The sequence below is a fragment of the Rhizobium tropici CIAT 899 genome (genome assembly GCF_000330885.1).
In the GTDB taxonomy this organism is placed as follows: Bacteria; Pseudomonadota; Alphaproteobacteria; order Rhizobiales; family Rhizobiaceae; genus Rhizobium; species Rhizobium tropici.
In genome coordinates, this window is the sequence record NC_020059.1 from 451087 (window position 1) to 508015 (window position 56929).

Consider the following 56929-nt stretch of genomic DNA (forward strand, 5'->3'; position numbering starts at 1 on the left):
TCATGTCAGTGACGTGACAGAAATATACATTTTAAAACAATGGCTTACGGCAGGATATCTCAGCGCTGGGTGATCTGCATGACGCATTGCCGGCTCACAACTGAGTCAAGGGATATTTTATTTTTTTTCTTTTGAAAGCTGTGAGAATCGCGGTCGACAGGAATCTCTTTGATTCAACAGCGATTCTTTTTTGAAGGGCTTGTGACAGTCAAAAATGGCCTCCTGAGTCAATGGCCGCCTCTTAATTTTGTGTAAAATTCATCGTTGATATCTGCCTTCGATCCTGCCTAAATGGATTTCAACAAGGGGCGCGGATTTCACCTTAAACGGCTTCGGCAAACACCGTTACGTATGGCGGTGGAGGTGGTTTTGTCTCTTGTGACGGAGCGGTTCAGTTCCGTTTTTTCAAACAGTTGACGAGTAAGAACCGGAAGCGGCGACGCTTGCGGAACGAGGAAGCTTGTCTGTCCTTTGCGGCCCAAATCATTGGCGCGGCTGCGGGGAGGGGAGAAAAATTGACAGCCATTGGAGCGGTCAATCGGAATACGAGGGCCGATTGATGCTCCGGTTACAGACGCCGAGACGAATGCTGCTTTAAAGAGCGGTTTTCGCCACAGTGTTCCTGTAAAGCCTGCTGGCCGGGCGTGGCTGATGAACCGGTATGCGGCGCAGCTTGGGACAACGAGCGCGATCGTCATGCCATGGCGAAGAACCAGGGGCGGCAGTGATGTGCTCCCGCCCTATAAAGAGACTTTGGAAGGCGGCACTATATGCAGATACATACGAGGGCGACGGGTGCGTTGGAAAATGGGGACAATGCGCAGGCGTTCGGTGCGGTTTGCTTAGAAGCGGCGGGGGAAAAGGGCGACGTGGCGCGAAATAATTTGTTCGAGCGCGTCAGCGCGCGCTTGAAGGCTCAGGTCGGACCCGATGTCTATGCCAGCTGGTTTGCGCGGCTCAAGCTTCATTCGGTATCGAAGAGCGTCGTTCGCCTCACGGTCCCGACGACATTTCTGAAGTCCTGGATCAACAATCGCTATCTCGATCTCATCACCAGCCTGTTCCAGGCTGAGGATGCCGAGATCCTCAAAGTCGAAATTCTGGTGCGCACCGCAACCCGGCAGGGCGCGAAGCCATCTGTCGATGAGCAGCCGGCGGTGCCGGACCAGGCGGCTGTCGCGCCGATCCGTCGCGCCGTCGCCCAGCCGGCCGGCCAGGTGGTTGCCCAGGCCGTGAGTGCGGCTGCGGCTGCGCGGCCCGCAACGGCGGGCGCGCCGCTGTTCGGCTCTCCGCTCGATTCCCGCTTCACCTTCGATACGTTCGTTGAAGGCAGCTCGAACCGTGTCAGCCTTGCTGCGGCAAAGACCATCGCCGAAGCTGGCTCCGGCGCCGTGCGTTTCAATCCGCTCTTCGTCCATGCAACGGTTGGCCTTGGCAAGACCCACCTTCTGCAGGCGATCGCGAATGCGGCAGTACAGAACCCGCGCGGCCTGCGGGTCGTCTACCTGACGGCGGAATATTTCATGTGGCGCTTCGCAACCGCGATCCGCGACAATGACGCACTGACGCTGAAGGACTCGCTGCGCAATATCGATCTGCTCATCATCGACGACATGCAGTTCCTGCAGGGCAAGATGATCCAGCATGAGTTCTGCCATCTGTTGAACATGCTGCTCGACAGCGCCAAGCAGGTCGTCGTTGCCGCCGATCGCGCTCCCTGGGAGCTGGAATCGCTCGACCCGCGCGTGCGTTCGCGCCTGCAGGGCGGTGTGGCGATCGAAGTCGAGGCGCCGGACTATGAAATGCGCCTTGAGATCCTCAAGCGCCGTCTCGATGCTGCCCGCCAGGACGATCCGTCGCTGGAAATCCCGGCCGAGCTTCTCTCGCATGTCGCCCGCAACGTGACCGCCAGCGGCCGCGAACTGGAAGGAGCCTTCAACCAGCTTATCTTCCGCCGTTCCTTCGAGCCGAACCTGACGGTCGAGCGCGTCGATGAACTGCTGGCGCATCTGGTCGGCTCCGGCGAGCCGCGCCGTGTCCGCATCGAGGACATTCAGCGCATCGTCGCACGTCACTACAACGTGTCGCGCCAGGAGCTGGTTTCGAACCGCCGCACGCGCGTCATCGTCAAGCCGCGCCAGATCGCCATGTATCTGTCGAAGACGCTGACGCCGCGTTCCTTCCCGGAAATCGGCCGCCGTTTCGGTGGTCGCGATCATACGACTGTGCTGCATGCGGTGCGCAAGATCGAGGAGCTGATTTCCGGCGACAGCAAGCTGTCGCACGAGATCGAGCTGCTGAAGCGCCTCATCAACGAATAGGCCGGGTATCGGCGTTCACCACACGAGCTACGGCCGGCTTCATTGCCGGCCGTTTCTTTTGGGCGATCAGGCGGGCGAAGTACGCCTATGCCGATGGCGTTGTGCGTGAAACCTCGGAAAATAGCCACGCACGCAGCACCGCTATCGCCGGTCTTTCCAGCGCACCGGGCTGATAGACAAGATGGTAGGCAAGCGCGCTTGCAAATCCCGTCGGGAATGGCGCAACAAGCGTGCCGTCAGCCAGTTCCTGCTCCACGAAGGAGCGGCGCATCAAGGCGATGCCAAGGCCAGCCTTCATGGCGTGGTAGGCGCCCATGCCGTCGGTAAAGACCGGCCCATGCATGGCATCCACCCGCGTTGCCCCGACGGCCTTCAGCCAGAGCTCCCAGTCGCGCCGGTAGACGTCATGGATCAACGTCAGGGTGGCGAGATCGTCAACCGCAGGGGAGGGGCCGAATGCAGCCGCCATTTCCGGCGTACAGACCGGAACATATTCGTCATCGAGAAATCGTTCGCTTGCCAATCCCTCATAGCCGCCGAGGCCGTGGCGGATGGCAAGATCGATCCCATCCCGCTGGAAATCCATCATGCGATAGGACGCGCTGATGCGCAGGTCGATATCGGGATGGGCCTCCTCGAAGCGCCGCAGCCGCGGCACCAGCCAGTGCGTGGCGAAGCCGGCTGTGCAGGTAAGGGTCAGCACCGTATCGTTGGAGCGCATTGCGAGAGCCGCTGTCGCCTCGCGGATGAGGCGGAATGCCGTTCGCATCGTCGCAAAATATTCGGCACCTTCACTCGTCAGCGCCAGGCTCCGGGCTCGCCGCTCGAAAAGCCGCACGCCGAGGGCGCTTTCGAGGTCGCGGATCTGCAGGCTGATGGCGCCCGGCGTCACATGCAGCTCATTTGCCGCCAGTGTCATGCTGAGATGCCGGGCGGAGGCTTCAAAGGCGCGCAGCGCCGAAAGGGATGGCAATTGATCCATGATGATTGAGCTCAGCTAAATCATGATTTGAAAAAGACTCGCTTGTCAGAGTCTCTATATAGCGAGATTATTCCAGTAATAGCGGGGGTTGGCAATGATGTCGCGATTGGCCGCTGATAAGTAAAACTCAATCAGCTGATGCTGGAGATAGTCTCATGCTACAGAAATCCATGGGTGCGGTCGAATGGAGCATGCTGGTGGGGCTATCCATCCTGTGGGGCGGCTCCTTCCTGTTCAATGGCATCCTGGTGCGCGAACTGCCGCCCTTCACCATCGTTACCGCGCGCGTCGCGCTCGCCGCCATTGCTTTGCATGTCATCGTGCGCGCCACCGGCCATGCGATGCCGAAAGATCGCCAGACCTGGCTCGCCTTCTTCGGCATGGGCTTCCTCAACAATGTCATTCCGTTCCTGCTGATCGTATGGGGGCAGACCCATATCGCCAGCGGCCTCGCATCCATCCTCAATGCCACCACGCCGCTCTTTGCTGTCGTGGTCGCCCATTTCCTGACCGAGGATGAGAAGATGACCGGCAATCGCCTGATCGGCGTCATCGTCGGCTTCGCCGGCGTCGCCCTGATGATCGGCCCTTCGGTGCTTGCAAGCCTCGGCTCCAACGTGCTGGCGCAGCTTGCCGTGCTGGGTGCCGCCTTCAGCTACTCGCTGGCCGGCATATTCGGCCGCCGTTTCCGTCGCATGGGGCTGGCACCGATCATTCCCGCCGCCGGCCAGGTCACAGGATCGGCGATAATGCTTCTGCCGATCGCGCTCTTCGTCGATCGCCCCTGGACGCTGGCCATGCCATCCACCGAGACCTGGCTGGCTCTGGCCGGCCTGGCAATTCTGTCCACCGCCATCGCCTATGTGCTGTTCTTCCGCATTCTGGCAACGGCCGGCGCCACCAATCTGATGCTGGTCACCTTCCTCATTCCCGTCAGCGCCATCCTGCTTGGCGCGCTCGTTCTCGGCGAGAGCCTGCAGTCGAAGCATTTTATCGGCATGGCGCTGATCGCGGTGGGTCTGGCGGCAATCGATGGGCGCTTATTTATCCGCTCCTTGAGGGGGAGGGTCGGCACGTAGTGCCGGGGTGGGGTGATCTCGTCGACAACCGAGTCATCGTACACACGGGGGTCACTCCTACCTGCCGGCCGCGCCCCCTTCTCCCCAAGGGGAGAAGGAGATTCCGGTGCTCATCCGCCCCATATGCGAGTCCCCTGCCCTCAAGGGAGGTGTTAACAGGCTAGATCGGCGACGACCGAATCGAGAACCAGCATCCCAGCCGGCGTGCAGCGCAGGCGGGAATTGCCGATCCGCTCTATGAAACCGTGTTCCAGTAAAAACGCCTCGCGCTGCGGATCGGGATCGCGCCCGGACAGCTGCTGCCAGCGGGCTAGATCGACGCCCTCTCGCAGCCGCAGGCCCATCAGCAGCAATTCGTCGGCCTGTTCGTCGAAACCCAGCATTTCCTGGTCAATCATGCCGTGGCCGTCGCGCTCGACCATCTCGAGCCAGCTCTCTGGCTTACGTTCGGTCGCCGTCGCCAGCTTCTGCGGGCCACGCGTCAGGCGGCCATGGGCGCCGGGGCCGATGCCCGAATAGTCGCCATAGCGCCAATAGGTGAGATTGTGCCGGCTCTCGGCGCCGGGACGCGCGTGATTTGAAACCTCATAGGCCGGCATGCCCTCGCGCTCGGTAATCTCCTGCGTCGCCTCATAAAGCAGCGCCGATTGATCGCCATCGGGCACGATCAGCTTGCCGGCCTTGTGCAGTCCATAGAACGGCGTGCCTTCCTCGATCGTCAGCTGATAGAGCGAGAGATGATCGACCGCATAGGAGATCGCCTCTTTCAGCTCGCGCTCCCATTCCTCGACGGTCTGATTCGGGCGAGCATAGATAAGGTCGAAGGACATGCGCGGGAAGATTTCGCGCGCCAGTCTGATTGCCTTCAGCGCATCCTCGACATTGTGCAGCCGGCCGAGGAATTTCAGGTCGCGGTCGTTCAGTGCCTGCACGCCCATCGATACGCGATTGACCCCGGCGGCGCGGTAGCCTCGAAAGCGCTCTGCTTCGACGCTCGACGGATTGGCCTCCATGGTGATCTCGATGCCGTCAGGCACATGCCATGTCCTGGCAATGCCATCAAGGACGGCACCGACCGTCTCGGGCTTCATCAGCGAAGGCGTGCCGCCGCCGAGGAAGACACTGGTCACCGTCTTCGGCCCGCTGATCATCCGCATCGTCGCCATTTCCTTCAGAAAGGCGGCCGCGAAGCGCTCCTGATCGACAGGCTGATGGCGGACATGGCTGTTGAAATCGCAATAGGGACACTTGGCTGCGCAGAAAGGCCAATGCACATAGACGCCGAAACCGGGTTCGCCGGTATCGGGCAGCAATTGCGCTCCGCGCATCAGATCCTGCGTATCTACGACTTCCACGGGGTTAGCTTACGCCTCCAGGCAGGTTTCGACAAAGATCTTGAAGGCGCGGGCGCGATGTGAGAGCGCCTGCTCGTCGCCGGGCTTCCAGCCATGCTTCTGCTCGGCGCTCATTTCGCCAAACGTAGTCTCGTATCCCTTGGGCTGGAAGACCGGATCGTAGCCGAAGCCCTGGCTGCCGCGCGGTGGCCAGACGACCGTGCCCTCCACTTCGCCGCGGAAAAGCTCGGTATGCCCGTCCGGCCAGGCAAGGCAAAGCACGCTGACGAAGCGAGCGGTGCGGCTCTCCGGCGTGTTGGCGCCGGCCTTTTCCAGGGCGGTTTCGACCTTCTGCATTGCCATGGCGAAATCGCGCGTGCCGTCAGCCGTTTCGGCCCAATTGGCGGTATAGACGCCGGGATCGCCGCCGAGCGCATCGATCACCAGGCCGGAATCATCCGAGAGTGCCGGCAGACCGGAGGCATTGGCGGAAGCAAGCGCCTTGATCGTCGCATTTTGCTCGAAGGTCGTGCCCGTCTCGTCCGGCTCGATGAAGTTCAGATCGGCGGCAGACTTGGCGGTAAAGCCGAGCGGGCCGATCAGATCGCGGATTTCCTGGATCTTGCCGGCATTGTGGCTGGCGACGACAATGGTCTTGGTCTCGAGCTTGCGCATGTGCTGTCCTGTCATAGGCCCCAGATGCGGGGTTCGGCGCATTCCAGGCTGTTGCCGGCCGGATCGCGGAAATAGATCGAACGGCCGCCATTCGGCCAGTGAAAATCGGCTTCGATATCGACACCCGCTGCCTTCAGCCTCTCGGCCATGGCTTCGATTTCGTCGTTGTCGATGCGAAAGCAGACGTGACCTTGTCCCTCCGTGCCGTGCGGCGGCACGGGCAGGGCACCTGGCTCATGCGGCTTGACCGTCTCTTCGCTGTTGAAGATCAGGAGCACGCCTGGCCCGCAGCGATAGAAGACATGGCGGTTGCCGCCGCGCGAGATCTTCTGCAATCCGAGTATGCCGCCATAAAAGGCCTCGGCTGCATCGAGATCGTCCGCATAGAGTGCGGTTTCAAGGACGCCTGCGAGGGCCGGGTCAGCCATTCAAAATATCCTCAGGCGATAGCCTGCTTCTGCAGCTCCACCAGTTCGGCAATGCCGTTCTTGGCCAAATGCATCAGCGTGGCGAATTCCTCTTCGCTGAAAGGGGCACCCTCAGCCGTTCCCTGGATCTCGACGATGCCGCCCTTGCCCGTCATGACGAAATTGGCGTCGGTCTCGGCCGAGGAATCCTCGAGATAATCGAGATCGATGACAGGCTGATCGGCAAAGATGCCGCACGAGATGGCGGCGATGTGATCCTTCAGCACCCGCTCGACCTTCACCATGTTGCGGCTTTCCATCCATTTCAGGCAATCGTAAAGCGCGATCCAGCCACCGGTGATCGAGGCCGTGCGCGTACCGCCATCGGCCTGGATGACGTCGCAATCGACGGTGATCTGGCGCTCGCCGAGTTCTTTGAGATCGACGACGGCGCGCAGCGATCGGCCGATGAGGCGCTGGATTTCCTGCGTACGGCCGCCCTGCTTGCCGGCGGCAGCTTCGCGCTTCATGCGCTCGCCCGTGGCGCGCGGCAGCATGCCGTATTCGGCCGTGACCCAGCCCTTGCCGCTGTTGCGCAGCCATGGCGGCGTCTTGTCTTCCAGGCTTGCCGTGCAGAGCACATGCGTATCGCCGAATTTCACCAGGCAGGAGCCTTCCGCATGCTTGGAAAAATTGCGCTCGAACGATACCTTGCGCATCTGGTCGGTTTTTCTGCCTGAAGGCCGCATTCCACTCTCCTGAATGTTCGTTGACCGCTTCTACGACCCGCAGGCCGCTTTTGCAAAGGAAAAGCAGGCTGCAAAGCCCCTCGGCAGCCTTGGCGACATTTTTCCCTTTTGCCATTGCTAACTGAATGATTATATTTTGCCTAAGGCTCAACGGAATGGATCTGACAGCGAAATGGTATTCACGACATCGTCGGTCTCGGATGTCATTGCTGCACTGGACGAACGCTCCAAGGAAATCTTCCGTCGCATCGTCGAAGGCTATCTTGAGAACGGCGAGCCATTGGGTTCGCGCAATCTCTCGCGCCTCTTGCCCATGTCGCTGTCGCCGGCTTCCGTGCGCAATGTCATGAGCGATCTGGAAGAGCTGGGGCTCATCTATTCGCCGCATGTGAGCGCCGGGCGATTGCCGACCCAGGTGGGCCTACGCTTCTTCGTCGATGCCTTCATGCAGGTCGGCGACCTCTCGGCCGAGGACCGCGCCAATATCGACCGGCAGGTGCGCGGCAGCAATCGCGACCAGCCGGTGGAATCGATGATGTCGGAGGCAAGCCGGGTGCTGTCGGGCATCTCTCGCGGCGCCGGTCTCGTCATCACCTCCAAGAGCGATCCGGTTCTCAAACATGTGGAATTCATTCGGCTGGAGCCGACCAAGGCACTCGCCGTGCTCGTCGGCGAGCACGATCAAGTCGAAAACCGCATTATCGAGCTGCCGGCCGGCACCACATCGTCGCAGCTGACGGAAGCCGCCAACTTCCTCAACGCCCATATGACCGGCCAGACCATGCCGGAATTGCGGCGGCAGCTGCAAACTCTCAAGGAAAGCGTGCGCCAGGAGCTGGATAGCCTCTCCCATCAGCTGGTCGAGCGCGGCATCGCCGTCTGGTCCGGCGGCGATGACGACGGCAAGCCGACGCAGCTTATCGTTCGAGGTCATTCCAATCTACTCGCCGAAATCGGCGGCGCGGAGGATCTGGATCGTCTGCGCCTGCTTTTCGACGATCTGGAGAAGAAGGACAGCCTGATCGAGATCCTCAATCTCGCCGAAAGCGGACCGGGCGTGCGCATCTTCATCGGCTCGGAAAACAAGCTCTTCTCGCTGTCGGGCTCTTCGCTGATCGTTGCGCCCTATCGCGATGATGATGACCGCATCGTCGGCGCCGTCGGTGTCATCGGCCCGACGCGGCTGAATTACGCCCGCATCGTGCCCATGGTCGATTATACCGCGCAGCTGATCTCGCGGCTTTCGCGGCCGGGAATCTGAGGAGAGGATATAGAGTAATTCCAGGAAAAGTGCGCAGCGGTTTTCTGTCCGGAATTGCGAGGCAACAAAGAGATGGAGCGGTTCAGGGATTCCATAAAAACTGAACCGCTCTAGCTGCTGCGGTCAATCGGGAAGCAAGGTTCCCGACCCGCCCATCTCGGCTGGTAAATCCTTCTGCTTCGGCAGCCCGTCCTTCAGATGCAGCACCGTCGTCTCGTAGTTGACATGCAGGCCAGGCTGAAAATCGAGGTCGGGCAGGACGGCCGCGTAGACATCGGTCACGCCCCACGGCGGATGCTCGGTCAGAAGATGACCGCCGCAGACTGTGCACCACTTGCGCACGCTCTTCTCGGTCTTCTGGTAGCTGCCGATCTTGTCCGCGCCTTTGGTGACGCGCACGGCTTCCGGCGGCCAGAGCGAGAAGGCGTTGATCGGCCCTGCCGACCATTCCCGGCAGGAGTCGCAATGGCAGTAGCCCATCGCCATTGGCTCGCCATCGACTGCGATTTCCACCGCGCCACAGAAACACTTGCCTGAAAGGGATTTGCCATTAGACATTGATGTCACCCCACGCTGTGCTGAGATGTATTTCAGAATACCACCGCTAGGGAGGGCTGAACAGCCGATGTCACAAGCGGCAGCAATGGGCAGGGAGAGGTATTGCCGTCATCGCAAAGCCGCGAATTGGCTGTTCTTCTCGACAAAGCCTTGATTTTTTCCGATCAAACCTCGATATCGGGCACATCCAAAGACCAAGCAATTCGGAGACCGTCATGACCGACGAAACAACAAAAACCGGACCTGACGCCACGGCGGCCGACACGTCAGCGGATTTCGCGCAGGATGCAGCGGAAACCGTAGATGCGGCCGAGCCGTCCCAGCCAGATCCGGTTGAGCTGCTGAAGGCCGAAAACGGCGAACTGCGCGATCGCTATCTTCGCCTGGCTGCCGAGATGGACAACCTCCGTCGCCGCACCGAGCGCGATGTGAAGGATGCAAAGTCCTATTCCGTGGCAAGCTTTGCCCGCGACATGCTCTCTGTGGCAGACAATCTGCGCCGCACGCTGGATGCCATTCCTGCTGAAGCACGCGCCGGTGCCGATGCCGGCCTTAAGACGCTGATCGAAGGCGTCGAGATGACCGAGCGTTCGATGTTGTCGGCTCTCGAGCGTCACGGCGTGCGCCAGCTCGAACCGATCGGACAGAAGTTCGATCCCAATTTCCATCAGGCCATGTTCGAAGTGCCCAATCCCGAGGTGCCGAACAACACGGTCGTTCAGGTCGTGCAGGCAGGTTTCGCCATTGGCGATCGCGTTCTGCGCCCGGCCATGGTCGGCGTTGCCAAGGGTGGCCCGAAGATCGTCGAAAATGCCGAGCAGGGCGCCAATAGTCCACTGGATGAAAAAGACGCCTGATCCTCTTTCGGGCAACGCCACTAAAAGAAAGAGCCGGACGATCTCTGATCGTCCGGCTCTTATTTTTGCCTTGGTCCGATGCGATCCAAGCCGTCAGGCAGCGTTGGATGCCTGCTCCTCGTTGAGGAAGGCGTAAATGGCGGAGGCGGAATCGGTGGCGCGGAGCTTGGCGACAAGATCCTGGTCCCGCAGAACGCGGGCAATGCGGGAGAGCGCCTTCAGGTGGTCTGCGCCGGCGCCTTCGGGTGCGAGCAGCAGGAAGACGAGATCGACGGGCTGGTCGTCCAGCGCCTCGAAATCGACGGGCGCCTCAAGGCGTGCGAAAATGCCGGCGATGGACTTGATGCTGGCAAGCTTGCCGTGAGGAATGGCGATACCGTTGCCGACGCCGGTGGAGCCGAGGCGCTCGCGCTGCAGTACGACGTCGAAGATTTCGCGCTCGGGCAATCCGGTCAGCTTGGAAGCTTTGGCGGCCAACTCCTGAAGCAGTTGTTTTTTGGAATTTGCCTTCAAGGCGGGGATGATCGCATCTTGCTGTAGCAAATCTGCCAATGCCATTCTCTTTATCCTTCGTGTCGCCGAGAACCGATGACGGGCAAGCGGCGGCCAGCTGCGATGATGCGCGGCCGCCGCTTATCTTCTATTCTCAGCCTTTGATATTGGCTGCGTCGATCCAGCCAATGTTGCCGTCCTGACGGCGGTAGACGATGTTCAAGTGCTCGTTGCCGGGGCTGCGGAAGAGCAGCAGCGGTTCGTCGGTCATGTCGAGTGCCATCACGGCAGTCGCCACCGACATGGTCTTCAATTGCTTCGTACTTTCTGCGACGATCGCTGGCGCGAAATCGGCAGGAATTTCCTCATCGTCGTCCGGAATGCCGTCCATGACCGTATAGGCGACTTCCGCCTGCCCGTTCACATGGTTGCCGGCCTGATGGTCCTTGAGTTTGCGCTTGTAACGGCGCAGGCGCTTTTCGATGCGCTCGGACGCTGCATCGAAAGCAAGCTGCGGGTCCATGGCTTCGCCGGCAGCATGCAATACCACGCCGCTATCGAGATGAAGCTTGCAATCGGCCGCGAAGCGCGAACTGGACTTGTGTACAGTTACCTGACCTGAATACCCCCCGTCGAAGTATTTGGTCACGGCCATACCGATCTGGTCTTCTATCCGCTGGCGGAAGGAGTCACCAATTTCCATATGTTTACCGGAGACACGCACACTCATGGAGTTTCCCTTCTTGTAGTGGTTATTGCGCGTATCAGTTTACGCCAAGCCTCAAGCTCATCCAAGCACTTCACGCAGTTAAAGGCAAATTGCGTATATCGACCGCCTTTTGGATGGTGGGGATAAGTTTCATGGTCGTGCTGTCCTGCAGCGATTGCGGCGGGCTTCTAGCCCCGCCGCATGGGAAAGTCAACTGCGTCTTAACGGACTGTTAGGAGTTCTGCAGCCTATGGTTGAGAGTTGCCGCCCGTCAGAAACCGGAAACTTTGGCCAAAGCCCGCTTCTCCCGGCGCCGTTGCACTGAGGAGGGGATGTTCATGGCTTCCCGATACTTTGCAACCGTGCGGCGAGCAAGCTCTATCCCGCCCTTCTTCAGCGTATCGACGATATCGTCGTCGGACAGAACCGCATCCGGGCTCTCGTTCGTGATCAGCAGGCGGATCTTGTGACGTACGGCTTCGGCGGAATGGCTGTCGCCGCCTTCGACGGCGCCGATCGAAACCGTGAAGAAATATTTGAGCTCGAACAGACCGCGCGGCGTCAGCATGTATTTGTTCGAGGTCACGCGGCTGACCGTCGATTCATGCATCTTGATGGCGTCCGCCACGGTTTTCAGGTTGAGCGGCCGCAGATGGTCGACGCCATGCAGCAGGAACGCGTCCTGTTGCCGCACGATCTCGCTTGCCACCTTCATGATCGTCTTGGCGCGCTGGTCCAGGCTGCGGGTCAGCCAATTGGCGTTCTGCAGGCATTCCGATAGGAAGGCGTGGTCCTGGCTGGTCTTGCTGACGGAGGCGAAATAGGACTGGCTCACCAATACCCGCGGCAGCGCATCGGGATTGAGCTCCACCAGCCAGCTCCCGTCCGCAGAGGGCCGCACGACGATATCGGGCATGATCGCCTCCGATATCTCGGTCTCGAAACCGCTGCCGGGCTTGGGGTTGAGCTGACGGATTTCCGTCATCATGTCGAGCAGATCTTCCTCATCGACACCGCAGACCCGCTTCAGCGTAGCAAAATCGCGCCGCGCGAGCAGTTCAAGGTTTTCGATCAGTCGCTCCATGGCGGGATCGAAGCGATCCTTCTGCCGAAGCTGGATCGCCAGGCATTCGCTGAGGCAGCGGGCAAAGACACCGGGAGGATCGAGCTGCTGCAGGGTGTCCAGAACCCGTTCCACATCGGCAAGCGTTGTGCCGAGCCGTTCGGCCGTTTCGTTGAGCTCGGCGCGCAGATAGCCGGTGTCGTCGAGCTGGTCGACAAGATGCTGGGCAATCAGCCGATCGGCCATGGCGGGAAGCGAAAATGGGATCTGTTCGTTCAGATGATCACGCAGCGACACCTGGCCGGCGACGAAGTCGTCTAGATCATAGCTCTCACCGGCTTCCCCCCCTGGCATGGACTTCCATTGGCTGAGCAGCTCCGGCGCATCGGCGCGCTGCGGGCTGCCGTCGTCAGGAAAGATATCGCCGAAATTGGTGTCGAGCTCGTCGCTCAGCCGGTTGGCATTGCCGGTATTGTCACTCTCATACCAGTCGCTCGCAAGGTCGCCGGCATCGCGTCCGGAGCCATCCTCGCCATGGGTTTCCTCCATGGCCTCGAACCGTTCGTCCTTCGGCTCACGGTCGCTGGTACTGCCTAGATCCTCGTCATTTGACGCAAATTCCAGCAGCGGATTCTTCTCGACTTCCTGCGCGATGAATTGGGTGAGCTCGAAATGCGTCATCTGCAGCAACTGGATGGACTGCATCAGTTGCGGTGTCATCACCAGGCTCTGGCTTTGGCGCAGGAAAAGATTGGCCGATAGTGCCATGGCGGACGCGGGACTCCCCTTGAACTCCTCGGGAATCCGCGTCTTTTATCACTAAAATTCTCGCGAAATTCCAACTGGCCCAAAAATTGCTTTTTTATTGGATTTGGTCAAGCGGAACTGTGAAGCCGAAGTAAATTTCCGGCGCGCGGTAGCATCCGCTAATATTGGCGGATTGGAAGATGGCATTTCAGCCTATCAGAGGCTGAAATTGTCACCCAGATACAGCTTGCGTACTTCAGGGTTGCTGACGATATCGTTCGCCCTGCCGTGGGTCAGCACCTCACCCGCATGGATGATGTAGGCGCGGTCGATCAGGCCGAGCGTTTCGCGAACATTGTGGTCCGTGATCAGCACGCCGATTCCGCGTGCGGTCAGATGATGCACAAGGTTCTGGATATCCGCGACCGAAATCGGGTCGACGCCGGCGAAAGGCTCGTCGAGCAGCATGAAGGTCGGGTCGGTCGCCAGCGCGCGGGCGATTTCGAGGCGGCGCCGTTCGCCGCCCGAAAGTGCGATCGCCGGCACCGTGCGCAGATTGCGAATGTGGAACTCTTCCAGCAATTCGTCGATCTTGCGCTCCCGCTTCGTCTTGTCCTTTTCATGGACCTCGAGCACGGCGCGGATGTTTTCTTCAACGGTCAGGCCGCGGAAGATCGAGGCTTCCTGCGGCAGGTAGCCGACGCCGAGCCGCGCACGGCGGTACATCGGCATCGACGTGACGTTGTTGCCGTCAATTTCGATCGTGCCCTCATCGACCGGCACCAGCCCGGTGATCATGTAGAAACAGGTTGTCTTGCCGGCGCCGTTCGGCCCCAGCAGGCCAACAGCCTCGCCACGCCGTACCACCAGCGAAACGCCATTCACGACGCGACGCCTGCCGTAGGTCTTGGTGAGGCCGCGGGCGATCAGCGTGCCTTTATAGCGTGCCTTGTCGGCGGCCGGTGCGCCGGATGCCGCAGAAGACGGCCCGGGCACGCCGGGCAAGGTGGAAGTTGTCGATGTCGTCACGAGGGGACCGGTATCAGTTTTTCTTTTGTTGTTGCTGCACTTGCTGCGACTTCGGGTCGAGCTGGATCTGGACGCGGCCGCCGCAGGAATCCAACTGGGCTTCGCCTGTCGCCATGTGCACGGTAAGCTGGCAGCCGGTGAAAACGTTCGGCCCGTCAGTCAGAACCACTTTCTTGCCCTTGAGGATGGCAAGCTGGTTGGTCATGTCGAAGGAGCCGTCCTCCGCCGTCGCCGTCTGCGTTCCGGAAACGAGGTAGACCTTGTCGTTGACCAGAATGTGGTCGATGTTGGCATCGCCAGACACCAGCGACTGGTTCTGTTCCTTGGCCACCTTCGCGACCGGATTGTCGGGCTGCTTGGCGTCACCCGCCTGCTTCTTCTTGTAGAAGACCGTCATCTTGCCGGCCTGCATGGTCGTCGTGCCCTGCACGACCTTGACGTTGCCGGTGAATACGGCCTGGCTTTCCTGGTCGTGGATCTCCAGCTTGTCGCTTTCGATCTGGATCGGCTGATCCTTGGAAAGGGCAAGGCCCGGCATCGAGCTGGTCGTCGACTGTGCGCCGGCCTCGGCAGCGGCGAAGAATGCTGCGGCGCCAAAGGCACAGAGAAGGCCTGCCTTGCGCAAGCCGGAATTGAAAATTGAATTAGGCCAATACTTTGTCATGAACCGCCCGGCTTCTGTTGGCTATCTGAATTATGGAGAGTGGTGGGTTCGATGTTCATCCGAACCTGCCCGTCGAATTCGATTACGCTCCCCTTATCCGTCATCTTGAGCGAACGCGCAACAACCGACATACCGCCTCGGCTGATTGCGACCTGATCCTGGCTGGAAAGGTCTCCCTTCTTCACGTCCAGGAAGGCGGTCTTGAATTCCGCGTGCAGGCCGTTGTCCATAATGATGGTGAAGGGTTCGGTCAGCTTCAGCGTATCGGCCTGGCGATCGAAATCCGCGCTTTGGGCCGTGACGTGGGCGATCACATCCGTATTGACCGGCATGGATGCCTTGATGGTCTTGAGCGTGATCATATTCGGGTTCTTGATATCCTGCAGCGCTTTTTCGGCAAGCAGCGAATAGCTGATGCCATCCTTGTTGCGGCCGGATATGGCAGGGCGCTCCATGACCACCTTGCCATCCTCGATCTTGGCACCCTCGATCCGGATGTCGGCGGGCAGATAGGCGCGGATGACCGAGACGACGATAAACAGGAGCGAGACCACGACGGCGGCAAGCGGCAACAGCACTCTCAGCCGCTTCACGCGGTTAGAGTGGAAAATCGCGTCTTTATACGCGTTCCGTTCCGGCACCGAGCGCATTGCCTCGCCGGGGGGCTCGATCGTATTGAGCATGCAACTGGTCCGTCTTCTATGATCCGGAAAACCGCATTCACGCTATGCGAGGCTGTGCCAAAAAGCCTATCGGATCGTTTCGCATTATTGCACTGGCTTGCCAATATGGATTTTTTCCTGCCATGGGCGAATTTTAGCAGAAAATATGCCATCGGCCGGTTTCATCAGGTCGGGCGATGTCCTATCTGATGAACGACAGAGCGACGTCCCGCCGACGACATCGAAAACGGGAAACGCTTTTCTCTGAGGATTGTGCCCGTTTCAAGGTGTCATACATCCGGTTTGCAGTGCTTTCAATTTGTTGCGGGGAGAAATAAGGCGTGATGGACAGTTCTGCAATCGCGGATCGGCGACAATTGCGCCGCAAGCTCGGTTTCTGGCGCATTGTTGCCGTTTTGCTCGTGGTGGCATTGGGCTTTGCGTTTTATCGCTTCGTCTCTGCCGATCTGCCCGATGCGCGCGGTCCGCAGATCGCCCGCGTCAAGATTTCCGGGCTCATCCAGGACGATCCGGAGCTTCTGGAGCGGCTGAAGAAGATCCGCGACAATGACCAGGTCAAGGCGCTGATCGTGTCGATTTCCTCGACGGGCGGAACGACCTATGGTGGCGAGCGGATATTCAAGGCGATCCGCGCGGTCGCCGCCAAGAAGCCGGTCGTGTCGGATATTCGCACCGTCGCGGCCTCGGCTGGCTACATGATCGCGACAGCCGGCGACGATATCGTTGCGGGCGATACCTCCATCACCGGGTCGATCGGCGTCATCTTTCAGTATCCGCAGGTCAAGGATCTGCTCGACAAGGTCGGCGTTTCGCTCGACGAGATCAAATCGGCACCGCTGAAGGCCGAACCGTCGCCGTTCCATCCCGCCAGCGAAGACGCCAAGAACATGATCCGCAATATGGTCATGGACAGCTACGCCTGGTTCGTGGATCTGGTCGCCGAGCGCCGCAAGCTGCCGCGCGATCAGGTGCTGAAGCTTGCCGACGGCAGCATCTTCACCGGCCGCCAGGCGCTGCAGAACAAGCTGATCGACACGCTCGGCGGCGAGGACGAAATCCTTGCCTATCTCGAAACGCGCAAGGTCAAGAAGGACCTGCCGATCGTCGATTGGAAGCCGGAAGACAAAACTTCGTCCTTCTTTTGGCCGGGTGCCGCTTCCTGGTTGCTAAATCGCCTCGGTTATGATGATTTTATTAAAGGAGAGAGCCTCCAGAAAATCATGACCGATAAGTTGTTTCTTGACGGCCTGCTTTCTGTTTGGCAGGGTGCAGCCAATTGATAAATCAATGATTTAAGGGGATAGCTGTGATTAAGTCGGAACTGGTGCAGATTGTTGCCGCCCGCAACCCGCATCTCTATCACCGCGACGTCGAAAATATTGTCAATGCTGTCTTGGATGAGATCACCGATGCGCTCGCAGCGGGAAACCGAGTTGAGCTTCGCGGCTTCGGTGCCTTTTCCGTCAAGAACCGGCCTTCACGCTCCGGTCGCAACCCACGCACCGGCGATACCGTCTTCGTCGAGGAAAAATGGGTTCCCTTCTTCAAGACGGGCAAGGAATTGCGCGAGCGCCTGAATCCGGGCGCCGGCGACGATGAGGAAGACGACAACTGATCGGGCCATTCCGGCCGAGTTTTCCCAAATGCGCCGACGAAAATAGTTGTCGGACATGATTGTGCCGCGACGCGGTGGCACTTGAATTCAGCCGCCTCTTTTCTATTCTGCGGCTGAAGGTGGCTTGGGTGCGTGGCACTCATGGCCGCGGACAAAGGAGCTGCGCAATGGCCAAGAAGATCGTCAATCTGCTGATATTGCTGCCGCTCGGCATCATCCTCATCATATTCTGCGTTGCCAACAGGCAATCCGTCACTTTGGCGCTCAATCCCTTTCGGCCGGAGGATCAGGTACTGTCGCTGAATGCGCCCCTGTTCGTGCTGTTGTTTGTGGCACTGATCCTCGGCATGATCGTCGGTGCCGCGGTCACTTGGGTCAATCAGGGAAAGCATCGCAAGCGCGCGCGTAACCAGTCGCGCGAGGCTGTACGCTGGCAGGCTGAAGCGGACAAGCATCGCACGCGCGCCGAAGAGATCGTCGGGCAGCTGCCGTCAAAGTGAAGCGGCGTTGCCGAGCCGCATCTCTTTATAATCCCCTTCCGGCGACGCGCCGTCGCCGATGATCTCGAAGCCGAGCATCCTGTAGAACGCCATGGCGCGGATGTTCTTGACCAGGCATTTCAGCCGATAGCGGCGCCCTGGCCAATCCGGCAGTGCGGCCAGTAGTGCCTTGCCCGCGCCACGGCCCTGGAAGGCCGGCAGTATATAGAGCATGTGGATGAAGTCGTCCGGCTCCCAAATCGCGGCGAAGCCGGCGACCGTGCCATGCTCATCTTCGCAGACGAACAGACGCTCGCCATTCGTCTGAGTGGCGAAGTCTTCCAGTATAAAGCGATCGGGGTCGACCCAGCGGAATGTCTCGCGGCGGACCTGGAGGTAAATCTCCGCGAGCGTCTGCATGTCCTGTTCGCGTGCGGGCCGGACGGCCCATGTCTGAGATTTCGATGTCATGATCGACTATATGGGCGCCAAATATGCGCTCGGCAATCAGGCGCCGGACTGACCGTTGATCGCCGCGGTGAAATCGGAAAAAAACTGCTGTGCCAGCTTCTTGGCGCTCGAATCGACCAGCCGCGAGCCGAGCTGCGCGATCTTGCCGCCGACCTGCGCCTTCGCCTCGTATTGCAGGATGGTCTCGTCGCCGTCTTCCTTGAGCACGACGTCGGCGCCGCCCTTGGCGAAACCGGCAATTCCGCCCTTTCCCTCGCCTGAAATCGTGTAGCTTTCTGGCGCGTTGATGTTGGAAAGCTTGACCTCGCCATTGAAAGAGGCGGAAACCGGGCCGATCTTCAGCTTTACGGTCGCGGTCAGTTCCGTCGGCGAGATCTTTTCCAGGCTTTGGCATCCCGGGATGCATTGCTTGAGGATCTCCGGATCGTTCAGCGCCGCCCATACGGCGTCCCTGGGTGCTGCGATCCGCTCCTCGCCGGTCATGTCCATGCGCAATCCTCCCAATGTGACATTTTGTGCATGGATCATCGCAGATCGGAAAGCGCTTTGCCAAGTGGCGGCCAGATGCTATTTGCACGCACATATCAATTTTGAGACAAGCATGGTGAAACATAGGGAAAGCCGGCCCGGCCAGAAAACCACGGGCGGTCTCGGGGCAAAACCCCGGCGTGATATGCCCGGCAAGCCGCCGGCAAAGCCCGCGCATGCTTCGAGGCCAGCCAAGCCTTCGCGTGATCATGGCGAGCGGGTGATCGAGCCGCGCGATGCGGCGACCGCTTCCGCAGCGCCGGAACGTCCGCTGATCGCCCGAATCGGCGAGAGGCCGATGGAGCGCGTGCCTGTCATTCTCGAGTCGCTCGGTGCCGGCGATTTCCACCTGATCGACAGCGGTAATGGCCTCAAGCTCGAACAATACGGTCCCTATCGCATCGTGCGGCCGGAAGCACAGGCGCTATGGCCGCCATCGCTCGCCGCGCATGTCTGGGACAATGCCGATGCGATTTTCACTGGCGATACGGACGAGGACGGCATGGGCCGCTGGCGTTTTCCGCGCGAAGCGCTCGGCGAGACCTGGCCGCTGCAATTACTTGGCGTCGATTTCCTCGGCCGCTTCACCGCCTTCCGACATGTCGGGGTCTTTCCGGAGCAGATCGTGCACTGGGCCTGGATGAAGGAGCAGGTAGAGACGGCGAAAAGGCCGCTCAAGGTCCTGAACCTCTTCGGCTATACCGGCGTTGCCTCCCTGGTGGCAGCCGCTGCTGGTGCGGAAGTGACCCATGTTGACGCGTCCAAGAAGGCGATCGGCTGGGCGCGGGAAAACCAGGCCTTGGGCCGCATGGAAAAACTGCCGATCCGCTGGATCTGCGAGGATGCGATGAAGTTCATCCTCCGCGAAGAGCGGCGCGGCAACAAATACGATATCATCCTCACCGATCCGCCGAAGTTCGGCCGCGGCCCGAACGGCGAGGTCTGGCACCTGTTCGAACACCTGCCGCTGATGCTCGATATCTGCCGCGAAATCCTGTCGCCGAAGGCGCTCGGCCTCGTGCTGACGGCCTATTCCATCCGCGCCAGCTTCTACTCGATCCATGAGCTGATGCGCGAGACCATGCGCGGCGCCGGCGGCGCGGTCGAATCCGGCGAACTCGTGATCCGCGAGGCCGGCCTTGATGGCCGCACGCCGGGCAGGGCGCTTTCCACCTCTCTCTTCAGCCGCTGGGTGCCGAAATGAACCAGGATTTCCGCAATGACGGCCCGCGCAAGGTCGGACAGGTCAAGGAGGTCACCTCGCTTGCCAACCCGATCGTCAAGGACATCAAGGCGCTGACGGTCAAGAAGTCCCGCGAGGAAAGCGGCGCCTTCCTCGCCGAAGGGCTGAAGCTCGTCATCGACGCGCTCGAACTCGGCTGGACGATCCGCACGCTTGTTTATGCCAAGGCCGCCAAGGGCAAGCCTCTCGTCGAACAGGTGGCCGCCAAGACGGTGGCGGCCGGCGGGCTGGTGCTTGAGGTCAGCGAAAAGGTCATCGGTTCGATCACCCGCCGCGACAATCCGCAGATGGTGGTCGGCGTCTTCGAGCAGCGCTGGCAGCAGCTTCGGGATGTCAAGCCGAAGACGGGCGAAACCTGGGTGGCGCTCGACCGCGTCCGCGATCCCGGCAATCTCGGCACGATCATCCGCACCGCCGATGCGGCCGGCGCTTCCGGCGTCATCCTCGTCGGTGAGACGACCGATCCCTTTTCGCTGGAAACCGTACGTGCCACCATGGGCTCGGTCTTCGCCGTTCCTGTCGTCAAGGCGACGCCGGAAGAGTTCCTGGCTTGGAAGAAGAAGGCTGAGGTTTCCGTTTTTGCCACCCATCTGGCTGGCGCGGTCGATTACCGCACCATCGATTACAAGAAGAAGCCCGTCGTCATCCTGATGGGCAACGAGCAGTCCGGCCTGCCGGATGCCCTGGCGAAAGAGGCCGATGCGCTCGCCCGCATCCCGCAGGCCGGCCGCGCCGACAGCCTCAATCTGGCGGTCGCGACGGCAGTCATGCTGTTCGAAGCCCGCCGCCATATCCTGACCCTGAGCGAGACCCGATGACCGAAAGCGAGACCCACGAACGGCCGACTGCAAAGCCAGCCCTGTTTTCGCGGCCCCTGCCAATCCTGATCTTCATCGTGGTTGCCGTTGTTCTCGACCAGGCCATCAAGATCATGGTCGACAACTGGCTTCCCTTACAGGAAATGGTGCCGGTCATCCCGATGCTGGCCCTTTATCGTACCTATAATCTCGGCGTGGCCTTCTCGATGCTGTCGGGCATGGATGGCTGGTTCATCGTCGGGATGCGGCTCGTCATCGTTGCCTTCGTGCTGTGGCTCTGGCGACGCACGCCCGATCACCGCTGGCTGGCGCATACGGGCTTTGCCCTAATCATCGCCGGCGCTCTCGGCAATCTACTCGACCGCTTTCTCTATGGCCACGTGATCGATTACATCCTCTTTCATACGCAGACGTGGTCTTTCGCCGTCTTCAATCTTGCCGACAGCTTCATCACCGTCGGCGCAGGCTGCGTCATTCTCGACGAGCTTCTCATGCCGAAAAAGGCAAAAGCGTAAAATTCTATCGAATCCCTGAAGGCATCGGGAAGACTGCCCATGATAGCCAGACAGCATGAGCACTCTGGCAGATCTGCAGGAAAAGCTTGCCGCCGCGGCAGTTCACGACCAAACAGGACCGAGCGAAGGGCCGGCCGCCGACGAGTCGTCGCTTGTAAAATCGGCAATAACGCGTGAGGCGGGGCAGCAATCGCCACCGCCCGCGCAGGCCCGGTCGTTGCTGGGCCACTGGTTGAATGGCGGCGGTCTTGTCGCTGGGGCAGCCTTTCTGGCGATTGGCTTTACCGGAGGTCCGCTGTTGCTCGCGGGCGTGTTTGGCCTTGTGGCCCTTGCGCTTGCCGCTGCCGGCATCGTCAAAGCCCGAGGCGCTGCAGGTAGGCTCGAGATTGCTGCTGCCGATGCCAGCGAGAGCGAGCATGATCGCCTGTGGGAGCACAGGGAAAGTGCCAATCTCCTTGCCACCATCCATGATGCGCTCGGCGATATCACCGTCACACGCAGCATCGACCGGCGGATTATGCATGCCAATGCCACGTTCAGCCGATTGACCGGCAGGCCGCATCCGGAGGGCCTGACGCTTGAAGAGACCGGCCTGGTATTCCGTACGGTCACCGGCGCGAAGCATCAGGATGCGGAAATCGCAACGCCCGAGGGGCGGCGCATTTTTGCCTGGCACGATGTCATGTTCCGCGACGCGACGACGGGGCAATTATGCATACAGAGCATCGCGCGCGACGTGACGGAGGAGCGGCAGGCTGCGCGCCTGCGCGAAGACGCCAGATTGAAGGCCGAGTATAACAGCGCCGCCAAATCCCGCCTGCTCGCCACCGTCAGCCATGAGATCCGCACGCCGCTGTCTGGCATTCTCGGCATGAACCATCTGCTCGCCCAGACGTCGTTGACCCTGGAGCAGGCAAATTATCTTACCGGCATTCGCCAATCGGGTCACGCGCTGGTGCAGCTGGTCGAGGATCTCCTTGATTTCTCCACGATCGAAGTCGGTCGCTTCCAGTTGCATCCACGGCAGGAGGCTTTACGGCCGCTGCTGGAAGGCGTCATCGAGATGCTCGCCCATCGCGCCCATGAAAAGGGCATAGAAATCGCTGCAAGCGTTGCGGCCGATGTTCCGGAGAACTTGGAGTTCGATCCCGCTCGGCTGCGCCAGATCCTGTTCAATGTCATCGGCAACGCGGTGAAATTCACCCAGACCGGCGGTGTACTTGTCAGCGTCGATCTCAATGGCCGGGATTTGACGATATCGGTGCGCGACAGCGGTCCTGGCATGACTGAGGAGGAGCAGGCCCGCGTCTTCGGCGAGTTCGAGCAAGCCGGTACCACGGTGGAAAGAAGCGCCGGCACCGGCCTCGGCCTTGCAATCTCAGCCCGCATCCTGCGCGAATTCGGCGGAGGGCTCAGCGTGGCGAGCGAGCGCGGCAAGGGCAGCGAGTTCGTCATCTCCTTCCCGGTCGGCTTGGTTGCCGGAGGGGACGGATACGACCGGCGCAATACCATGCTCAGGGGCTCTCGTATCCTCCTGCTCGCTCCCGAAGGGGCGGCAAGCACGGCCATCATGCGAACAATACAGACGCTCGGCGGGCGCTGCAGGCTGATCGGCCCCGCTGACATGGACGATCTTCTGCCGTCCTTCCCGATGGGCGAGGGTGGGGTATGGACCGATCTCATCGTCGATCATCGCATGGCGCCCTGGTATTTCAGCGAGGGAAATGCGCTTGCGGTGCCTCGGCTGCGCAAGATCTTTCTCGTCAATCCCGAGGAGCGCAACACCCATCCGCTCGATCTTTTCGATGCCTGGCTCATCCGCCCGCTGCGCGAGCAGTCGCTGATTGATGTGATGAGAGGCCGCATGCGCGGCATGGAGAGACGCGACGCCTTGATCGAGGCCGTTTCCGAGATCGGCATAACGACGCCGGAGGCGGAGGAGGACCGTGCGCTCGATATCCTGCTGGGCGAGGATGACCCGGTCAACGCGATGCTGGTTCGGGCCATGCTCTCCAAGGCCGGCCACAGGGTCCGCCTCGTCGAGGATTTCGATGGCCTTCGAGCCCGCATCGAAAAGCTCGAAACGCGGCCGGAGGTACTTGTCACGGATTTCAACATGCCGGGCGGCACGGGTGCGGCCGTGCTTGCGCAACTGCGGGCCCATGAACGCAGGCATGGCCTTCCTTCGCTGCCGATCGTCGTGCTGACCGCAGACAGCCGCGATTCGATCCGCCGGCAGGCGCTGCTGGCCGGCGCCGATGCCGTCATCATCAAGCCGGTCGACCCGGAGAAGCTGAAGACGGTGCTGAAGGGCCTGTCGCGATCGGTTTTCGAACGCGCCTGAAAAGTATTTTCGATCTTCGAGCGAAGAACAAGGAAGCCGGCTCATCAATGTTCGATAGAGGGCGGCGAGAAGGTTCAACTTGTGGCATTTGCGGCCGCTAAGTTGGGGATGGCGCGCCTATTCGAAAAATTGCAATGGGCACGGTTCTTGCTTTTAGCAAAGCTGCGTGTCACTTTCCTGTCGCACGAATTTGGTTTATGGCGCTATATCGGCCCGTAGGGGGAGAATCGCCATGTCCATCGAAATCTTGAATCGCGAAGCTCAGGGCGAAATGGTTCAGTCTTCAAAGGCAACGGTTGAGCCGGTTGCCAGCGATGTGCTCGGACGCATCGGAAATCTCGAAACGCGCCTTGCCCGCACGGCGCGCGAAATCGATGCCGCTCAGGCCGTACGCTACCGCGTTTTCGTCGAGGAGATGAACGCGCAACTTCCGGCTGACGCCATGCGTCGTCAACGCGACGTCGACAGCTGGGACGCCATTTGCGACCATCTTCTGGTGCTGGATCGCTCGATCGAAGGCGATCCGGAAGACCAGATCGTCGGCACCTACCGCCTGCTGCGCCAGGAAGTGGCCATGGCAAATGGCGGCTTCTATTCGTCATCGGAATTCGACATCGACGCGCTGCTTGCCCGTCATCCCGATAAACGTTTCATGGAACTCGGTCGCTCCTGCGTGCTTCCGGATTACCGCAACAAGCGCACGGTCGAGCTGCTCTGGCAGGGCAATTGGGCCTATGCGCTGAAGCACGGCATGGGCGCGATGATCGGTTGTGCCTCCTTCCCCGGTGTCCTGCCGGAACAGCACGCGCTCGCCTTGTCCTTTCTCTATCACAATGTTGTCGCCAAGGATGACTGGGCCGTCGGTGCTTTGCCGTCGCTCGCCCGGACCATGGACCTGATGCCGGTCGAGGCCATCAATCCGAAGAAAGCGCTGATGGCGATGCCGCCCTTGATCAAGGGCTATCTGCGCCTTGGCGCCATGGTCGGCTCGACTGCCGTCGTCGATCAGGCCTTCAACACCACGGATGTTCTGATCGTCCTGCCGATCGCCAGCATTTCGGACCGCTACGTCAATTATTACGGCGCGGATGCCGGACGCTTCGCTAGCTGATAATATTAAGGGATCGCAAAAATATCGATCGCGTCGGTGATGCCGCGCAGCGCGACATGATGCGATTGCGGCGTGAGGCCGCGCCTCGTCATCAGCTCGGCTGCGCGAGGATGATCGAGCACCGAGCTGGTTGCGAATATCTCGCGTGATGTGGCGAGATGCTGGACGCGGGATGCGATATTGACCGTCTGCCCGAAATAATCCTGCCGTTCGTTCAGGCTCACGGCGATGCACGGCCCCTCGTGGATGCCGATTTTCAGGAGAAGGTCGTCGTTGCCGCGCTCGTTGTTGAGGCTGAGCATGGCCTCGCGCATCCGCATCGCCGCGGTGAGCGCCCGATCCGGCGTCGGGAACGTCGCCATGACCGCATCGCCTATCGTCTTGACGACGGCACCCGCCTCCGCCGCCACGATCTCATGCAGGATGCCGAAATGGGTCTTGACCAGATCGAAGGCAGCGAGATCGCCGACCCTTTCGTATAATTCCGTGGAACCGCGCAGGTCGGTGAACAGAAAGGTGAGGCTGGTGATCTTCAGTCGCTGATCGATGTCGATCGTATCCGTGCGGTAGATGTCACGGAAGGTCTGGTTGGAAAGCAGGTGCTTGGCGGTCAGAAATGGCCGGCGCTGTCCAAGCAGCGTGTGCAGAGCCTCGTTTGCCACGCAGATCGATGGCAGCACGCGAAGGTTCGTGTGGTTCTCCATCTGGATGCGCAAGGGGCCAGGCCGCAATTCGATGGCCTCGCTATGGCGATGCATGCGATCGAAAACGATTGAGAGGGCCTGCCTTTCCCTAGACGGCTCTCCCTTCACGTCAAGAAATTGCGCCGCATGCGTGACAGGCTCGAAGATGATGGTGAATTCCGCCGGCAATTGAAGCGATATCACTGCTTTCTCGCCGGCCGGCAGCTCGAGCGATTCCAGAACGAACTGATCGACTTTCTCTTCGTAACCCTCGTCGGGAAGGTCGATGCCCGAGCCCCAATAAATCTGGCGGAAATATTCAAGGGGCGGCAGGTCGTGCGGATTGTGCGCTTCTATGTGGCGCACGCGCGGACTGACGGTGAAGGTGACTTCCACCATCTCATCGAGCGTCGGCTCGTAGCCGGCTGCGCAAAGCGTACAGTTATAGGTATCGCTTTGCACGGTTTTCAGCGAGGTATTGGCATCCAATACCCCGCCGCAGCCGGGGCAAAGAACATTCCACGACATCTCGAACAGGCCAAGGCGCGACGCGTGCAGGAAGGCATTGATAGTCTGCTCTTCATCGAAGCTATGGTCGGCGGCGAAGGCGAGCGCATTCACACGGTTAAGCTTGCGGTCGGGTGCCTCAAGGACGAGCCGCTCGATAGCATCGACAATGTCAGGCTGCGCAGAATGGCGCAGCACTCCGAACAGGACCTGGGCCTCACTCATCTCGCTATTTTACACCGAATTGACGTCGGAGCCCATCACCTTTGTTGGGTCGCCGGCTCAATTTCATAAGGTAGCGTCTACGACCCCGCACCATAGGCCGCGATGGCGGCCATGTTGACGATATCGGAATCCTTGGCGCCCATCGATGTGATCTGCACCGGCTTGTCGAGGCCGACGAGCAGCGGCCCGATGACCGTCGAGCCGCCGAGCTCCTGCAGCATCTTGGTGGAAATCGCCGCAGAGTGGAAAGCGGGCATGACAAGCACGTTTGCCGGTCCGGATAGCCGCGAGAAGGGATAGAGGCTTTCCATGAGCTTGCGGTCCAGCGCCACATCGGCCGCCATTTCGCCATCGAATTCGAAATTGACATAGCGCTTGTCGAGAATGTTCACTGCTTCACGCACGCGCTCGGAGCGTTCGCCCGGGGGGTGGCCGAAGGTGGAATAGGCGAGCATGGCGACGCGCGGCTCATAGCCCATGCGCCGTGCGAAGCCGGCAGCTTCCTCGGCGATATCGGCCAGTTCTTCGGAGGTCGGCATGTCATGCACGGCGGTATCGGCGACGAAGACGGTTCGGCCGCGCGCAAGCACGATCGATATGCCGATGACCCGGTGACCCGGCTTGGCGTCGATGCAGCGGCGCACGTCGCCGAGCGCGGTCGAATAGTTGCGGGTGACGCCCGTCACCATGCCGTCGGCATCGCCCAGCGCGACCATGCAGGCGGCAAAGTGATTGCGGTCGTTATGGATCAGGCGGGTCACGTCACGATACAGGTAGCCCTGGCGCTGCAGCCGGGCATAGAGATAATCGATATAGGCATCGCCCCGCTTCGAGATGCGGGCATTGACGATCTCAAGCCCAGGGCGGTTGAGATCGATGCCGGCGCGTTCGGCGGTCGCCTGGATCAGATCTTCGCGGCCGAGAAGGATGGCGGTGCCAAGCCCCTGATTGGCGTAGGAGAGAGCGGCGCGCATGACCTGCTCCTCTTCCGCTTCGGCAAAGACGATGCGCTTCTGATGCCGGCGGACGCGCTCGTAGAGCTGCGCCAGCGTCGAGGCGATCGGATCGCGCCGGGCCGACAGTTCGCGTGCATAGGCTTCCATGTCTGCTATTTCGCGGCGCGCTACGCCGCTCTCGATCGCGGCTTTTGCGACAGCTACGGGGATTGCCGAGATAAGGCGCGGGTCGAAGGGCACGGGGATGATATATTGCGCGCCGAAGCGCGGTCTTGCGCCCTGATAGGCGGCGACGACATCGTCGGGCACGTCTTCGCGCGCAAGGCTCGCCAGCGCGTTGACGGCGGCGATCTTCATCTCGTCATTGATGGTGGTCGCGCGCACGTCGAGCGCGCCACGGAAGATATAGGGAAAACCGAGAACGTTGTTGACCTGGTTCGGATAGTCCGAGCGCCCCGTCGCCATAATGGCGTCGTCGCGGATGCGGGCGACTTCCTCCGGCGTGATTTCCGGATCGGGATTGGCCATGGCGAAGATGATCGGCCGGTCGGCCATGGAGCGGATCATGTCTTCGGAGAAGGCATCCTTCTGCGACAGGCCGAACACGACGTCGGCGCCCTTCATCGCTTCCGCCAGCGTGCGCTTGTCGGTCTTGACCGCATGAGCCGACTTCCACTGGTTCATGCCCTCGCTGCGGCCCTGATAGATCACGCCCTTCGTGTCGCAAAGGGTGACGTTCTCCGGATTGAAGCCCATCGACTTGATCAGCTCGATGCAGGCGATGGCGGCAGCGCCCGCGCCGTTGCAGACGAGCTTGGTGGTCTTGAGGTCGCGGCCGGTCAGTTCGAGCGCGTTGATCAGGCCGGCGGCGGCGATGATGGCGGTTCCGTGCTGGTCGTCATGGAACACGGGAATATCCATGAGCTCGCGCAGGCGCTGCTCGATGATGAAGCAGTCGGGTGCCTTGATATCTTCCAGATTGATGCCGCCGAAGGAGGGGCCGAGATAGCGCACGCAGTTGATGAATTCGTCGACATTCTCGGTGTCGATCTCTAGATCGATCGAATCCACGTCGGCGAAGCGCTTGAAGAGGACCGATTTGCCTTCCATCACCGGCTTGGAGGCGAGTGCGCCGAGATTGCCGAGGCCTAGGATGGCCGTGCCGTTGGAGATGACGGCAACCATGTTGCCGCGCGAGGTATAGTCGTAGGCAGTAGCCGGATCGGCGGCGATCGCTTTCACCGGGACGGCGACGCCGGGCGAATAGGCAAGGGAAAGGTCGCGTTGCGTCGCCATCGGCTTGGTCGGGTTGATCTCAAGCTTGCCGGGGCGGCCGTTCTTGTGGAAGTCCAGTGCTTCCTGATCGGTAATCCCCGTTCCCGGACGCGACTTGCTCTTGCTGTCAGCCATTGTTCCTCCAAACCTCCTGTGGGCGACCGGTCCCTCTTGCCCGATAGCTGTTGTCTTCTATAGCGGCGCGCGGATAGGGTGGCACCTCATTTTTTTGGAAAAACTGCACCTCCGTGAACGAACGTATTAACGCCAGCATCGATGCTTTCTCGGCCGCCGAGCTTGCCTCGGAGGAAAGCCGCGCCTCGGCCACTCCGATGATGGAGCAATATATCGAGATCAAGGCGAACAATCCCGGTTCGCTTCTGTTCTACCGCATGGGCGACTTCTACGAGCTGTTCTTCGAAGACGCCGTCGATGCCTCGCGTGCGCTCGGCATCACGCTGACGAAGCGCGGCCAGCACATGGGGCAGGATATCCCCATGTGCGGCGTGCCTGTTCATGCCGCCGATGATTATCTGCAAAAGCTTATCGCCCTTGGCTTCCGCGTCGCCGTCTGCGAGCAGGTGGAAGATCCGGCTGAGGCAAAGAAGCGCGGCGGCAAATCGGTGGTGCGGCGCGATGTCGTGCGTCTGGTGACGCCAGGTACGATCACCGAAGAAAAACTGCTTTCGCCCTCCGAATCCAACTATCTGATGGCTCTGACACGCATTCGCGGCGGTGCCGAGCCGCAGCTGGCGCTCGCCTGGATCGATATTTCGACTGGTGTCTTCCGCCTGGCGGAGACGGAAGCCTCAAGGCTGCTCGCCGATATCCTGCGCATCGATCCGAGAGAGTTGATCCTGCCGGATACGATGTTCCACGATCCGGAATTGAAGCCGGTTTTCGACATTCTCGGCCGCACGGCAGTCCCGCAGCCGGCCGTGCTGTTCGACAGTGCCAGCGCCGAGGGTCGCATCACCCGTTATTTCGGCGTCTCGACGCTGGACGGTTTCGGCACCTTTAGCCGGGCCGAACTCGCCGCTGCGGCAGCGGCGATTGCCTATGTCGAGAAGACCCAGCTTGCCGAGCGTCCGCCGCTCGGGTTGCCGGAGCGCGAAAGCGGCGCTTCGACGCTCTTCATCGATCCCGCGACCCGCGCCAATCTGGAACTGGTTCGCACACTCTCCGGTGATCGCAACGGCTCTCTCCTGAAGGCGATCGATCGCACCGTCACCGGCGGCGGCGCACGCCTTCTCGCCGAACGGCTGATGTCGCCGCTGACCGACCCTGTCCGTATCAACGAGCGTCTGGATTCGATCGGTTTTCTGACCGAGGAGCCGTCGCTGTGCAGCGATCTGCGTGCGGCATTGAAGCATGTGCCTGACATGCCGCGCGCATTGTCGCGCCTCGCACTCGATCGTGGCGGCCCGCGCGATCTCTGGGCGATCCGCCAGGGGCTGGCCGCAGCAGCCGATCTCGCCCGCATGCTCGGACCTGCACTTCTGCCGCAAGAGCTGAAGGCTGCATTGACCGGGCTCGTTGCCTTGCCCGCCGATCTTGAAGCCATGCTCGCCGCGACACTTGCCGACGAGCTGCCGTTGCTGAAACGCGACGGCGGTTTCTTGAGGGAAGGGGCGAATGCCGAGCTCGACGAAGTGCGGGCACTCCGCGATCAATCACGCCGTGTCATCGCCGGCCTGCAGCTGCAATATGCCGAGGAAACCGGCATCAAATCGCTGAAGATCAAGCACAATAATGTGCTCGGCTACTTCATCGAGGTCACGGCCGGCAATGCGGGTCCGATGACGGATACGAGCGAAGCCAAAGCGCGCTTCATCCATCGCCAGACCATGGCGAATGCCATGCGTTTCACCACGACGGAACTTGCCGATCTCGAAAGCCGCATCGCCAATGCCGCCGACAAGGCGCTGGCAATCGAGCTCAAGGCCTTCGACCGCATGGTCGCAGCCGTGGTGGCCGCTGCCGAGGCGATCAAAGCGGGCGCCCGCGCGCTGTCAGTGATCGATGTCGCAGCCGGGCTTGCGCTCCTTGCCGAGGAACAGGCCTATTGCCGACCCATCGTCGATGGCAGCCGCATGTTCGCCATCGAGGGCGGCCGCCATCCGGTGGTGGAGCAGGCGCTACGCCGTCAGGCCGGCGGTCCGTTCGTCGCCAACAATTGCGATCTCTCCCCGAAATCCGATGGCAAGGATGGCGCGATCTGGCTGCTGACCGGCCCGAACATGGGCGGTAAGTCGACCTTCCTGCGCCAGAACGCGCTGATCGCCATTCTCGCGCAGATGGGCTCCTTCGTGCCGGCCGCTTCCGCCCATATCGGCATTGTCGACCGGCTGTTCTCGCGCGTCGGCGCTTCCGACGATCTGGCCCGAGGCCGTTCGACCTTCATGGTCGAGATGGTCGAGACGGCCGCGATTCTCAATCAGGCGACGGAACGCTCGCTTGTTATTCTCGATGAGATCGGTCGCGGCACCGCGACCTTCGACGGCCTTTCCATCGCCTGGGCAGCCGTCGAGCATCTGCACGAGGCCAATCGATGCCGCGGCCTCTTCGCCACCCATTTCCATGAACTCACCGTGTTATCGGAAAAGCTGGGGCGGCTTTCCAATGCCACCATGCGCGTCAAGGAATGGGATGGCGACGTCATCTTCCTGCACGAGGTCGGGCCGGGGGCTGCCGATCGCTCCTATGGCATCCAGGTGGCGCGTCTCGCCGGCCTGCCGGCTTCCGTGGTGGCGCGCGCCCGCGACGTTCTGACGCGGCTTGAAGATGCCGACCGCAAGAATCCGGCAAGCCAGCTCATCGATGATCTGCCGCTGTTCCAGGTGGCGGTCCGTCGGGAGGAGGCGGTCGGCCGGCGCGAACCCTCCAAGGTCGAGGAACGGCTGAAGACGCTCGATCTCGACGATCTGACGCCGCGAGCCGCCCTCGACGTGCTCTACGAGCTGAAGAAGACCCTCAACAAGACCGGCTGACCACAGGCGATATTCCAAGGGCAATATGATGTATCTCGAAGTTCTTCTCGCCGAAGTCCGCATTCTGGGTGAGCGCTTCTCTCCGATCGCCGCGCGCGGCAAGATTTGCGGCGAGGGAGAGCCTCCGGATTGTGACTCCGATCGCGGCCTGCTCGATATTACGCTGTCCTGCAGCCGCATTTCCGATATTTGCTCGAAGATCGCCAAGGCCGGTTATTGGGAATGCGAGCGCGAAATGGTGACGCAGATCGGCGCCCAGTCGCGAAACATATTATATAGCTTGAACGAGCTCAGACGGGCGATCGAGCCGGCAAGGCCCTAAAACCGCCGGCTTCTGCGTCGATTGCCGTCACGCTTCGTCAACTTTGGCCCGGTAGAAATCATGGAAAGACCAGGCCCAGAATGCCTGTGTTAATCGCGGGCCAAAGAGGCTATAGCGCATGCAGACGAAAAGACAGGCGCGCCGGCAACGGGCCGCGGTCAGCGAAGAGAAAGCCGATCGGCAGAGCATGGAAACGCATCATATCGATTTTTCGACCGTTCTCGATGTATCCGCGCTGAAGGCGGAGTGCGAGGCTCTCGCCAAACGCGGTCTGGATAAGAATGAAGAGCGCTCCGCGCTGCTGGCGCTGTTGAAAAAGGCAAGCCAGGATGGACGGGAAGAAGCACGGCGATTGCTGATCGCCGACGGCAGCGGGCTCAATTGCGCGCACCGGATTTCCTGGCTGCAGGACCAGATCATCACCGTCCTCTACGATCTCACTGTCCATCATGCCTACCCGAAACAGGCCGGCGCATTTTCCGTCACCGCCGTCGGCGGTTACGGCCGCGATACGCTGGCGCCGGGCTCCGATATCGACCTGCTCTTCCTCTTCCAGCCGAAACCAGCGAGCGAGACGCACAAGGCGGTCGAATTCATTCTCTATATGCTTTGGGACATGGGCTTCAAAGTCGGCCATGCCACGCGCACGGTCGAGGAGTGCATCCGCGAGGCCAAGTCCGATATGACAGTGCGCACCGCCATTCTCGAAACCCGCTATATCTGCGGCAACGTCGCGCTGGAGCGGGAGCTGCAGGCGCGCTTCGACAAGGAAATCGTCACCAATACCGGCCCGGAATTCATCGCCGCCAAGCTCGCCGAACGCGACGAGCGCCATCGCAAGGCCGGCGACACCCGATATCTGGTCGAGCCGAACGTCAAGGAAGGCAAGGGCGGCCTGCGCGATCTGCACACGCTGTTCTGGATCTCGAAATATTACTACCACGTCCGCGATCCAGCCGAGCTGGTGAAGCTCGGCGTGCTGTCGAAGCAGGAGTATCGTCTCTTCGAAAAGGCCGAGGATTTCCTCTGGGCCGTGCGCTGCCACATGCATTTTTTGACCGGCAAGGCGGAAGAGCGGCTTTCCTTCGATATCCAGCGCGATATCGCCGCAGCCCTCGACTATAACGCCCGCCCGGGCCTTTCGGCCGTCGAGCGCTTCATGAAGCACTATTTCCTTGTCGCCAAGGATGTCGGCGATCTCACCCGCATCCTCTGCGCCGCATTGGAGGACCAGCAGGCGAAGGCCACTCCGGGCCTCACCGGCGTCATCAGCCGCTTTGCCAACCGCTCGCGCAAGATCCCCGGTACCGTCGAATTCGTCGAGGACCGCGGCCGTATCGCGCTTGCCAATCCCGACGTCTTCAAGCGCGATCCGGTCAGTCTCATCCGGCTGTTCTTCGTCGCTGATATCAATGGGCTGGAATTCCACCCGGATGCGTTGAAGCGCGTCACCCGCTCGCTGAGCCTGATCGACAACGATCTGCGCGAAAACGAGGAGGCGAACCGGCTCTTCCTCTCCATCCTTACCTCGAAACGCGATCCGGCGCTGATCCTGCGCCGCATGAACGAGGCCGGCGTGCTTGGCCGCTTCATTCCGGAATTCGGCAAGATCGTCTCGATGATGCAGTTCAACATGTATCATCACTATACGGTGGACGAGCATCTGATCCGCGCCGTCGAGGTGCTGTCGGAGATCGACAAGGGCAGGGCTGAGGATATTCATCCGCTCACCAACAAGCTGATGCCCAATATCGAGGATCGCGATGCGCTCTATGTCGCCGTCCTGTTGCACGATATCGCCAAGGGCCGCGAGGAAGACCACTCGGAAGCCGGTGCCGCAGTTGCACGCAAGCTCTGCCCGCGCTTCGGCCTTTCACCGAAGCAGACAGAACTGGTGGTCTGGCTGATCGCGGAACATCTGACCATGTCGATGGTCGCCCAGACGCGCGACTTGACCGACCGCAAGACGATCATCGATTTCGCCGACCGGGTGCAGTCGCTCGACCGGCTGAAGATGCTGCTGATCCTGACCGTCTGCGACATCCGCGCCGTCGGCCCTGGCGTCTGGAACGGCTGGAAGGGTCAGCTGCTGCGCACGCTCTATTATGAAACCGAGCTGCTGCTGTCAGGCGGGTTCTCCGAAGTGTCGCGCAAGGAACGCGCCGAAGCTGCCGCCGAAGCGCTGGAACACGCACTTGCCGATTGGAGTCAGAAGGAGCGCAAGGCCTACGTCAAGCTGCACTATCAGCCCTATCTGCTGTCGGTACCTCTGGAAGACCAGATCCGCCATACGCAGTTCATGCGTGAATCCGACAAGGCGGGCAAGGTCCTCGCCACGATGGTGCGCACCGATAGCTTCCACGCCATTACCGAGATCACCGTGCTCTCGCCCGACCATCCCCGTCTTTTGACCGTGATCGCCGGCGCCTGTGCCGCTGCCGGGGCCAATATCGCCGATGCGCAGATCTTCACGACATCGGACGGCCGCGCGCTCGATACCATCCACGTCAGCCGCGAATTTCCCGACGACGCCGACGAACTGCGCCGTGCCGCCACCATCGGCAAGATGATCGAGGATGTGCTGGCCGGCCGCAAGCGGCTGCCGGAGGTCATAGCGACGCGGACGAAGAACCGCCGCAAGAACAAGGCTTTCGTCATCCCACCGTCGGTGATCATCACCAACAGCCTCTCCAACAAGTTCACGGTCATCGAGGTCGAATGCCTCGACCGCCCGGGCCTGCTGTCAGAAATCACCGCCGTTCTTTCGGATCTGTCTCTCGATATCCAGTCTGCCCGCATCACCACCTTCGGCGAAAAGGTCATCGATACCTTCTATGTCGCCGACCTGGTGGGCCAGAAGATTTCCAACGAGAACAGGCGGGCCTATATCACCGCACGCCTGAAAGCCGTCATGGCGGGCGAGGAGGATGAAATGCGTGAGCGTATGCCGTCGGGCATCATCGCGCCCGCCGCCACGCGTGGCGTCGCCGTCGAAAAGTCAGACACCGAGAAGAAAGCCGGTTCAGCCGCATGAGCCTAGTCAAGAAATTCATCACCGTCGGTGGCGCGACGCTCGGCAGCCGCATCTTCGGCTTCGCCCGCGAAACGCTGATGGCCGCCGCCCTCGGCACGGGGCCGATGGCTGACGTCTTCTACGCTGCCTTCCGCTTTCCGAACCTCTTCCGCCGGCTGTTTGCCGAAGGTGCCTTCAACGCCGCCTTCGTGCCGCTCTTTGCCAAGGAAATCGAGGCGAACGGCATTGATGGCGCCAAGCGCTTTTCCGAGGAAGTCTTCGGCGTTCTCTTCTCGGTCCTGCTGCTGATCACCATCGTCATGGAACTGGCCATGCCGCTCCTGGTGCGTTGGGTCATCGCGCCCGGTTTTGCCGACGATGCCGAGAAATTCGACCTGACGGTCCGGTTGGCGGCCGTGATGTTCCCCTATCTCATGTCGATGTCGCTGACGGCGATGATGAGCGGCATGCTGAATTCGCTGCATCATTTCTTCGCCGCGGCCGTGGCTCCGATCTTCCTCAACCTGGTGATGATCAGCGCGCTGTTCTACGCGATCTATTTCGGCGCCGATCCGCTGACCACCGCCTGGTATCTGTCCTGGTCGGTACTGGTGGCAGGCGTGCTGCAGCTGGCCGTCGTCTATATCGGCGTGCGTCATGCGGGCATCAGTATCGGCCTGCGCTTTCCGCGCTTCACGCCCAATGTCAAGCGGCTTCTGCTTCTTGCGATCCCGGCGGCCATCACCGGCGGCGTCACTCAGATCAATCTGGTCATCGGCCAGGCGATTGCCTCGGGCAAGGAAGGCGCGATCGCCGCCCTGCAATATGCAGACCGCATCTACCAGCTTCCGCTCGGTGTCGTCGGCGTCGCGGTCGGAATCGTGCTTCTGCCGGAATTGGCGCGTTCGCTGAAGTCGGGCCATATCAAGGAAGCCGCCAATATCCAGAACCGCTCGATCGAATTCGTGCTGTTCCTGACGTTGCCGGCCGCCGTCGCCCTGTGGCTGCTCTCCGACGATATCATCCGCGTGCTTTACGAGCGCGGCGCCTTTAACGCGAACAATACAACGCTGGTCGGCTCCATACTCGCCATCTTCGGCCTGGGCCTGCCGGCTTTCGTGCTGATCAAGGCCTTGCAGCCCGGCTTTTATGCCCGCGAAGATACGAAATCGCCGATGCGTTACACGGCGATCGCCGTCGCCGTCAATTCGGCGCTGTCCATCCTGCTTTTCCCGGTGCTGGCCGAACGCGGCATTGCGCTCGCCGAGGCGGTTGCCGGATGGCTGAACGCTGTACAGCTCTTCGTGACCCTCTATCGCCGCGGGCATCTCGTCTGGGAATGGTCGCTGGCGCGACGCACCGCCATGCTGCTCGTCTCCTCCGCCGTCATGGGTGGCGTCATCGTATATTTGTCTCATCGGTGGGAGCCACTTCTGGGATCCGGCTCGACGCTGCTCACCAAGACCGGCGTCCTGGGCTTGCTTATATTGATTGCGATGGCAGTGTATTTCATTGTCGCCTTCCTGATCGGCGGCGTGGATGTGGGCATGATACGCCGCAATTTGAAGCGCAAGCGCCCGGCGCCAGCGTCGGATGCGAAGGCGGTGAACGGGGAATAACAAGGCTCCTTCGCCCCGCAATGCGGGGAGAAGGTGGCTTGGCGCGATCGAACATAGTGAGATTGCGGCAAGTCGGATGAGGGGCTTTCACCGATATTCCCGCCGAAATAAAGTATGCAGGCGCCGTTATATCAGCGGCTGGCCAAGATAGTCTGCCCACGCCGAACGTTTGTACATGGCCCCTCACCCTAGCCCTCTCCCCGCAAGCGGGGCGAGGAGACGATTCAGTCAGAAGCGGAGCCCCCCATGCCCCAATCCCTCTTCCTCGTTACCCTTGTCATCGATGATTACGACCGTGCCAAGGCCTTCTACTGCGATGCCCTTGGCTTCGAGTGCTTGGCTGACGAGATGCAGCCGGAGGGTAAGCGCTGGGTTGTCGTCAGGCCGGAAGGCACCGAGGGCGCCGCGCTATTGCTCGCTCAAGCCGTCAGCGACAGCCAGCGTGCGGCGATCGGCAACCAGACCGGCGGCCGCGTCGGCTTCTTTCTGAAGACGGACGATTTCACCCGCGATCATGCCGCGATGAAGGCAAAGGGTGTGCGTTTTCTGGAGGAGCCGCGCCATGAAGTCTATGGCACGGTAGCGGTCTTTGCCGATCCCCATGGCAACACTTGGGATCTGATCCAGCATTCTTCCTGAGACTCTGTCACATAGCCACTTGATCCCCATCGATCCCACGTGCATAAGCCGCTCGAAACCAAGGGTCGAGCATTGCTCACCCGGGCCCTCCACAAGCCTTTTGAGGACGACATGACCGAATTCAAGCCGCTCGTATTCTCCGGCGTTCAGCCTACCGGCAACCTCCACCTCGGTAACTATCTTGGCGCGATCCGCAAGTTCGTGGCCCTGCAGGCCAACAACGACTGCATCTATTGCGTCGTCGACATGCATGCGCTGACGGCGCAGCTCGTCCATGAGGACATGCCGAACCAGACGCGCTCGATCACCGCGGCCTTCCTCGCCGCCGGCATCGACCCGGAAAAGCATATCGTCTTCAACCAGTCGGCCGTGCCCGGCCATGCTGAGCTCGCCTGGATCTTCAACTGCGTCGCCCGCATCGGCTGGATGAACCGCATGACGCAATTCAAGGACAAGGCCGGCAAGGACCGCGAGCAGGCCTCGCTCGGGCTTTATGCCTATCCAAGCCTGATGGCTGCCGACATTCTGCTCTATCGCGCCACCCATGTTCCAGTCGGTGACGACCAGAAGCAGCATCTGGAGCTGACCCGCGACATCGCCATGAAGTTCAATCTGGACTACATGGAGCATATCCGCCGCACGGGTTATGGCATCGATATCACCGTCGGCGACGAGCCGGTGCACGCCTATTTCCCGATGGTCGAGCCGCTGATCGATGGCCCGGCGCCGCGCGTCATGTCGCTGCGCGATGGCACGAAGAAGATGTCGAAATCCGACGCATCGGACCTCTCGCGCATCAACCTGCTCGATGATGAGGAAAACATCTCCAAGAAAATCCGCAAGGCCAAGACAGATCCGGATGGCTTGCCGAGCGAAATCGCCGGTCTCGCCGGCCGTCCGGAAGCCGACAATCTGGTGGGCATCTACGCGGCCCTTGCCGACAAGTCGAAGGCGGAGGTTCTCTCCGAATTCGGCGGCCAGCAGTTCTCCGTCTTCAAGCCGGCGCTGGTCGATCTCGCCGTACATGTGCTCTCGCCAATCATGACGGAAATGCGCCGCCTGATGGCCGATCCCGGCCATATCGACGCCGTGCTGCGCGATGGCGGCGCCCGCGCCCGCGCTCGTGCCGATGTGACCATGAAGCAGGTTCGCGATATTATCGGCTTTCTCTATTGATATCGGCATGCAGGCCGCCGCCTGAATCGGGGGCTTGCAAAACGTCGTCTTCGGGTGTCAGAGTCGCCGCATGGTTTCAAAACGTCTCTCACGGCTCGAAGGTCATCGTCGCAAGTTCATGGCGGTCATCGACGGCACTCCAGAATGCCAGCGCGCCGTCCATTATGCCGGCCGGCGCGCCAAGAACTCCAATGGCGGCCTCGTTCTGCTCTATGTGATTCCCGAGGGCGACTTCCAGCAATGGCTTGGCGTCGAGGAGATCATGCGGGCGGAAGCGCGTGAGGAAGCGGAGGCAGCAACGGCAAAGGCGGCGCAGGCCGTGCGCGAGAATGTCGGGATTGACGCCGAAATCGTCATTCGTGAGGGATCGGCCGCAGAGCAGATCAATGCCTTGATTGAAGAGGACCGGGACATCGCGCTCCTCGTTCTAGCGGCAGGGTCTGCCAAGGAAGGTCCCGGTCCACTGGTTTCGTCGATCGCCGGTCGCGCAACCGCTTTTCCGATCCCGGTGACGGTGCTTCCGGACACGCTGAGCAACGAGGAAATCGACGCTCTGAGTTGATGGGCAGACGCCATTTCTTGAGAAACATTCTCTTGAATAGGATGGCCAAAAGGCCTATCTTCTTTTGAAATATTCTAAAGTCGGGACAGGGTTTTCGCCCGCCGCATGGAGATCAAGATGTTCATTCAGACCGAAGCGACGCCGAACCCCGCGACCCTCAAGTTCCTGCCGGGCAAAGTGGTGATGGAAAACGGCACGGCCGAGTTCCGCAGCGCCGAGGAAGCCGAAGCTTCGCCGCTGGCTGCACGCCTCTTCGAAATCCCGGGCGTCATCGGCGTTTACTTCGGCTACGACTTTATTTCCGTCTCCAAGGAACAGCAGGAATGGCAACATCTGAAGCCCGCTATCCTCGGTTCGATCATGGAGCATTTCATGTCCGGCAAGCCGGTCATGGGCTCGGCGTCGGTTCTCTCCGAAGTGCAGGATGCCGGCGGCGAATTCTTCGATGAAGGCGATGAATCGATCGTGCTGACCATCAAGGAGCTGCTGGATACCCGCGTTCGCCCGGCCGTTGCCCAGGATGGCGGCGACATCACCTTCCGCGGCTTCCGTGACGGCAAGGTCTATCTCAACATGAAGGGTTCCTGCGCCGGTTGCCCGTCCTCGACGGCGACGCTGAAGCATGGCGTGCAGAACCTGCTGCGCCATTTCGTGCCCGAAGTTCAGGAAGTCGAAGCCGTTTAATATTTAGGCTTTTCGGAAAATTTGACATGATCGTACTGGCGCTCGACACGGCAGGTGTGGATTGCGCTGCCGCTGTGTATGATAGCGGCAGTGATTCTGTGATGGGGGAGGTCACGGAAACGATCGGACGGGGGCATGCCGAGCATCTGATGCACGTTGTCGACGGAGCGCTGGCGAAAGCCGGCGTAGCGCTTTCGGCGATCGAGCGTGTCGTCGTGACCGTCGGCCCCGGTTCCTTCACTGGTATCCGCATCGGCGTTGCAGCCGCACGCGGATTTGCACTTTCCCTCAATGTTCCAGCAGTTGGCGTCACGACCCTCGAGGTCATGGCAGCGACCGCGCGAGCACAGAATCCGGGCAAGTCGGTTCTGGCTGCCATCGATGCCAAGCGCGAGGAGATCTATCTCCAGAGCTTCGGTGCCGATGGCAACCCGCTGGACGAGGCTCGGGCCGTGACGATCGACGAAGCGCGGGCAATCGCCGGCGCATTCGATGGGGTTATCACCGGAACGGCCGTCGCCCGGTTGAGCGACGCGCCGCCTGCGGAGCGGCCAGACGCATTTCCGATTGCCATCGTCGCCCGGCTGGGCGCCGGCAAGCCTGCCGGCGAAAAGCCGAAGCCGCTTTATCTTCGCGGACCCGATGCCAGACCGCAGGCCGGATACGCAGTTGCCAGGCAATAGACATGCTCGAATCCTATCTGACCTTGAAAGCCGAATACGAAATCGTCCCGATGGAACTGAAGGATTGCGCCGAAGTGGCACTCCTGCATGGTGAACGTTTCCCGCGGGTATGGGACGAGACTGAATTTCAGGGTCTCCTTTCGCAGGAGACCACCTTCGGCTTCGTTGCCCGCCAGACCAACGCCATCCTCAGAAAGGCGCTTCCCGGCTTCGTGCTGGCTCGCCATGTGGCGGGCGAGGGCGAAATCCTGACGATTGCCGTCAATGCCAAACTCGGACGCTCCGGCCTTGGCTGGCGCCTCATGCAGGCGGCTTTGCGTGAAACCCGCAATCGCGGCGGCGAAACCATGTTCCTGGAGGTCGACGGCAGCAATCAGCCGGCCCTCGGCCTTTACCGCAAGCTCGGTTTCGAAACCGTCGGTGAGCGCAAGGCTTACTATGTCGGCGAAAACGGCCAGAGGTCGACGGCGCTTGTCATGCGCCGCGTTCTTCGCTAGAGCATTTTGCAGCCAGGTGGCATCACCTGGCGCCGCACAAATGCGACAAAACAAATGGATAGAGCGACAATTCGGCGCTCTAGCCCTTGTCACAGTCCGAACAGACCGAAGACAGCAATCGATGGATGATGCCGTAAAATCCCTGGAGGAGCTTTGCGCCGAGCGCGGCATGCGCATGACGGACCAGCGCCGGGTCATTGCCCGCATCATCGAGAGTTCCGAGGATCACCCCGATGTCGAGGAGCTCTATCGACGCTCGGTGGAGGTGGATGCGAAAATCTCGATTTCCACGGTCTATCGCACGGTAAAGCTGTTCGAGGATGCCGGCCTTCTTGCCCGCCACGATTTTCGCGATGGCCGCTCCCGCTACGAGACCGTGCCGGAGGAACATCACGATCATCTGATCGATCTGAAAAGCGGCGCGGTGATCGAATTCCATTCGCCGGAGATCGAGGCTTTGCAGGAACGCATTGCCCGTGAACATGGCTTCAAACTCGTCGATCACCGGCTGGAGCTTTACGGCATCCCGCTGAAGAAGGACGAAGGTTGACGTGAAGGCTTTCATGCAAGAGCGAGCGATTTGATGACCTGGCTGCGCATCGGCTGTGCTGCTGTGGTCATTGGCGTCGTCAGCGCGGTGATGCTGCCGCTGCAGATCCTCTGCCTGCGCTTTGACTGGAAGCTCCGGCGCTATCTGCCGCGCTATTGGCATCGCATCGTCTGCTATTGGCTTGGCGTGCGCATCCACGTGATCGGCAAGATGGAGACGAGCCGGCCTCTGATGCTGGCGTCCAACCACTCGTCCTGGCTCGATATTCTCGTACTTTCGGCTGTCGCCGATGTCTCTTTCATCGCCAAGTCGGAAGTGCGGGACTGGCCGATCTTCGGGCTTTTCGCGCAATGGCAGAAGAGCGTCTTCGTCGAGCGCGAACAGAAGCGCAAGACTGGCGAGCAGGTGAATGAGATCGCCGATCGTATGGCGGACGGCGAAATCATGGTGCTCTTTCCCGAGGGGACGACCTCGGACGGCAATCGGCTGCTCGAAGTCAAATCCTCGCTGTTCGGTGCTGCCGCTGCCGCCCTGCCGAAGGCGCCGGATGCCGTCGTGCATGTCCAGCCGGTTGCGGTCGCCTATACCCGCGTCCATGGAACGCCGATGGGCCGCTATTATCGCCCGCTGACGGCATGGCCTGGTGATATCGAGCTTGTGCCGCACCTGAAGGGCATCATCCAGTGCGGCGCCATCGATGTCGACGTTTGTTTCGGCGAGGCGGTGGACTATCGCGCCGGCACCAATCGCAAGGAAGTCAGCGCCACTATCGCCAGGCGCATCCGCAATATGCTTGCCAGCCGCCTGCTCGGGCGCGAGATCGCCTGATTCCAGGTGATTCCAACTTTTTCATTTTCTCCGAAAGCAAAAGCCACTACATAGCGGCCCATGACCAAGGATAGCCTGACCCTCGACGCCCCGGCGACCGACGCTTTGCAGCTCGGTTCCCGCGACGGCTCCAACAGCCGCAAGGTCTTTATCAAGACCTATGGCTGCCAGATGAACGTCTATGATTCCACGCGGATGAGCGATGCGCTCGCGCGCGACGGCTATGAGCCGACCGAGGACATGGAAGAGGCCGATCTCGTCCTTTTGAACACCTGCCATATCCGCGAGAAGGCGGCCGAAAAGGTCTATTCCGCGCTTGGCCGCCTGCGTGAGATGAAGAAGCGCAAGGCCGCTGACGGCCGCGAAATGATGATCGGCGTCACCGGCTGCGTCGCGCAAGCTGAGGGCGAGGAAATCCTGCGCCGCGCGCCTGCCGTCGATGTCGTCATCGGCCCGCAGACCTATCATCGCCTGCCGGACGCGCTGCGTCGCGCCAAGGAAGGCCAGCGCGTCGTCGACACCGAATATGCGATCGAGGACAAGTTCGAACATCTGCCGATCGCCGAAGAGGCCAAGATCCGTGCCCGCGGCGTCACTGCCTTCCTGACGGTGCAGGAAGGCTGCGACAAGTTCTGCACCTTCTGTGTCGTGCCCTATACGCGCGGCTCCGAAGTCTCCCGTCCGGTCTCCCAGATCGTCGAGGAGGCCGAGAAGCTGGTGGATGGCGGCGTTCGCGAGATCACGCTGCTCGGCCAGAACGTCAATGCATGGCACGGCATCGGCCCGAAAGGCGAAGCCTGGAGCCTCGGCGATCTCCTCTATCGCCTGGCGGAGATTCCTGGTCTCGCGCGCCTGCGCTATACGACCAGCCACCCGCGAGACATGGACGACCGCCTCATCGGTGCCCATCGCGATCTGCGGACGCTGATGCCCTATCTGCATCTTCCGGTTCAGGCTGGCTCGGATCGTATCCTGAAGGCGATGAACCGGCGGCATACGGCGGCCGAATATCTGACGCTCATCGAGAAGATCCGTCTTGCGCGCCCCGATATCGCTCTTTCGGGCGATTTCATCGTCGGCTTCCCGGGGGAGACAGACCAGGATTTTGAGGATACACTGAAGCTCATCGAGGGGGTGAATTATGCACAGGCCTTCTCGTTCAAATATTCGACGCGGCCGGGCACGCCCGGTGCGGAGCTGAAGGATCAGGTGCCCGAAGAGGTCAAGACCGAGCGGCTGGAGCGATTGCAGGCATTGCTGCTGCGGCAGCAGCATGCGTTTGCGGAGGCTTGCGTCGGCAAAACAGTGGATATCCTTCTGGAAAAGCCGGGCCGGATGCCGGGCCAGTTGATTGGACGCTCCCCTTGGCTGCAATCTGTGAATGTTGATGCAAAAGCATCGCAAATCGGTGACATTATTAACGTACGAATCACCGGAACCAGCACCAACAGCCTTTTCGCTGAGTTGCTCTAGGTTCCGGACGGATCAAAGGAGCCGCACCGCTTGAACGGACAGGAATTGGTTTCTTCTTCATCGCGCCAGCCCCGCATCGCGAGCGACGCCAATCACTTCACCCTGACGTTCGAAAACAATCGGTTCGCCAGCGAGCTTTTTGGGCAGTTCGACCAGAATCTGAAGCTTCTGGAGGAGCGCCTCGGCATAGACGCTCGCGCTCGCGGCAATTCCGTCGTCATAACAGGCGATGTGCTGGCCACCAACCAGGCGCGCCGCACGCTCGATTACCTCTATGACAAGCTGCAAAAAGGCGGCAATGTAGAGCGTTCCGATGTGGAAGGGGCAATCCGCATGGCGGTTGCCGCCGACGACCAATTGACGCTGCCGACCATGGAGAGAAAAGCAAAGTTGACGATGGCGCAGATTTCGACGCGCAAGAAGACGATCATTGCGCGGACGCCGACGCAGGATGCCTATATGCGGGCACTGGAGCGCTCCGAGCTCGTCCTCGGCGTCGGCCCGGCCGGCACGGGCAAGACCTATCTCGCCGTCGCGCATGCTGCCCAGCTCCTGGAGCGCGGTGCGGTGGAAAAGATCATCCTGTCGCGCCCGGCCGTCGAAGCCGGCGAGCGCCTCGGCTTCCTGCCCGGCGACATGAAGGAAAAGGTCGATCCCTATCTGCGCCCGCTCTATGACGCGCTCTACGACATGATGCCCGGCGACAAGGTCGAACGTGCCATCACGGCAGGCGTCATCGAGATCGCGCCGCTCGCCTTCATGCGTGGCCGCACGCTTGCCAATGCCGCCGTCATCCTCGACGAGGCGCAGAACACGACATCCATGCAGATGAAAATGTTCCTGACGCGTCTCGGCGAAAATTCGCGGATGATCGTGACGGGGGACCCGAGCCAGATCGACTTGCCGCGCGGCGTCAAGTCCGGCCTGGTGGAGGCGCTAGAGCTGCTGAACGGCGTCGAGGGCATCACCATCGTCCGCTTCAAGGATACGGACGTCGTCCGTCATCCGTTGGTGGCGCGCATCGTCCGGGCCTATGATTCCACCTATGCCGCAAAGGCCGAGGAAAGCGATCCGCAGATTTGATCTGCGGCACGAAAGCTCATGGCCGAACTCGACATACAGATCAGCGTGGAGGAGGGCGATTGGCCCTCCGAAGAAGTATTGCAGTTGCTTGCCGAGCGCGTGCTGGGCGAAGCTGCAGATTATCTTAGGAAATACGAGAAGCAGCCATTTCCAAAAATGGCGCCCGAATTGTCGCTAGTTTTCACCGACGATGCCTCGATCCGCGAGATCAATGCGGAATGGCGCTCTCAGGATAAGGCGACGAACGTTCTTTCCTTTCCGGCTTTTCCGCTTGAACCCGGCGGCAAGCCCGGCCCGATGCTGGGCGATATCATCATCGCCAGGGAGACGGTGGAGCGTGAAGCGGTGGAACTCGAAAAGAGTTTTGACGACCATCTCACGCATTTGATGGTGCATGGTTTCTTGCATCTCTTCGGCTACGACCATATGAATAATAGCGAAGCCGAAAGAATGGAGGGGCTGGAGACTCGCATTTTGGCTAGTCTTGGCCTATCTGATCCCTATGCGGGACAAGACCCCATTTGATCTGAACCCTGTCTGACCAGGAACAATGAGCGACTTTACGACAAGATCGGCCCCCGAGGCCAAAGACGGAGCCGATGCAGCCTCCTCCGACGAGGTAGGCAGTAGTAGCAACGGCAAGCGATCCCACTCTTCCTTCTGGGCACGTGCCGCGCGCATTCTGCGCCCGGCACAGGATTCCGCCCGGTTGCGCGAGGACCTTGCCGACGCGCTGATGACCAACGCGGCCGGCGACGATGCCTTCTCCGCGGACGAGCGGGCGATGCTGCACAATATCCTGCGCTTCCGCGAGGTTCGCGTCGAGGATGTCATGGTGCCGCGCGCCGACATCGAGGCCGTGGACCAGAATATCACCATCGGCGAGCTGATGATCCTCTTCGAGGAAAGCGGCCGCTCGCGCATGCCCGTCTATGCCGATACGCTGGATGATCCGCGTGGCATGGTGCATATCCGCGACCTGCTGTCCTATGTTGCCAAGCAGGCTCGCAACAAGCGCCGCAGTGGCGGTGCTAAGACGGCGGCGGCCGCAACGGCTGCACCTGCGGCCGAAAAGCCGGCGCGGTCCGTCAAGCCAAATTTCGATCTTTCGCGCGTCGATCTGCAGAAGACGCTGGCGGAAGCCGGCATCATCCGCAAGATCCTCTTCGTGCCGCCCTCGATGCTCGCCTCCGACCTGCTACGCCGCATGCAGGTCAACCGCACGCAGATGGCCCTCGTCATCGACGAATATGGCGGCACGGATGGTCTGGCCTCGCATGAGGATATCGTCGAAATGGTCGTTGGCGATATCGACGACGAGCATGATGATGAAGAAGTCATGTTCAAGCGCGTCTCCGAGGACGTCTTCGTTGCCGACGCCCGTGTCGAGCTCGAGGAGATCGCCGCTGCGATCGGTCCTGATTTCGACATCGCCGAGCAGGTGGACGAGGTGGATACGCTTGGTGGCCTGATCTTCTCCGCCCTTGGCCGCATTCCGGTGCGCGGTGAGGTGGTGCAGGCGCTTCCAGGCTTCGAATTCCATATTCTCGATGCAGATCCACGCCGCATCAAGCGGGTGCGCATCACACGCAAGCGTCATGCCGTCCGGCGTCGTCCGGCCAAGCTCGAGGGCGAAGCGGGAACGTCTGAACGCGGCTTGCTGGCACACGAAGCGATCGCCGAGGAAATGCCAACCGAACGCAATGCCGCCAGCCAATAAATGGCGCTTCAGCGGGACAAATCGCTGCTTTTTTGAAAGACTGCGCCCAATTGATTCGCGATTGGACGGAGCTGGCGCATGGAATGGCTTTCGGGCAAGGTGATCCTCGTCTGGGGTTTCAAACGTGCGTTGCTTGCAATCCTTGCTGGAGCCATCGGGGTGCTGGCGCTGCCGCCCTTCGGCTTCTTCGCGGCGATGTTCATTTCTTTCACGCTGCTCGTTTGGCTGCTGGATGGCGTTGCTGCCGGCCCGGATAGCGGTCTGCTCGGGCGTCTGTGGCCGGCTTTCTTCACCGGTTGGCAGTTCGGCTTCGGTTATTTTGTCGCCGGCCTCTGGTGGCTCGGCCACGCGCTGCTGATCGATGCCGACGAGTTCGCCTGGGCCCTGCCGCTCGCGATCCTCGGTCTTCCCGCCTTCCTGGCCGTCTTCTACGGTGTCGCGACCATGCTTGCCCGTGTCCTGTGGTCCGATGGCATGGGACGCATCGCCGCGCTTGCCTTCAGCTTCGGCATTCTCGAATGGCTGCGCAGTTTCCTTTTCACCGGTTTTCCCTGGAATGCCATCGGCTATGGCGCCATGCCCATTCCGCTGATGATGCAGTCGGCGCATGTGATCGGGGTGCTCGGGGTCACCGTGCTTGCCGTCTTCGTCTTCGCGGCACCGGCGTTGCTCGGCACGCGCCAGGGCCGGGCGCCGGGGCTCGGGCTTGCCGTTCTCATCGTTTCAGCCCATTTCGGCTATGGCTATTATGCGCTGAGCCAGCCGGAGGCGCCGTTGGCAGGTGTAAAGACGGCGCCTGTCGTGCGTATCGTCCAGCCTTCCATCGACCAGGAAGCCAAAATGGATACCGCCGCCGATCGCGCCGCCATCTTCGACAGGCACCTGGCACTTTCCGTGCAGCCACCGGCAAACGGCGGCAAACGGCCTGACATCATCGTCTGGCCGGAAACGGCGGTGCCCTTCATCCTGACCGACAATCGCGATGCGCTCGCCCGCATCGCCGATCAGCTCGATGACGACCAGATCCTGATTACCGGCGCCGTCCGCATCGAAGATATGGGACCCGGCGTCGATCCGCGCTATTACAATTCGATCTACGTCATCGATGGCCGCGGACAGATCATCGGTGCCTCCGACAAAACCCATCTCGTCCCTTTCGGCGAATATGTGCCCTTCGAACATATCCTCGGCTATCTAGGCATCGAAAATGTCATCGAACTGCCGGGAGGGTTTTCAGCGGCCGCCAAACGGCAATTGCTGAGCATGCCGGATGGCCTGAAATTCTATCCGCTGATCTGTTACGAGATCATTTTTCCGAACGAGATGACCCCGGAGATCAGGCAGGCCAACGCCATCCTCAACGTTACGAACGACGGCTGGTTCGGCGACACACCCGGCCCATACCAGCATTTCCTGCAGGCAAGAGTGAGGGCGGTGGAGCAGGGATTACCGCTGATTCGGAGCGCCAATACTGGTATTTCAGCATTTGTTGACGCACACGGACGTCTGCTTTCTGGTATCGATTATAACCAGCAAGGCTTTATTGATGCTACTCTGGGTGGCGCAACCGTTTCGCGCATCGACGATAAGGCCAGAAAAACATACTTTTGGTTGATCATCGCTGCAGCCGGTATGATCGCTGCGATTTCGCGCATGGGTTTTATTTTTAGGGTGAATTGACCAAAAAACCCTAAAATTGCATAGTGCTAGGCATCCGCCTTTTGAACGTAGACTGGAGGCCTTGGGGGCATCGGCTGCAACGTAGCGTTATAGGGGTGGAGAAGGGTACCGGGTGGCAGGTCCTGAATTCAACCTATGTTAGGGTAAAATGATGATAGAGAATAAAAAGAAGCCGAACCCCATCGACATTCATGTCGGTAGCCGCATACGCCTCCGCCGCACGATGCTTGGCATGAGCCAGGAGAAGCTCGGCGAAAGCCTCGGAATTACGTTTCAGCAGATTCAGAAATACGAAAAAGGCACCAATCGCGTTGGCGCCAGCCGCCTCCAGAACATCTCCAGCATTCTCAATGTCCCGGTCTCCTTCTTCTTCGAGGACGCGCCGGGTGAGCACGCGGCCGGTGCGGGCGGCATGGCCGAAGCATCCAGCTCCAACTACGTCGTCGACTTTCTGTCCTCTTCCGAAGGATTGCAGCTTAACCGCGCCTTCGTGAAGATTTCCGATGGCAAGGTCCGACGCAAGGTTGTCGAGTTGGTCAAGGCACTCGCGGCCGAGGCTGACGCTGAGTAAGCAGCGCTTCGAAAGCACGCGAAGATCGAGAAAGTCGGAAGGCGGCCGTTTTGGCCGCCTTTTCGCTATTTAAGGCAAAATTTTATCACTTTGGCGGGGATATAAAGATATATTTATGTCCTTGTGCGACTTGTTTTTCGCGCCGGAGACGAATATCAAAAGCAGAGATTTGTTCTTTGAGGGGAATCCCGTATGCGCGCGAATTATCTGTTTACGAGTGAGTCTGTTGCCGAAGGTCACCCGGATAAAGTTTGTGACCGCATTTCCGATGAAATCGTCGATCTGGTTTACCGCGAGGCCACAAAGACCGGCGTGAACCCTTGGAGCGTGCGCATTGCATGCGAGACCCTTGCCACCACCAACCGCGTCGTCATCGCCGGTGAGGTTCGCCTCCCGCCGAGCCTGATGAAGAAGGACAAGGACGGCAACGACGTCATCAATCCTTCGAAGTTCAAGGCCGCCGCCCGCCGCGCCATCAAGGACATTGGCTACGAGCAGGATGGCTTCCACTGGAAGAAGGCCCGCATCGACGTGCTGCTGCATTCGCAGTCCGCCGACATCGCCCAGGGCGTCGACAACGCCGCCGACCAGCAGGGTGACGAAGGTGCCGGCGACCAGGGCATCATGTTCGGCTACGCCTGCAAGGAAACGCCCGACCTCATGCCGGCGCCGATCTACTATTCCCATAAGATCCTGCAGCTGCTTGCAACCGCCCGCAAGAAGGGCGATGGCGAAGTCGCCAAGCTCGGGCCGGACGCCAAGAGCCAGGTGACGGTTCGCTATGTCGACGGCAAGCCCTCCGAAGTGGCCTCGATCGTGCTGTCGACCCAGCATCTCGACGACAGCTGGGACTCGAAGAAGGTACGCGCCGTCGTTGAGCCCTATATCCGCGAAGCGCTCGGCGACCTGAAGATTGCCTCCGATTGCAAGTGGTACATCAACCCCACCGGCAAGTTCGTCATCGGCGGTCCGGACGGTGATGCCGGCCTCACCGGCCGCAAGATCATCGTCGATACCTACGGCGGCGCTGCCCCGCATGGCGGCGGTGCTTTCTCCGGCAAGGACACGACCAAGGTCGACCGTTCCGCTGCCTATGCTGCGCGCTACCTTGCAAAGAACGTCGTTGCCGCCGGTCTTTCCGATCGCTGCACGATCCAGCTCTCCTACGCGATCGGCGTTGCCCAGCCGCTGTCGATCTATGTCGACCTGCACGGCACGGGCAAGGACGTCACCGAGGATCAGGTCGAAGCGGCCATCCGCAAGAACATGGACCTTTCGCCGACCGGCATTCGCCGTCACCTCGACCTCAACAAGCCGATCTACGCCAAGACCTCGGCTTACGGTCACTTTGGCCGCAAGGCCGGTCGCGACGGCTCCTTCTCCTGGGAGCGTACGGACCTGGTGAAGGCTCTCAAGGAAGCCGTAAAGCTCCGGGAAGCCGCATGATCGATACCGAGCGCCGGTCGCGGGCGACGGAAGCATTCTTCGGCCGCCGCAAGGGTAAAGCCTTGCGCGGCCAGCAGGCCGAAAAGCTGGAAGCATTGCTGCCGCAGTTCATCCTCGATCTTTCCGCCCCGGCGCCGCAGCCGCTGAACGATCTCTTCCCGGTGCCGACCGAGCGTCTGCGCCTGGAGATCGGTTTCGGCGGTGGAGAGCATCTCATCCACCGGGCGCTGGAGCAACCGAAGACCGGCTTTATCGGCGTAGAACCTTTCGTCAATTCGATGCAGAAGCTGCTTGCGAGCGTCGACGACGCTGGCGCGCATAATATCCGTGTCTACAATGACGACGCGACGCAGGTGCTGGATTGGTTGCCTGATGCCTGCCTGGACCAGATCGACCTGCTCTATCCCGATCCCTGGCCGAAGAAGAAGCATTGGAAGCGCCGCTTCGTTTCGCAGGTGAACCTTTCCCGCTTCCATCGTGTCCTGAAGCCCGGGGCGCTCTTCTGCTTCGCCTCCGACATTGACACCTACGTCAATTGGACGCTGCAGCATTGCCAGACGCATGGTGGCTTCGAGTGGACTGCGCGCAATGCCGCCGACTGGCTGACGCCCTATGAGGGCTGGCCGAGCACGCGCTACGAGGCCAAGGCCAGGCGCGAAGGGCGCTCGTCGGCCTATCTGACCTTCAAGAGGGTCTGATCGCTCCAATTACGGGCGAGAATCTCAAATTGAAATATTCGCATCATCCCGTGAGGACCGCCGCTTTGGGCGGTCTGGATCATGCGCATGCGCAATTATGCGCCGGCTGCTCGATAGAGTCCTTGCGGACGGTGATTTCACCGTCGGGCGACGCTCATGGTCAGTGCAGGCTGACCGTCTTCAATTCGTCTTCTGCAGCACGATAGAAGGTGCTGGATCGATTATCGGTCAGCAGAATCGGGGTGCCGTCAGCGCCGAAAAGCGCCCAAAGATCGACATCCGGATCGATATCCGGCGCTTCCGGGAAGCAGCGGGATACTTCGGACCAATCCATTTTTCTGATATAAGCGACCTCGCCGGTGCCGATATTGGCAAGTTCGGATGGGGTCAGGCGGGCGGTAGCTTCTTTCAACAACATGCTCGTACCTCCAGTATGAGGGACCAACGGCTCCAGAGCATGATGCCGAAAAGTGTGGATGGCTTTCGGGTGACGTCGTGCTCTAGTTCTTTGATTCTAGAGCCGATTCGGACTTCAGGTTGATTCGGCCTGAAATCATTCGGCTCTAGGCCGTTGTTCTACTGTGAGACCGAAATGTTAATTTTCTTTACCACGCGGTCCGGTTCCGGCCGAATGAGATCGACGGAGAGCAGACCGTTCTTCAGCGTGGCGCCGAGCACCTGCATACCGTCGGCAAGGACGAAAACACGCTGGAACTGCCGGGCCGCGATGCCCCGGTAGAGATAGTCTCGCTCGCCCTGTTCCGTCTGGCGTCCGCGGATCAGCAGCTGGTTCTCTTCCGTGGTGACGTCAAGCTCGTCTTCGGAAAAACCGGCGACCGCCAGCGTGATGCGCAGACGCTCCGGCTCGCCCGACAGGCGATCCGCACGCATTCGTTCGATATTGTAGGGGGGGTAACCGTCGCTGACCTTGGAAATTCGCTCAAGCGTCTTTTCCATAGTATCAAAGCCCAGAAGCAGCGGGCTGGCAAAGGGAGTCGTCCGGCTCATCGTCTCAAAGTCCTTGGGTATCAAGCGACCGTTCCGGACCTGATCTTCAGCACCCGGTTGTCCCTAATATGGGAGCACGCGCCTGCGAGTGCAAGCCACGAGGTCTTCGCATTTGCGAGATCGAAATCCATGGTGAAAAATGGTTTTGTGACATGGCGAGCGAGCGCTTGACAAAGCCGGACCGGACCCGCGACAAAGCCTGTCGATCTGTACCGGAGGAAAGCTGAAGACATGACCGAACCCAGAAAAATCATCATCGATACCGACCCTGGTCAGGACGATGCCGCGGCGATCTTCCTCGCCTTTGGCAGCCGTCAGGAGATCGACGTGCTTGGCATCACCACCGTCGCCGGCAACGTGCCGCTGCGGTTGACGAGCCGGAATGCCCGCATCGTCTGCGAGCTCTGCAATCGTCGCGACGTCAAGGTGTTTGCCGGCGCTGACGCGCCACTCAAGCGCAAGCTGGTCACGGCCGAACATGTGCATGGCAAGACCGGCCTTGACGGTCCGGAACTTTCCGAGCCGACGATGGAACTGCAGCCGGGCCACGCCGTCGATTTCATCATCGATACGCTGCGTAAGGAACCGGAAGGCGCCGTGACCCTCTGCACGCTCGGCCCACTGACCAATATCGCAATGGCGTTCCAGAAGGCACCTGACATCGTTAGTCGCGTGCGCGAGCTCGTGATGATGGGCGGCGGCTTTTTCGAGGGCGGCAACATCACGCCGGCCGCCGAGTTCAACATCTACGTCGATCCGGAGGCGGCAGACGTTGTGTTCCGTTCGGGCGTGCCCATCGTCATGATGCCGCTCGACGTCACCCACAAGCTGCTGACGCGCAAGGATCGCGTCGAGCGCATTGCTGCCGTCGGCACGCCGCCAGCCAAGGCCATGGTCGAAATGCTGCAGTTTTTCGAGCGTTTCGATATCGAGAAGTATGGCTCGGACGGCGGTCCGCTGCATGACCCGACTGTCATCGCCTACCTTCTGAAGCCCGAGCTCTTCAAGGGCCGCGAATGCAACGTGGAAATCGAAGTGACGTCGGAACTGACCGTCGGCATGACCGTCGTCGACTGGTGGCACGTCACCCACCGCAAGCGCAACGCCAAGGTCATGCGCGATGTCGATGCCGACGGCTTCTTCGCGCTGTTGACGGAGCGCTTCGCCCGCATCTGATTAACTTATCAAAAAGGCCGCCGGAGCGATCCGGCGGCCTTTTGTACCTTTTACCTATCCAAGGTCGGCTCAAAACTCTTCCCAGTCGTCCTGGGCGAGTGCGTTGGCGCCCTGCGTCTGTGGAATTGCCTTGCGTGCCGGTGATGCAGCGGTAGGAGCTGCCCGTCGCGGCGCGACCGGAGTCCGCATCTGTTGAGCGGTCGCCCGCAAAGCGCTGGCATTGTCCTGGATGGCGCGTGCGGTGCGGAAGCGCGCAACGAGTGTCCGAAGCGACTGGGCTTCTTCGGCAAGGGCAACGCTCGAGGCTGTGGTTTCCTCGACCATCGCGGCATTCTGCTGGGTTACCTGATCCATCTGGTTCATGGCAGAATTGATTTCCTTCAGGCCGATAGCCTGCTCGCTCGCGGAAGCGGAGATCTGACGTATCAAGCCGTTGATCTCCATAACTTGCTGGGCGATCTTGTGCAGGGCATCGCCCGTGCGGCCGACCAGATCGACGCCTTCCTTGACCTGCCCGGCCGAGGTATTGATCAAAGTCTTGATCTCCTTGGCGGCATTGGCCGAGCGCTGAGCCAGCTCGCGCACTTCCTGCGCGACAACGGCAAAGCCCTTGCCGGCGTCACCCGCGCGGGCTGCTTCGACGCCGGCGTTGAGCGCCAGGAGATTGGTCTGGAAAGCAATCTCGTCGATGACGCCGATGATGCGCGACACCTCCTGCGACGATTGTTCGATGCCGTGCATGGAGGAAATGGCCTTCTGCACGATCTCGCCGGAATGCTCGGCATCCTGAGACGCCGCGTTTACGCTGCTTGCCGCCGTGCGTGCGTTTTCGGCGCTGGAATTGACCTGCGCGGTCAGCTCGTTGAGGGCTGCCGCCGTCTCTTCGAGGCTGGCCGCCTGCTGTTCGGTGCGGCGGGCGAGATCCGAGGCACTGTTGCTGATTTCGCCGGTGCCGCTGCCGATATTGCCGACGCTGACATTGACGGTATGAACCGTCTCCTCAAGGCTCGCCAGCGCAGCATTGAAGTCCTGCTTGAGCTGAGCATATTCGCCGGGGAAGTCGTCCGTGATCCGCTGGGTGAGGTTGCCCTTGGAGAGCTCGGCGAGGCTGTTGCCGAGAATGCTGACGATATGGCGCTGGAGGGTGACGCTCTCGTTGCGTTCGCTCTCCGAGCGGCGGCGTTCACCTTCGGCAGCCAGGCGCTGGTCGTTGGCTTCACCTTCGAGGCGCTTGGTGTCGGCAAGCGCAAAGCGGAACCCTTCCAGTGCCTTGGCGACTGAGCCAACTTCGTCTGCACCTGCCTGGCCGGCGACCGGTTCGGCATAATTGCCGGTGCTGAGGCGATTGACGCTTGCGACGAGACCGGCGAGCGGCTTCTGCACGAAACCGCGCACAGCGACGTAGAGGGCGAGCATGACGGCGGCAAGCACGAGGATGCCGGCAACGATCATCATATAGGTCTGATCGCGTACCGGCGCTGCGATTGCGCTATGCGGCACGTCGATGAGAACGACCCAGGTGGCATTGAGGCCGGGAACGGCGAAAGGGTAGACGACGCGGTCGAATGCTTCGCCGCCATTTTCAGAAAGGTTCTTGAGGACGCTTGAAGAAGAGGTGGTCAGTGCCGCCTTGATGACGTCAGCGCCGGAACCGTTATAGTCCTTCATCAGCAGGTCGACGCTCGGTGCCACCAGCCACTTGTTGTCCTGGGAAACCAGCAGCACGCGGCCGGTGCCGAAAGGCTGCATCTTCTGCAGCTTCGTCGAAAGCGAGCCGAGAGAAATGTCGACGCCTGCGACACCGATCAGTTTGCCGCCCGACATGACGGGATAGGCGATCGAGCTCATGGTCGTCGGCACGTCCGTGCCCTGTGCGAGATAGGGCGGCGTGATCGCACCCCTGCCGCTGTCGGCTGCAAGCTTCCACCAGGCGGCAGTGTAGTCATTGTCGAATGTCGAGAACTGGATGCCGCCATCCTTGGTCTTCGACCAATAGGGTGTGAAGGCGCCCTTGTCGTTGACGGCCTGATCCTTGTTGTTGGCAAGTTCGGTCGTCTTGCCATCCAGCGCGCCGAGCTGCTCACAGAACCAGCTGCCGAAGGCAAAGGCATTCTGCTCGACATTAGCCTTGAGGATATTGATCATGCCTTTGCGGTCGAAGGTATGACCCTCGTGGCCGCGGCCGATGATGGCGGCCATGGAGCGGGCGGCACTCGCCAGTTCGCCGACGTTTGCGGCGATCTCGTTGGAAATGGACTTGGCCTCGGTATTCGCCTGATCCATCGTCAGCGTTTCGACGCGATCGCGGGTCTGGGAAATCAGCAGAAAATTGGAAACCAGCAGAACGAGTGCGATCGCCAGCCCGGTGACCAAGATGAGCTTGGCCGCAAGCGACTTCATGCGAAAGATGAACATCATTTCCTCGAAAAAGCGATGCGTCGGATACACATTATCCGAATGCAAGGTCGGCGCAGGATGGCCCTGTCATGGAGCCGCCGTTAAGATTCCTGCCGCAACCGGAAGGCTATGCGCGCCAGGCCAGAGGAGAATGATATGGAAGCGCAAAAATTTAATTAATTGCGCTTCCCGATGCGTGGGGAATTTTAGCTTTAAAGCTTTTCGGCGACTTCGCTGGCAACCGGAATGGACGGCTGTGCTCCAGGCTTCAGGCAGGCGAGCGAACCGGCGACGGCAGCCCGACGCAGGCTGGCGTAGAAATCCAGGCCTTGATCGAGGCTGGCGGCAAAATAACCGCAGAAGGTATCGCCGGCGCCGACGGTGTCGACCGGCTCGATCACGAGACCCTTGGCGCGCGCGAGCTCGCCGTCGCGAATGGCGATGACACCATCGCCCCCAAGCGTGACGATCAGCGTCTGGCCGGTTTCACCATGCAGGCGAACCAGGGCTGCCTCGCGCTCGGATGCCGACATGTTGTCCTGGCCGGCCAGTCTCTCGAATTCGGTTTCGTTGGCGATGACAATATCGGCAAGTCGGCCGAGGCGGGCTGCCTCCGGGATCAGAGGGGCGAGATTGAGCACAGTGCGCACGCCCTTCGCCTTCGCGGCGTTCAGCGCCATCTCGACGGCCGCAACCGGAATTTCGAGCTGAAGCATCAGCGTATCGCCGGCATTCAGAGCAGCGACGGCGGCCTCTGCGTGTTCGGCGGTGTTCGTGCCATTGGCGCCCGGCACAACGGCGATCATGTTCTCGCCGTCACCCCCCACGAGGATGAGAGCCGTGCCCGTCGCTTCGGACACACGCCGGACGGTGGAAAGATCGGTCCCTGCCGTATCGAGCAAGGCAAGCGCGGGCTCCGCGAAGGCATCATTGCCGACCGCCCCGCTGAGGCGGACCGTTGCGCCAGCGCGGCGCGCGGCCAGCGCCTGGTTGGCGCCCTTGCCGCCGGCGGCCGTGGAGAAGCCGTTGCCGGCAACCGTTTCGCCCGGCTTCGGCAAACGATCCGTGGTGGCGATGAGGTCCATATTGATGGAGCCGAAAATAGTGATCATGCAATGTCCTGCCCTGGGTGTTGCGCCTGCATGATCCTACCCGAAGGCTGCCTTTGTCTTTTCGGATCATGCATCGAGTGGGCGCGACACTGCCGAAGCGATCAGTCTTCGTCAACTACCCTGAGCTTGAGTTGGCTTGTGCGGTTGTCGACAGGCTTGGGCCGTTCTTCCGTGCGCGCCTTGGCAGGCTCTTTCGCCGCCTCGAATTCCAGCGCTTCTATCCGCTCGCCGCGTCGCGCCAGCTTGTCGGCCGAGGTGACGATCATGTCGACATCCTTCTGCGCCATGGCGAAATGCCCCTGCAGCTTGCGCACCCGCTCGTCGAGGCGTGACAGGTCGTCCATCAGATGAGCCACTTCGCTCTGGATCACATGGGCCTGCTCGCGCATGCGTTGATCCTTCAGGACAGCTTGGATGACCTGGATCGACAACATCAGCAGCGAGGGTGAGACTATGACGATGCGCGCGCGCTGGGCCTTCTGCACGATCGCCTCGAAATTCTCGTGGATCTCGGCAAAGATCGACTCGGACGGCACGAAGAGAAAGGCCGTATCCTGCGTCTCACCGGGGATCAGATATTTCTCTGAAATGTCGCGAATATGCAGCTCCAAATCCCGGCGGA

The 56929-nt window shown here is 60.7% G+C and carries 54 protein-coding genes (1 of these 54 cut by a window edge); 33 read left to right on the plus strand and 21 right to left on the minus strand.

The window, feature by feature from the left end:
• The first annotated feature begins 770 nt into the window (after positions 1-770).
• A complete protein-coding gene (gene dnaA / locus RTCIAT899_RS02200; RefSeq protein WP_015338591.1) occupies positions 771-2321 on the plus strand; it encodes a chromosomal replication initiator protein DnaA in 1551 nt (516 codons plus the stop codon).
• Positions 2322-2406: 85 nt separating this feature from the next.
• Here dnaA and gcvA read toward each other — a convergent pair whose 3' ends face one another.
• Positions 2407-3303 (minus strand): transcriptional regulator GcvA, encoded by an 897-nt coding sequence (gene gcvA / locus RTCIAT899_RS02205; RefSeq protein WP_015338592.1) that lies wholly within the window; start codon positions 3301-3303, stop codon positions 2407-2409.
• A gap of 155 nt (positions 3304-3458) precedes the next feature.
• Here gcvA and RTCIAT899_RS02210 point away from each other — a divergent pair, with 155 nt between their 5' ends.
• Complete coding sequence (locus RTCIAT899_RS02210) at positions 3459-4382, plus strand: DMT family transporter (RefSeq protein WP_015338593.1); 924 nt, start codon at positions 3459-3461, stop codon at positions 4380-4382.
• Positions 4383-4534: 152 nt separating this feature from the next.
• On the opposite strand, the gene hemW is transcribed toward RTCIAT899_RS02210, so the two are convergent.
• Genes hemW through rph form a run of 4 tightly spaced genes read right to left on the minus strand, consistent with a single transcriptional unit; the run spans position 4535 to position 7547 of the window.
• The gene (gene hemW, locus RTCIAT899_RS02215) at positions 4535-5710 is read right to left on the minus strand and encodes a radical SAM family heme chaperone HemW (protein WP_041677788.1); all 1176 of its coding nucleotides are present in this window, start codon (positions 5708-5710) and stop codon (positions 4535-4537) included.
• Between the two features lie 36 nt (positions 5711-5746).
• Positions 5747-6391 (minus strand): RdgB/HAM1 family non-canonical purine NTP pyrophosphatase, encoded by a 645-nt coding sequence (rdgB, locus tag RTCIAT899_RS02220; RefSeq protein ID WP_015338595.1) that lies wholly within the window; start codon positions 6389-6391, stop codon positions 5747-5749.
• Positions 6392-6402: 11 nt separating this feature from the next.
• On the minus strand, positions 6403-6819 hold the full coding sequence (locus RTCIAT899_RS02225) for a VOC family protein (RefSeq protein WP_015338596.1): 417 nt from the start codon (positions 6817-6819) through the stop codon (positions 6403-6405).
• Positions 6820-6830: 11 nt separating this feature from the next.
• Positions 6831-7547, minus strand: a complete 717-nt coding sequence (gene rph / locus RTCIAT899_RS02230) for a ribonuclease PH (protein WP_015338597.1) — start codon at positions 7545-7547, stop codon at positions 6831-6833.
• Between the two features lie 172 nt (positions 7548-7719).
• On the opposite strand from rph, the gene hrcA reads away from it, so the two are divergent.
• Complete coding sequence (hrcA, locus tag RTCIAT899_RS02235; RefSeq protein ID WP_015338598.1) at positions 7720-8808, plus strand: heat-inducible transcriptional repressor HrcA; 1089 nt, start codon at positions 7720-7722, stop codon at positions 8806-8808.
• 123 nt (positions 8809-8931) lie between these two features.
• Here the strand turns inward: hrcA and RTCIAT899_RS02240 are convergent, their stop codons facing one another.
• On the minus strand, positions 8932-9366 hold the full coding sequence (locus RTCIAT899_RS02240) for a GFA family protein (protein WP_041677185.1): 435 nt from the start codon (positions 9364-9366) through the stop codon (positions 8932-8934).
• A 215-nt stretch (positions 9367-9581) separates the two neighbouring features.
• On the opposite strand from RTCIAT899_RS02240, the gene grpE reads away from it, so the two are divergent.
• Positions 9582-10223: a nucleotide exchange factor GrpE gene (gene grpE, locus RTCIAT899_RS02245; RefSeq protein ID WP_015338600.1), complete on the plus strand. Its 642-nt coding sequence runs from the start codon at positions 9582-9584 to the stop codon at positions 10221-10223.
• Positions 10224-10316: 93 nt separating this feature from the next.
• Here the strand turns inward: grpE and ptsN are convergent, their stop codons facing one another.
• The 6 genes from ptsN to lptC all read right to left on the minus strand — a co-directional run bounded on the left by ptsN (position 10317) and on the right by lptC (position 15610).
• The gene (ptsN, locus tag RTCIAT899_RS02250) at positions 10317-10781 is read right to left on the minus strand and encodes a PTS IIA-like nitrogen regulatory protein PtsN (RefSeq protein ID WP_015338601.1); all 465 of its coding nucleotides are present in this window, start codon (positions 10779-10781) and stop codon (positions 10317-10319) included.
• A gap of 88 nt (positions 10782-10869) precedes the next feature.
• On the minus strand, positions 10870-11445 hold the full coding sequence (gene hpf / locus RTCIAT899_RS02255) for a ribosome hibernation-promoting factor, HPF/YfiA family (RefSeq protein ID WP_015338602.1): 576 nt from the start codon (positions 11443-11445) through the stop codon (positions 10870-10872).
• 250 nt (positions 11446-11695) lie between these two features.
• Complete coding sequence (rpoN, locus tag RTCIAT899_RS02260; RefSeq protein ID WP_015338603.1) at positions 11696-13255, minus strand: RNA polymerase factor sigma-54; 1560 nt, start codon at positions 13253-13255, stop codon at positions 11696-11698.
• Between the two features lie 195 nt (positions 13256-13450).
• Positions 13451-14239 (minus strand): LPS export ABC transporter ATP-binding protein, encoded by a 789-nt coding sequence (lptB, locus tag RTCIAT899_RS02265; protein WP_041677789.1) that lies wholly within the window; start codon positions 14237-14239, stop codon positions 13451-13453.
• A gap of 37 nt (positions 14240-14276) precedes the next feature.
• Positions 14277-14927 (minus strand): LptA/OstA family protein, encoded by a 651-nt coding sequence (locus RTCIAT899_RS02270; protein ID WP_015338605.1) that lies wholly within the window; start codon positions 14925-14927, stop codon positions 14277-14279.
• The gene (lptC, locus tag RTCIAT899_RS02275; protein ID WP_041677187.1) at positions 14924-15610 is read right to left on the minus strand and encodes an LPS export ABC transporter periplasmic protein LptC; all 687 of its coding nucleotides are present in this window, start codon (positions 15608-15610) and stop codon (positions 14924-14926) included. The genes RTCIAT899_RS02270 and lptC overlap by 4 nt, the downstream gene beginning before the upstream one ends.
• A 323-nt stretch (positions 15611-15933) precedes the next feature.
• Here lptC and sppA point away from each other — a divergent pair, with 323 nt between their 5' ends.
• From sppA to RTCIAT899_RS02290, 3 genes are all read left to right on the plus strand, one after another.
• Positions 15934-16890: a signal peptide peptidase SppA gene (sppA, locus tag RTCIAT899_RS02280; protein WP_015338607.1), complete on the plus strand. Its 957-nt coding sequence runs from the start codon at positions 15934-15936 to the stop codon at positions 16888-16890.
• Between the two features lie 26 nt (positions 16891-16916).
• Positions 16917-17225, plus strand: a complete 309-nt coding sequence (locus tag RTCIAT899_RS02285) for an integration host factor subunit beta (RefSeq protein WP_015338608.1) — start codon at positions 16917-16919, stop codon at positions 17223-17225.
• Positions 17226-17392: 167 nt separating this feature from the next.
• Complete coding sequence (locus RTCIAT899_RS02290; RefSeq protein ID WP_015338609.1) at positions 17393-17725, plus strand: LapA family protein; 333 nt, start codon at positions 17393-17395, stop codon at positions 17723-17725.
• Here RTCIAT899_RS02290 and RTCIAT899_RS02295 read toward each other — a convergent pair.
• Together RTCIAT899_RS02295 and RTCIAT899_RS02300 are read right to left on the minus strand one after the other, a co-directional pair.
• Positions 17717-18175, minus strand: a complete 459-nt coding sequence (locus tag RTCIAT899_RS02295) for a GNAT family N-acetyltransferase (protein ID WP_015338610.1) — start codon at positions 18173-18175, stop codon at positions 17717-17719. The genes RTCIAT899_RS02290 and RTCIAT899_RS02295 overlap by 9 nt on opposite strands.
• A gap of 36 nt (positions 18176-18211) precedes the next feature.
• Entirely contained in the window at positions 18212-18664 is a 453-nt protein-coding gene (locus RTCIAT899_RS02300) for an SRPBCC family protein (protein WP_015338611.1), read from the minus strand.
• 115 nt (positions 18665-18779) lie between these two features.
• Between RTCIAT899_RS02300 and RTCIAT899_RS02305 the strand changes: the two genes are divergently transcribed.
• The 5 genes from RTCIAT899_RS02305 to olsB all read left to right on the plus strand — a co-directional run bounded on the left by RTCIAT899_RS02305 (position 18780) and on the right by olsB (position 24734).
• Complete coding sequence (locus RTCIAT899_RS02305; RefSeq protein ID WP_184461877.1) at positions 18780-19907, plus strand: class I SAM-dependent methyltransferase; 1128 nt, start codon at positions 18780-18782, stop codon at positions 19905-19907.
• Positions 19904-20764, plus strand: coding sequence for a TrmH family RNA methyltransferase (locus RTCIAT899_RS02310; protein ID WP_015338613.1), 861 nt, complete (start codon positions 19904-19906; stop codon positions 20762-20764). Before RTCIAT899_RS02305 ends, RTCIAT899_RS02310 begins: the two co-directional genes overlap by 4 nt.
• Positions 20761-21279, plus strand: coding sequence for a signal peptidase II (lspA, locus tag RTCIAT899_RS02315; protein ID WP_015338614.1), 519 nt, complete (start codon positions 20761-20763; stop codon positions 21277-21279). Before RTCIAT899_RS02310 ends, lspA begins: the two co-directional genes overlap by 4 nt.
• A 55-nt stretch (positions 21280-21334) precedes the next feature.
• Positions 21335-23623 (plus strand): PAS domain-containing hybrid sensor histidine kinase/response regulator, encoded by a 2289-nt coding sequence (locus tag RTCIAT899_RS02320; protein WP_015338615.1) that lies wholly within the window; start codon positions 21335-21337, stop codon positions 23621-23623.
• A gap of 232 nt (positions 23624-23855) precedes the next feature.
• Positions 23856-24734 carry a l-ornithine N(alpha)-acyltransferase gene (olsB, locus tag RTCIAT899_RS02325; RefSeq protein ID WP_015338616.1) on the plus strand — a complete coding sequence of 293 codons (879 nt, stop codon included), beginning with the start codon at positions 23856-23858 and terminating at the stop codon, positions 24732-24734.
• Positions 24735-24739: 5 nt separating this feature from the next.
• Here the strand turns inward: olsB and RTCIAT899_RS02330 are convergent, their stop codons facing one another.
• Both RTCIAT899_RS02330 and RTCIAT899_RS02335 read right to left on the minus strand, forming a co-directional pair.
• Positions 24740-26149 carry an adenylate/guanylate cyclase domain-containing protein gene (locus RTCIAT899_RS02330; RefSeq protein ID WP_015338617.1) on the minus strand — a complete coding sequence of 470 codons (1410 nt, stop codon included), beginning with the start codon at positions 26147-26149 and terminating at the stop codon, positions 24740-24742.
• A gap of 77 nt (positions 26150-26226) precedes the next feature.
• Positions 26227-28515 (minus strand): NADP-dependent malic enzyme, encoded by a 2289-nt coding sequence (locus RTCIAT899_RS02335; protein ID WP_015338618.1) that lies wholly within the window; start codon positions 28513-28515, stop codon positions 26227-26229.
• A 197-nt stretch (positions 28516-28712) separates the two neighbouring features.
• Between RTCIAT899_RS02335 and mutS the strand changes: the two genes are divergently transcribed.
• The 20 genes from mutS (at position 28713) to trmB (ending at position 50614) form a co-directional block, all read left to right on the plus strand.
• Positions 28713-31370, plus strand: coding sequence for a DNA mismatch repair protein MutS (gene mutS, locus RTCIAT899_RS02340; protein ID WP_210318596.1), 2658 nt, complete (start codon positions 28713-28715; stop codon positions 31368-31370).
• A 25-nt stretch (positions 31371-31395) separates the two neighbouring features.
• Positions 31396-31692, plus strand: coding sequence for a hypothetical protein (locus tag RTCIAT899_RS02345; protein WP_244441434.1), 297 nt, complete (start codon positions 31396-31398; stop codon positions 31690-31692).
• Positions 31693-31810: 118 nt separating this feature from the next.
• Positions 31811-34726, plus strand: a complete 2916-nt coding sequence (locus RTCIAT899_RS02350) for a [protein-PII] uridylyltransferase (protein WP_015338621.1) — start codon at positions 31811-31813, stop codon at positions 34724-34726.
• A complete protein-coding gene (gene murJ / locus RTCIAT899_RS02355; protein WP_015338622.1) occupies positions 34723-36324 on the plus strand; it encodes a murein biosynthesis integral membrane protein MurJ in 1602 nt (533 codons plus the stop codon). Before RTCIAT899_RS02350 ends, murJ begins: the two co-directional genes overlap by 4 nt.
• 246 nt (positions 36325-36570) lie before the next feature.
• Entirely contained in the window at positions 36571-36963 is a 393-nt protein-coding gene (locus RTCIAT899_RS02360) for a VOC family protein (RefSeq protein WP_015338623.1), read from the plus strand.
• A gap of 111 nt (positions 36964-37074) precedes the next feature.
• Positions 37075-38139, plus strand: coding sequence for a tryptophan--tRNA ligase (trpS, locus tag RTCIAT899_RS02365; protein WP_015338624.1), 1065 nt, complete (start codon positions 37075-37077; stop codon positions 38137-38139).
• A gap of 70 nt (positions 38140-38209) precedes the next feature.
• On the plus strand, positions 38210-38701 hold the full coding sequence (locus RTCIAT899_RS02370; protein ID WP_015338625.1) for a universal stress protein: 492 nt from the start codon (positions 38210-38212) through the stop codon (positions 38699-38701).
• Between the two features lie 117 nt (positions 38702-38818).
• A complete protein-coding gene (locus RTCIAT899_RS02375; protein WP_015338626.1) occupies positions 38819-39385 on the plus strand; it encodes a NifU family protein in 567 nt (188 codons plus the stop codon).
• A gap of 26 nt (positions 39386-39411) precedes the next feature.
• Positions 39412-40068 carry a tRNA (adenosine(37)-N6)-threonylcarbamoyltransferase complex dimerization subunit type 1 TsaB gene (gene tsaB, locus RTCIAT899_RS02380; RefSeq protein WP_015338627.1) on the plus strand — a complete coding sequence of 219 codons (657 nt, stop codon included), beginning with the start codon at positions 39412-39414 and terminating at the stop codon, positions 40066-40068.
• A gap of 2 nt (positions 40069-40070) precedes the next feature.
• On the plus strand, positions 40071-40565 hold the full coding sequence (locus RTCIAT899_RS02385; RefSeq protein WP_015338628.1) for a GNAT family N-acetyltransferase: 495 nt from the start codon (positions 40071-40073) through the stop codon (positions 40563-40565).
• A gap of 121 nt (positions 40566-40686) precedes the next feature.
• Entirely contained in the window at positions 40687-41115 is a 429-nt protein-coding gene (locus RTCIAT899_RS02390; RefSeq protein WP_015338629.1) for a Fur family transcriptional regulator, read from the plus strand.
• 30 nt (positions 41116-41145) lie between these two features.
• Positions 41146-41943 (plus strand): lyso-ornithine lipid O-acyltransferase, encoded by a 798-nt coding sequence (gene olsA / locus RTCIAT899_RS02395; RefSeq protein ID WP_041677188.1) that lies wholly within the window; start codon positions 41146-41148, stop codon positions 41941-41943.
• A gap of 60 nt (positions 41944-42003) precedes the next feature.
• Entirely contained in the window at positions 42004-43416 is a 1413-nt protein-coding gene (gene miaB, locus RTCIAT899_RS02400) for a tRNA (N6-isopentenyl adenosine(37)-C2)-methylthiotransferase MiaB (RefSeq protein WP_015338631.1), read from the plus strand.
• Between the two features lie 30 nt (positions 43417-43446).
• Positions 43447-44499, plus strand: coding sequence for a PhoH family protein (locus tag RTCIAT899_RS02405; RefSeq protein WP_015338632.1), 1053 nt, complete (start codon positions 43447-43449; stop codon positions 44497-44499).
• 18 nt (positions 44500-44517) lie between these two features.
• Complete coding sequence (gene ybeY / locus RTCIAT899_RS02410) at positions 44518-45024, plus strand: rRNA maturation RNase YbeY (protein WP_015338633.1); 507 nt, start codon at positions 44518-44520, stop codon at positions 45022-45024.
• A 25-nt stretch (positions 45025-45049) separates the two neighbouring features.
• Positions 45050-46219: a hemolysin family protein gene (locus RTCIAT899_RS02415; protein WP_041677189.1), complete on the plus strand. Its 1170-nt coding sequence runs from the start codon at positions 45050-45052 to the stop codon at positions 46217-46219.
• A 78-nt stretch (positions 46220-46297) separates the two neighbouring features.
• Complete coding sequence (gene lnt / locus RTCIAT899_RS02420) at positions 46298-47899, plus strand: apolipoprotein N-acyltransferase (protein ID WP_015338635.1); 1602 nt, start codon at positions 46298-46300, stop codon at positions 47897-47899.
• A 151-nt stretch (positions 47900-48050) separates the two neighbouring features.
• Positions 48051-48470: a helix-turn-helix domain-containing protein gene (locus RTCIAT899_RS02425; RefSeq protein WP_041677790.1), complete on the plus strand. Its 420-nt coding sequence runs from the start codon at positions 48051-48053 to the stop codon at positions 48468-48470.
• A 192-nt stretch (positions 48471-48662) separates the two neighbouring features.
• The gene (metK, locus tag RTCIAT899_RS02430) at positions 48663-49916 is read left to right on the plus strand and encodes a methionine adenosyltransferase (protein ID WP_015338637.1); all 1254 of its coding nucleotides are present in this window, start codon (positions 48663-48665) and stop codon (positions 49914-49916) included.
• On the plus strand, positions 49913-50614 hold the full coding sequence (gene trmB, locus RTCIAT899_RS02435; protein ID WP_015338638.1) for a tRNA (guanine(46)-N(7))-methyltransferase TrmB: 702 nt from the start codon (positions 49913-49915) through the stop codon (positions 50612-50614). Before metK ends, trmB begins: the two co-directional genes overlap by 4 nt.
• A gap of 160 nt (positions 50615-50774) precedes the next feature.
• Here trmB and RTCIAT899_RS02440 read toward each other — a convergent pair whose 3' ends face one another.
• Complete coding sequence (locus RTCIAT899_RS02440) at positions 50775-51032, minus strand: BQ00720 family protein (RefSeq protein WP_015338639.1); 258 nt, start codon at positions 51030-51032, stop codon at positions 50775-50777.
• A 158-nt stretch (positions 51033-51190) separates the two neighbouring features.
• Positions 51191-51622 carry an Hsp20 family protein gene (locus RTCIAT899_RS02445; protein ID WP_041677190.1) on the minus strand — a complete coding sequence of 144 codons (432 nt, stop codon included), beginning with the start codon at positions 51620-51622 and terminating at the stop codon, positions 51191-51193.
• Between the two features lie 231 nt (positions 51623-51853).
• On the opposite strand from RTCIAT899_RS02445, the gene RTCIAT899_RS02450 reads away from it, so the two are divergent.
• Entirely contained in the window at positions 51854-52798 is a 945-nt protein-coding gene (locus RTCIAT899_RS02450; RefSeq protein ID WP_015338641.1) for a nucleoside hydrolase, read from the plus strand.
• 69 nt (positions 52799-52867) lie between these two features.
• On the opposite strand, the gene RTCIAT899_RS02455 is transcribed toward RTCIAT899_RS02450, so the two are convergent.
• From RTCIAT899_RS02455 to RTCIAT899_RS02465, 3 genes are all read right to left on the minus strand, one after another.
• The gene (locus RTCIAT899_RS02455; RefSeq protein ID WP_041677791.1) at positions 52868-55213 is read right to left on the minus strand and encodes a methyl-accepting chemotaxis protein; all 2346 of its coding nucleotides are present in this window, start codon (positions 55211-55213) and stop codon (positions 52868-52870) included.
• Positions 55214-55407: 194 nt separating this feature from the next.
• On the minus strand, positions 55408-56307 hold the full coding sequence (locus RTCIAT899_RS02460; protein WP_015338643.1) for a ribokinase: 900 nt from the start codon (positions 56305-56307) through the stop codon (positions 55408-55410).
• Positions 56308-56408: 101 nt separating this feature from the next.
• A protein-coding gene (locus tag RTCIAT899_RS02465) for a DNA recombination protein RmuC (protein WP_041677792.1) crosses the window boundary here: on the minus strand, positions 56409-56929 show its 3' end. Its footprint extends 658 nt past the window's final position; 521 of the gene's 1179 nt are visible here — the last part of the coding sequence; its start codon lies beyond the right edge, outside the window; its stop codon occupies positions 56409-56411.

Coding starts and splice junctions, on each gene's coding strand:
- tsaB (WP_015338627.1), top strand. CDS start 39,412: ATGATCGTACTGGCGCTCGACACGGCAGGTGTGGATTGCGCTGCCGCT.
- RTCIAT899_RS02335 (WP_015338618.1), bottom strand. CDS start 28,515: ATGGCTGACAGCAAGAGCAAGTCGCGTCCGGGAACGGGGATTACCGAT.
- trpS (WP_015338624.1), top strand. CDS start 37,075: ATGACCGAATTCAAGCCGCTCGTATTCTCCGGCGTTCAGCCTACCGGC.
- rdgB (WP_015338595.1), bottom strand. CDS start 6,391: ATGCGCAAGCTCGAGACCAAGACCATTGTCGTCGCCAGCCACAATGCC.
- RTCIAT899_RS02450 (WP_015338641.1), top strand. CDS start 51,854: ATGACCGAACCCAGAAAAATCATCATCGATACCGACCCTGGTCAGGAC.
- lptC (WP_041677187.1), bottom strand. CDS start 15,610: ATGCTCAATACGATCGAGCCCCCCGGCGAGGCAATGCGCTCGGTGCCG.
- hemW (WP_041677788.1), bottom strand. CDS start 5,710: ATGCGCGGAGCGCAATTGCTGCCCGATACCGGCGAACCCGGTTTCGGC.
- RTCIAT899_RS02445 (WP_041677190.1), bottom strand. CDS start 51,622: ATGAGCCGGACGACTCCCTTTGCCAGCCCGCTGCTTCTGGGCTTTGAT.
- RTCIAT899_RS02440 (WP_015338639.1), bottom strand. CDS start 51,032: ATGTTGTTGAAAGAAGCTACCGCCCGCCTGACCCCATCCGAACTTGCC.
- mutS (WP_210318596.1), top strand. CDS start 28,713: ATGATGGAGCAATATATCGAGATCAAGGCGAACAATCCCGGTTCGCTT.
- RTCIAT899_RS02210 (WP_015338593.1), top strand. CDS start 3,459: ATGCTACAGAAATCCATGGGTGCGGTCGAATGGAGCATGCTGGTGGGG.
- grpE (WP_015338600.1), top strand. CDS start 9,582: ATGACCGACGAAACAACAAAAACCGGACCTGACGCCACGGCGGCCGAC.
- dnaA (WP_015338591.1), top strand. CDS start 771: ATGCAGATACATACGAGGGCGACGGGTGCGTTGGAAAATGGGGACAAT.
- RTCIAT899_RS02390 (WP_015338629.1), top strand. CDS start 40,687: ATGGATGATGCCGTAAAATCCCTGGAGGAGCTTTGCGCCGAGCGCGGC.
- miaB (WP_015338631.1), top strand. CDS start 42,004: ATGACCAAGGATAGCCTGACCCTCGACGCCCCGGCGACCGACGCTTTG.
- RTCIAT899_RS02330 (WP_015338617.1), bottom strand. CDS start 26,149: ATGAGTGAGGCCCAGGTCCTGTTCGGAGTGCTGCGCCATTCTGCGCAG.
- lspA (WP_015338614.1), top strand. CDS start 20,761: ATGACCGAAAGCGAGACCCACGAACGGCCGACTGCAAAGCCAGCCCTG.
- ybeY (WP_015338633.1), top strand. CDS start 44,518: ATGGCCGAACTCGACATACAGATCAGCGTGGAGGAGGGCGATTGGCCC.
- RTCIAT899_RS02415 (WP_041677189.1), top strand. CDS start 45,050: ATGAGCGACTTTACGACAAGATCGGCCCCCGAGGCCAAAGACGGAGCC.
- RTCIAT899_RS02460 (WP_015338643.1), bottom strand. CDS start 56,307: ATGATCACTATTTTCGGCTCCATCAATATGGACCTCATCGCCACCACG.
- olsB (WP_015338616.1), top strand. CDS start 23,856: ATGTCCATCGAAATCTTGAATCGCGAAGCTCAGGGCGAAATGGTTCAG.
- RTCIAT899_RS02370 (WP_015338625.1), top strand. CDS start 38,210: ATGGTTTCAAAACGTCTCTCACGGCTCGAAGGTCATCGTCGCAAGTTC.
- RTCIAT899_RS02310 (WP_015338613.1), top strand. CDS start 19,904: ATGAACCAGGATTTCCGCAATGACGGCCCGCGCAAGGTCGGACAGGTC.
- RTCIAT899_RS02270 (WP_015338605.1), bottom strand. CDS start 14,927: ATGACAAAGTATTGGCCTAATTCAATTTTCAATTCCGGCTTGCGCAAG.
- RTCIAT899_RS02295 (WP_015338610.1), bottom strand. CDS start 18,175: ATGACATCGAAATCTCAGACATGGGCCGTCCGGCCCGCACGCGAACAG.
- RTCIAT899_RS02240 (WP_041677185.1), bottom strand. CDS start 9,366: ATGTCTAATGGCAAATCCCTTTCAGGCAAGTGTTTCTGTGGCGCGGTG.
- gcvA (WP_015338592.1), bottom strand. CDS start 3,303: ATGGATCAATTGCCATCCCTTTCGGCGCTGCGCGCCTTTGAAGCCTCC.
- rpoN (WP_015338603.1), bottom strand. CDS start 13,255: ATGGCACTATCGGCCAATCTTTTCCTGCGCCAAAGCCAGAGCCTGGTG.
- RTCIAT899_RS02375 (WP_015338626.1), top strand. CDS start 38,819: ATGTTCATTCAGACCGAAGCGACGCCGAACCCCGCGACCCTCAAGTTC.
- RTCIAT899_RS02300 (WP_015338611.1), bottom strand. CDS start 18,664: ATGGACATGACCGGCGAGGAGCGGATCGCAGCACCCAGGGACGCCGTA.
- trmB (WP_015338638.1), top strand. CDS start 49,913: ATGATCGATACCGAGCGCCGGTCGCGGGCGACGGAAGCATTCTTCGGC.
- sppA (WP_015338607.1), top strand. CDS start 15,934: ATGGACAGTTCTGCAATCGCGGATCGGCGACAATTGCGCCGCAAGCTC.
- rph (WP_015338597.1), bottom strand. CDS start 7,547: ATGCGGCCTTCAGGCAGAAAAACCGACCAGATGCGCAAGGTATCGTTC.
- RTCIAT899_RS02290 (WP_015338609.1), top strand. CDS start 17,393: ATGGCCAAGAAGATCGTCAATCTGCTGATATTGCTGCCGCTCGGCATC.
- RTCIAT899_RS02350 (WP_015338621.1), top strand. CDS start 31,811: ATGCAGACGAAAAGACAGGCGCGCCGGCAACGGGCCGCGGTCAGCGAA.
- ptsN (WP_015338601.1), bottom strand. CDS start 10,781: ATGGCATTGGCAGATTTGCTACAGCAAGATGCGATCATCCCCGCCTTG.
- RTCIAT899_RS02345 (WP_244441434.1), top strand. CDS start 31,396: ATGATGTATCTCGAAGTTCTTCTCGCCGAAGTCCGCATTCTGGGTGAG.
- murJ (WP_015338622.1), top strand. CDS start 34,723: ATGAGCCTAGTCAAGAAATTCATCACCGTCGGTGGCGCGACGCTCGGC.
- metK (WP_015338637.1), top strand. CDS start 48,663: ATGCGCGCGAATTATCTGTTTACGAGTGAGTCTGTTGCCGAAGGTCAC.
- lnt (WP_015338635.1), top strand. CDS start 46,298: ATGGAATGGCTTTCGGGCAAGGTGATCCTCGTCTGGGGTTTCAAACGT.
- RTCIAT899_RS02385 (WP_015338628.1), top strand. CDS start 40,071: ATGCTCGAATCCTATCTGACCTTGAAAGCCGAATACGAAATCGTCCCG.
- RTCIAT899_RS02455 (WP_041677791.1), bottom strand. CDS start 55,213: ATGTTCATCTTTCGCATGAAGTCGCTTGCGGCCAAGCTCATCTTGGTC.
- RTCIAT899_RS02225 (WP_015338596.1), bottom strand. CDS start 6,819: ATGGCTGACCCGGCCCTCGCAGGCGTCCTTGAAACCGCACTCTATGCG.
- RTCIAT899_RS02425 (WP_041677790.1), top strand. CDS start 48,051: ATGATAGAGAATAAAAAGAAGCCGAACCCCATCGACATTCATGTCGGT.
- RTCIAT899_RS02360 (WP_015338623.1), top strand. CDS start 36,571: ATGCCCCAATCCCTCTTCCTCGTTACCCTTGTCATCGATGATTACGAC.
- hpf (WP_015338602.1), bottom strand. CDS start 11,445: ATGAGTGTGCGTGTCTCCGGTAAACATATGGAAATTGGTGACTCCTTC.
- RTCIAT899_RS02320 (WP_015338615.1), top strand. CDS start 21,335: ATGAGCACTCTGGCAGATCTGCAGGAAAAGCTTGCCGCCGCGGCAGTT.
- hrcA (WP_015338598.1), top strand. CDS start 7,720: ATGGTATTCACGACATCGTCGGTCTCGGATGTCATTGCTGCACTGGAC.